The organism is Mycobacterium sp. 852002-51613_SCH5001154 (genome assembly GCF_001667425.1).
Classification (GTDB): Bacteria; Actinomycetota; Actinomycetes; order Mycobacteriales; family Mycobacteriaceae; genus Mycobacterium.
Window position 1 is genome coordinate 1 of record NZ_LZII01000074.1, and the last position, 56449, is coordinate 56449.

General features: G+C 69.7%; 57 protein-coding genes and 1 pseudogene. 44 read left to right on the forward strand and 14 right to left on the reverse strand.

Features of this window, described 5'->3' with window-relative positions; translation table 11 throughout:
* Positions 1-16: 16 nt before the first annotated feature.
* From A5750_RS19515 to aroQ, 9 genes and pseudogenes are all read left to right on the forward strand, one after another.
* Positions 17-490, forward strand: a pseudogene (locus tag A5750_RS19515) (DHHA1 domain-containing protein); the annotation flags it as partial.
* Positions 491-1000, forward strand: coding sequence for a Holliday junction resolvase RuvX (gene ruvX, locus A5750_RS19520; RefSeq protein WP_067265075.1), 510 nt, complete (start codon positions 491-493; stop codon positions 998-1000). It begins immediately after the preceding pseudogene.
* Positions 993-2234, forward strand: a complete 1242-nt coding sequence (mltG, locus tag A5750_RS19525; RefSeq protein WP_067265078.1) for an endolytic transglycosylase MltG — start codon at positions 993-995, stop codon at positions 2232-2234. The genes ruvX and mltG overlap by 8 nt, the downstream gene beginning before the upstream one ends.
* Positions 2221-3030 carry a shikimate dehydrogenase gene (locus A5750_RS19530; protein WP_156664371.1) on the forward strand — a complete coding sequence of 270 codons (810 nt, stop codon included), beginning with the start codon at positions 2221-2223 and terminating at the stop codon, positions 3028-3030. The genes mltG and A5750_RS19530 overlap by 14 nt, the downstream gene beginning before the upstream one ends.
* 11 nt (positions 3031-3041) lie before the next feature.
* On the forward strand, positions 3042-3464 hold the full coding sequence (locus A5750_RS19535; RefSeq protein ID WP_067265083.1) for an A24 family peptidase: 423 nt from the start codon (positions 3042-3044) through the stop codon (positions 3462-3464).
* Between the two features lie 57 nt (positions 3465-3521).
* A complete protein-coding gene (aroC, locus tag A5750_RS19540; protein ID WP_067265085.1) occupies positions 3522-4727 on the forward strand; it encodes a chorismate synthase in 1206 nt (401 codons plus the stop codon).
* Complete coding sequence (locus tag A5750_RS19545; protein WP_066945265.1) at positions 4727-5263, forward strand: shikimate kinase; 537 nt, start codon at positions 4727-4729, stop codon at positions 5261-5263. Before aroC ends, A5750_RS19545 begins: the two co-directional genes overlap by 1 nt.
* Positions 5260-6342: a 3-dehydroquinate synthase gene (gene aroB / locus A5750_RS19550; RefSeq protein WP_066945230.1), complete on the forward strand. Its 1083-nt coding sequence runs from the start codon at positions 5260-5262 to the stop codon at positions 6340-6342. The genes A5750_RS19545 and aroB overlap by 4 nt, the downstream gene beginning before the upstream one ends.
* A complete protein-coding gene (aroQ, locus tag A5750_RS19555) occupies positions 6342-6782 on the forward strand; it encodes a type II 3-dehydroquinate dehydratase (RefSeq protein WP_066945227.1) in 441 nt (146 codons plus the stop codon). The genes aroB and aroQ overlap by 1 nt, the downstream gene beginning before the upstream one ends.
* Here aroQ and A5750_RS19560 read toward each other — a convergent pair.
* Complete coding sequence (locus A5750_RS19560) at positions 6779-7474, reverse strand: B-4DMT family transporter (protein WP_067265092.1); 696 nt, start codon at positions 7472-7474, stop codon at positions 6779-6781. The genes aroQ and A5750_RS19560 overlap by 4 nt on opposite strands.
* 33 nt (positions 7475-7507) lie before the next feature.
* Between A5750_RS19560 and A5750_RS19565 the strand changes: the two genes are divergently transcribed.
* From A5750_RS19565 to A5750_RS19595, 8 genes are all read left to right on the forward strand, one after another.
* The gene (locus tag A5750_RS19565; RefSeq protein ID WP_067265097.1) at positions 7508-8626 is read left to right on the forward strand and encodes an aminopeptidase P family protein; all 1119 of its coding nucleotides are present in this window, start codon (positions 7508-7510) and stop codon (positions 8624-8626) included.
* Positions 8627-8675: 49 nt separating this feature from the next.
* A complete protein-coding gene (locus A5750_RS19570) occupies positions 8676-8897 on the forward strand; it encodes a hypothetical protein (RefSeq protein ID WP_066945218.1) in 222 nt (73 codons plus the stop codon).
* A gap of 120 nt (positions 8898-9017) precedes the next feature.
* A complete protein-coding gene (gene efp / locus A5750_RS19575; RefSeq protein WP_066945215.1) occupies positions 9018-9581 on the forward strand; it encodes an elongation factor P in 564 nt (187 codons plus the stop codon).
* Positions 9578-10075, forward strand: a complete 498-nt coding sequence (nusB, locus tag A5750_RS19580; RefSeq protein ID WP_067265101.1) for a transcription antitermination factor NusB — start codon at positions 9578-9580, stop codon at positions 10073-10075. Before efp ends, nusB begins: the two co-directional genes overlap by 4 nt.
* On the forward strand, positions 10072-10470 hold the full coding sequence (locus A5750_RS19585; RefSeq protein ID WP_066945209.1) for an antitermination protein NusB: 399 nt from the start codon (positions 10072-10074) through the stop codon (positions 10468-10470). Before nusB ends, A5750_RS19585 begins: the two co-directional genes overlap by 4 nt.
* A gap of 78 nt (positions 10471-10548) precedes the next feature.
* Positions 10549-13401, forward strand: coding sequence for an aminotransferase class I/II-fold pyridoxal phosphate-dependent enzyme (locus A5750_RS19590; RefSeq protein ID WP_066945204.1), 2853 nt, complete (start codon positions 10549-10551; stop codon positions 13399-13401).
* 69 nt (positions 13402-13470) lie between these two features.
* Positions 13471-13641, forward strand: a complete 171-nt coding sequence (locus A5750_RS25950) for a hypothetical protein (RefSeq protein WP_156664368.1) — start codon at positions 13471-13473, stop codon at positions 13639-13641.
* 84 nt (positions 13642-13725) lie between these two features.
* On the forward strand, positions 13726-15147 hold the full coding sequence (locus tag A5750_RS19595; protein WP_067265106.1) for a HAMP domain-containing sensor histidine kinase: 1422 nt from the start codon (positions 13726-13728) through the stop codon (positions 15145-15147).
* Here the strand turns inward: A5750_RS19595 and A5750_RS19600 are convergent.
* Positions 15129-15797 (reverse strand): response regulator transcription factor, encoded by a 669-nt coding sequence (locus A5750_RS19600; protein ID WP_066945196.1) that lies wholly within the window; start codon positions 15795-15797, stop codon positions 15129-15131. The two genes, A5750_RS19595 and A5750_RS19600, sit on opposite strands and share 19 nt — an antisense overlap.
* Before the next feature lie 4 nt (positions 15798-15801).
* Positions 15802-16578: a hypothetical protein gene (locus A5750_RS19605; protein WP_066945193.1), complete on the reverse strand. Its 777-nt coding sequence runs from the start codon at positions 16576-16578 to the stop codon at positions 15802-15804.
* Positions 16579-16866: 288 nt separating this feature from the next.
* Here A5750_RS19605 and A5750_RS19610 point away from each other — a divergent pair, with 288 nt between their 5' ends.
* The 7 genes from A5750_RS19610 to A5750_RS19640 all read left to right on the forward strand — a co-directional run bounded on the left by A5750_RS19610 (position 16867) and on the right by A5750_RS19640 (position 24887).
* Complete coding sequence (locus A5750_RS19610; RefSeq protein ID WP_082959161.1) at positions 16867-18126, forward strand: MFS transporter; 1260 nt, start codon at positions 16867-16869, stop codon at positions 18124-18126.
* A gap of 123 nt (positions 18127-18249) precedes the next feature.
* Positions 18250-18984 carry a GntR family transcriptional regulator gene (locus tag A5750_RS19615; protein WP_067265109.1) on the forward strand — a complete coding sequence of 245 codons (735 nt, stop codon included), beginning with the start codon at positions 18250-18252 and terminating at the stop codon, positions 18982-18984.
* Positions 18981-19211: a ferredoxin family protein gene (locus A5750_RS19620; protein WP_067265113.1), complete on the forward strand. Its 231-nt coding sequence runs from the start codon at positions 18981-18983 to the stop codon at positions 19209-19211. Before A5750_RS19615 ends, A5750_RS19620 begins: the two co-directional genes overlap by 4 nt.
* Positions 19212-19226: 15 nt before the next feature.
* The gene (locus A5750_RS19625) at positions 19227-20615 is read left to right on the forward strand and encodes an ABC transporter substrate-binding protein (RefSeq protein WP_067265117.1); all 1389 of its coding nucleotides are present in this window, start codon (positions 19227-19229) and stop codon (positions 20613-20615) included.
* Complete coding sequence (locus A5750_RS19630) at positions 20612-21469, forward strand: ABC transporter permease (RefSeq protein WP_067265120.1); 858 nt, start codon at positions 20612-20614, stop codon at positions 21467-21469. The genes A5750_RS19625 and A5750_RS19630 overlap by 4 nt, the downstream gene beginning before the upstream one ends.
* Positions 21466-22203, forward strand: a complete 738-nt coding sequence (locus A5750_RS19635) for an ABC transporter ATP-binding protein (protein ID WP_067265124.1) — start codon at positions 21466-21468, stop codon at positions 22201-22203. The genes A5750_RS19630 and A5750_RS19635 overlap by 4 nt, the downstream gene beginning before the upstream one ends.
* Positions 22200-24887 carry a fumarate reductase/succinate dehydrogenase flavoprotein subunit gene (locus tag A5750_RS19640; RefSeq protein WP_067265127.1) on the forward strand — a complete coding sequence of 896 codons (2688 nt, stop codon included), beginning with the start codon at positions 22200-22202 and terminating at the stop codon, positions 24885-24887. Before A5750_RS19635 ends, A5750_RS19640 begins: the two co-directional genes overlap by 4 nt.
* Positions 24888-24954: 67 nt before the next feature.
* Here A5750_RS19640 and A5750_RS19645 read toward each other — a convergent pair whose 3' ends face one another.
* The 4 genes from A5750_RS19645 to A5750_RS19660 all read right to left on the reverse strand — a co-directional run bounded on the left by A5750_RS19645 (position 24955) and on the right by A5750_RS19660 (position 27547).
* Complete coding sequence (locus tag A5750_RS19645; protein WP_066945190.1) at positions 24955-25494, reverse strand: GNAT family N-acetyltransferase; 540 nt, start codon at positions 25492-25494, stop codon at positions 24955-24957.
* A gap of 4 nt (positions 25495-25498) precedes the next feature.
* On the reverse strand, positions 25499-26704 hold the full coding sequence (locus A5750_RS19650; protein WP_067265131.1) for a serine hydrolase: 1206 nt from the start codon (positions 26702-26704) through the stop codon (positions 25499-25501).
* 5 nt (positions 26705-26709) lie between these two features.
* A complete protein-coding gene (locus A5750_RS19655) occupies positions 26710-27078 on the reverse strand; it encodes an STAS domain-containing protein (RefSeq protein ID WP_197505473.1) in 369 nt (122 codons plus the stop codon).
* Positions 27079-27262: 184 nt separating this feature from the next.
* Positions 27263-27547 carry a hypothetical protein gene (locus tag A5750_RS19660; RefSeq protein ID WP_156659100.1) on the reverse strand — a complete coding sequence of 95 codons (285 nt, stop codon included), beginning with the start codon at positions 27545-27547 and terminating at the stop codon, positions 27263-27265.
* 338 nt (positions 27548-27885) lie between these two features.
* Between A5750_RS19660 and A5750_RS19670 the strand changes: the two genes are divergently transcribed.
* From A5750_RS19670 to pyrF, 8 genes are all read left to right on the forward strand, one after another.
* Complete coding sequence (locus tag A5750_RS19670) at positions 27886-28314, forward strand: cellulose-binding domain-containing protein (protein WP_066945175.1); 429 nt, start codon at positions 27886-27888, stop codon at positions 28312-28314.
* 230 nt (positions 28315-28544) lie between these two features.
* Positions 28545-29117 (forward strand): bifunctional pyr operon transcriptional regulator/uracil phosphoribosyltransferase PyrR, encoded by a 573-nt coding sequence (gene pyrR, locus A5750_RS19675; protein WP_067265137.1) that lies wholly within the window; start codon positions 28545-28547, stop codon positions 29115-29117.
* The gene (locus A5750_RS19680; RefSeq protein ID WP_066945169.1) at positions 29114-30073 is read left to right on the forward strand and encodes an aspartate carbamoyltransferase catalytic subunit; all 960 of its coding nucleotides are present in this window, start codon (positions 29114-29116) and stop codon (positions 30071-30073) included. Before pyrR ends, A5750_RS19680 begins: the two co-directional genes overlap by 4 nt.
* The gene (locus A5750_RS19685; RefSeq protein ID WP_066945166.1) at positions 30070-31362 is read left to right on the forward strand and encodes a dihydroorotase; all 1293 of its coding nucleotides are present in this window, start codon (positions 30070-30072) and stop codon (positions 31360-31362) included. The genes A5750_RS19680 and A5750_RS19685 overlap by 4 nt, the downstream gene beginning before the upstream one ends.
* Positions 31359-31859 carry a transporter gene (locus tag A5750_RS19690; RefSeq protein WP_066945163.1) on the forward strand — a complete coding sequence of 167 codons (501 nt, stop codon included), beginning with the start codon at positions 31359-31361 and terminating at the stop codon, positions 31857-31859. Before A5750_RS19685 ends, A5750_RS19690 begins: the two co-directional genes overlap by 4 nt.
* On the forward strand, positions 31856-32992 hold the full coding sequence (gene carA, locus A5750_RS19695) for a glutamine-hydrolyzing carbamoyl-phosphate synthase small subunit (RefSeq protein WP_066945160.1): 1137 nt from the start codon (positions 31856-31858) through the stop codon (positions 32990-32992). The genes A5750_RS19690 and carA overlap by 4 nt, the downstream gene beginning before the upstream one ends.
* On the forward strand, positions 32992-36357 hold the full coding sequence (gene carB, locus A5750_RS19700; RefSeq protein ID WP_067265139.1) for a carbamoyl-phosphate synthase large subunit: 3366 nt from the start codon (positions 32992-32994) through the stop codon (positions 36355-36357). Before carA ends, carB begins: the two co-directional genes overlap by 1 nt.
* Positions 36354-37181: an orotidine-5'-phosphate decarboxylase gene (pyrF, locus tag A5750_RS19705; RefSeq protein ID WP_066945154.1), complete on the forward strand. Its 828-nt coding sequence runs from the start codon at positions 36354-36356 to the stop codon at positions 37179-37181. The genes carB and pyrF overlap by 4 nt, the downstream gene beginning before the upstream one ends.
* A 77-nt stretch (positions 37182-37258) precedes the next feature.
* On the opposite strand, the gene A5750_RS19710 is transcribed toward pyrF, so the two are convergent.
* A complete protein-coding gene (locus A5750_RS19710; protein ID WP_066945151.1) occupies positions 37259-37681 on the reverse strand; it encodes a molybdopterin-binding protein in 423 nt (140 codons plus the stop codon).
* A gap of 466 nt (positions 37682-38147) precedes the next feature.
* Here A5750_RS19710 and mihF point away from each other — a divergent pair, with 466 nt between their 5' ends.
* From mihF to metK, 5 genes are all read left to right on the forward strand, one after another.
* Positions 38148-38462 carry an integration host factor, actinobacterial type gene (gene mihF / locus A5750_RS19715; protein ID WP_007171927.1) on the forward strand — a complete coding sequence of 105 codons (315 nt, stop codon included), beginning with the start codon at positions 38148-38150 and terminating at the stop codon, positions 38460-38462.
* Positions 38463-38511: 49 nt separating this feature from the next.
* Positions 38512-39180, forward strand: coding sequence for a guanylate kinase (gene gmk / locus A5750_RS19720; RefSeq protein WP_082959160.1), 669 nt, complete (start codon positions 38512-38514; stop codon positions 39178-39180).
* Between the two features lie 73 nt (positions 39181-39253).
* Positions 39254-39580, forward strand: a complete 327-nt coding sequence (gene rpoZ / locus A5750_RS19725; RefSeq protein WP_055403752.1) for a DNA-directed RNA polymerase subunit omega — start codon at positions 39254-39256, stop codon at positions 39578-39580.
* Positions 39581-39602: 22 nt separating this feature from the next.
* Positions 39603-40841 (forward strand): bifunctional phosphopantothenoylcysteine decarboxylase/phosphopantothenate--cysteine ligase CoaBC, encoded by a 1239-nt coding sequence (gene coaBC / locus A5750_RS19730; RefSeq protein ID WP_067265140.1) that lies wholly within the window; start codon positions 39603-39605, stop codon positions 40839-40841.
* A 96-nt stretch (positions 40842-40937) separates the two neighbouring features.
* The gene (gene metK, locus A5750_RS19735) at positions 40938-42149 is read left to right on the forward strand and encodes a methionine adenosyltransferase (protein WP_066945137.1); all 1212 of its coding nucleotides are present in this window, start codon (positions 40938-40940) and stop codon (positions 42147-42149) included.
* A 79-nt stretch (positions 42150-42228) separates the two neighbouring features.
* On the opposite strand, the gene A5750_RS19740 is transcribed toward metK, so the two are convergent.
* Genes A5750_RS19740 through A5750_RS19750 form a run of 3 tightly spaced genes read right to left on the reverse strand, consistent with a single transcriptional unit; the run spans position 42229 to position 45686 of the window.
* Positions 42229-43713 (reverse strand): NAD(P)/FAD-dependent oxidoreductase, encoded by a 1485-nt coding sequence (locus tag A5750_RS19740; RefSeq protein ID WP_067265142.1) that lies wholly within the window; start codon positions 43711-43713, stop codon positions 42229-42231.
* A gap of 10 nt (positions 43714-43723) precedes the next feature.
* On the reverse strand, positions 43724-44689 hold the full coding sequence (locus tag A5750_RS19745) for an alpha/beta hydrolase (RefSeq protein ID WP_066945131.1): 966 nt from the start codon (positions 44687-44689) through the stop codon (positions 43724-43726).
* 22 nt (positions 44690-44711) lie between these two features.
* Entirely contained in the window at positions 44712-45686 is a 975-nt protein-coding gene (locus tag A5750_RS19750; RefSeq protein WP_066945129.1) for an alpha/beta hydrolase, read from the reverse strand.
* On the opposite strand from A5750_RS19750, the gene A5750_RS19755 reads away from it, so the two are divergent.
* The 3 genes from A5750_RS19755 to A5750_RS19765 all read left to right on the forward strand — a co-directional run bounded on the left by A5750_RS19755 (position 45685) and on the right by A5750_RS19765 (position 49086).
* Positions 45685-46419 (forward strand): lysoplasmalogenase, encoded by a 735-nt coding sequence (locus tag A5750_RS19755; protein ID WP_066945125.1) that lies wholly within the window; start codon positions 45685-45687, stop codon positions 46417-46419. The genes A5750_RS19750 and A5750_RS19755 overlap by 2 nt on opposite strands.
* Positions 46420-46525: 106 nt before the next feature.
* The gene (locus A5750_RS19760; protein ID WP_067265151.1) at positions 46526-48469 is read left to right on the forward strand and encodes a primosomal protein N'; all 1944 of its coding nucleotides are present in this window, start codon (positions 46526-46528) and stop codon (positions 48467-48469) included.
* 128 nt (positions 48470-48597) lie between these two features.
* Positions 48598-49086, forward strand: coding sequence for a MarR family winged helix-turn-helix transcriptional regulator (locus tag A5750_RS19765; RefSeq protein ID WP_066945122.1), 489 nt, complete (start codon positions 48598-48600; stop codon positions 49084-49086).
* Here the strand turns inward: A5750_RS19765 and A5750_RS19770 are convergent.
* Positions 49083-49895, reverse strand: coding sequence for a class I SAM-dependent methyltransferase (locus tag A5750_RS19770; RefSeq protein WP_066945119.1), 813 nt, complete (start codon positions 49893-49895; stop codon positions 49083-49085). The genes A5750_RS19765 and A5750_RS19770 overlap by 4 nt on opposite strands.
* Positions 49896-50064: 169 nt before the next feature.
* On the opposite strand from A5750_RS19770, the gene fmt reads away from it, so the two are divergent.
* The 4 genes from fmt to ribD are packed head-to-tail and all read left to right on the forward strand — an operon-like array spanning position 50065 to position 54120.
* The gene (fmt, locus tag A5750_RS19775; protein WP_066945256.1) at positions 50065-50997 is read left to right on the forward strand and encodes a methionyl-tRNA formyltransferase; all 933 of its coding nucleotides are present in this window, start codon (positions 50065-50067) and stop codon (positions 50995-50997) included.
* Positions 50994-52379 (forward strand): RsmB/NOP family class I SAM-dependent RNA methyltransferase, encoded by a 1386-nt coding sequence (locus A5750_RS19780; RefSeq protein WP_066945116.1) that lies wholly within the window; start codon positions 50994-50996, stop codon positions 52377-52379. The genes fmt and A5750_RS19780 overlap by 4 nt, the downstream gene beginning before the upstream one ends.
* A 32-nt stretch (positions 52380-52411) precedes the next feature.
* Entirely contained in the window at positions 52412-53101 is a 690-nt protein-coding gene (gene rpe / locus A5750_RS19785; protein ID WP_067265155.1) for a ribulose-phosphate 3-epimerase, read from the forward strand.
* Entirely contained in the window at positions 53098-54120 is a 1023-nt protein-coding gene (gene ribD / locus A5750_RS19790) for a bifunctional diaminohydroxyphosphoribosylaminopyrimidine deaminase/5-amino-6-(5-phosphoribosylamino)uracil reductase RibD (protein WP_067265144.1), read from the forward strand. The genes rpe and ribD overlap by 4 nt, the downstream gene beginning before the upstream one ends.
* 6 nt (positions 54121-54126) lie before the next feature.
* Here the strand turns inward: ribD and A5750_RS19795 are convergent, their stop codons facing one another.
* Both A5750_RS19795 and A5750_RS19800 read right to left on the reverse strand, forming a co-directional pair.
* Positions 54127-55683, reverse strand: coding sequence for an MFS transporter (locus tag A5750_RS19795; protein ID WP_066945109.1), 1557 nt, complete (start codon positions 55681-55683; stop codon positions 54127-54129).
* Positions 55680-56387 (reverse strand): LppX_LprAFG lipoprotein, encoded by a 708-nt coding sequence (locus A5750_RS19800; RefSeq protein ID WP_067265148.1) that lies wholly within the window; start codon positions 56385-56387, stop codon positions 55680-55682. Before A5750_RS19800 ends, A5750_RS19795 begins: the two co-directional genes overlap by 4 nt.
* Between the last annotated feature and the right edge of the window lie 62 nt (positions 56388-56449).

Here is a 56449-nt window from a genome sequence, read left to right on the forward strand (position 1 = left end):
TGCGGCGGACTAGGGGCCGTCCGACGAGGTGCCCATCCGGGTGGCCGGCCTGGTGGAGCGGCTCAAGGCCGCCGAGAAGGAACTCGAACGCGCGCGGGCCGCGGCGGCGCGCGCCGCCGCGACCAACGCCGCGGCCGGCGCGGAGCGTATCGGTAACGTCCGTGTGGTGGCGCAACGGATGTCGGCGGGGATGACGGCGGGCGACCTGCGTTCCCTGGTGGGCGACATTCGCGGCAAGCTGGGCAGCGACCCCGCCGTGGTGGCGCTGATCGCGGAAGGGGAGGGCGGCACCGTGCCCTACGCGATCGCCGCGAACCCGGCCGCCCAAGACCTCGGGATCCGCGCCAATGACCTGATCAAGCAGCTGGCCGCGACCGTCGACGGCCGCGGCGGGGGCAAACCGGATCTCGCGCAGGGTTCCGGAAAGGACCCGACCCGCATCGACGCCGCGCTCGAGGCCGTCCGCTCTGAGATAGCGCGGGTCGGCTGAGTGGTTCCCACAGAGCATCGCCTGCCCGACCGGCCCGGCGACCCTGACCAGGATCCCGGACGGGGCCCACGGCTCGGCGTCGACGTCGGCAGCGTGCGCATCGGTGTCGCCTGCAGCGACCCCGACGGCATCCTGGCCACGCCCGTGGAAACCGTGCGCCGCGACCGTTCCGGCAAACACGTACGGCGGCTGGCCGAGCTGGCCGCGGAGCTCGGGGCGGTCGAGGTGGTCGTCGGGTTGCCGCGCACACTGGCCGACCGCACCGGCCCGTCGGCGGTCGACGCGATGGAGCTGGCCGACGCATTGGCCCAGCGCATCGCCCCGACGCCCGTGCGGCTGGCCGACGAGCGCCTGACCACCGTCAGCGCGCAGCGATCGCTGCGCGCGGCCGGCGTGCGCGCCAGGGAGCAGCGGGCGGTGATCGACCAGGCGGCCGCGGTGGCCATCCTGCAGAGCTGGCTCGACCAACGCCGAGCCACCCTGACGGCGGGGGAGTCCACCGATGGTTGACAGCGCACGGCGTGAACGGGCCGAGCCCGAAGCGGTCGGTTCGTCGCGCAAAGGGAGCCGCGTTTCCCGGAACCGGGCGGAGCGGGGGCGTCGCCGGCGGCGGTTCGCCGGCAAGATCATGCTCGCGGTCGTCGCCGTCGTCGTGCTGGTGGGAGTCTTCGTCGGCGCCAAGCTGTGGCACACGGTATTCGGGTCCGGCGACGACTACACCGGAAGCGGCAAGCGCGACATCGTGATTCAGATCAAGGACGGTGACTCGACCACCATGGTCGGGGAGACGCTGCAGCACGAGCAGGTGACCAAGACCGTCCGGGCATTCGTCAACGCCGCCCACGGCAACACCAAGATCTCTTCGATCCAGCCCGGCTTCTACCGGATGCGCACCGAGATCCCGGCGGCCAACGCCGTCGAGCGGCTGGCCGACCCGAACAGCCGGGTGGGCCGGCTGGTCATCCCGGAAGGCCGCCAGCTCGACGACACCACCGACATGAAGACCAACAAGGTGACCCCGGGGATCCTGACGCTGATCTCCCGTGCCACCTGCGTGACCCTGGACGGCAACCAGCACTGCGTCGCGGTGGAGGAGCTGCGGGCGGCGGCGACCAACAGCGCGCCCGCGGCCCTGGCGGTGCCGCCGTGGGCGCTCGAGCCGTTCACCGAGCTCGGCAAGGACCATCGCCGGATCGAGGGGCTGATCGCGCCGGGCACCTTCAACGTCGACCCCTCGACGTCGGCCGAGACGATCCTGTCGGGCCTGATCAGCGCCGGCGCCGTGGAGTACATGAAGTCGGGGTTGGTCGACACCGCCCAGGCCATGGGCCTGTCGCCCTACGACATCCTGGTGGTGGCGTCGCTGGTCGAGCAGGAATCCAAGTCGCAGGACTTCGCGAAGGTCGCACAGGTCATCTACAACCGCCTGCACGCTCACCACACGCTGGAATTCGACTCGACGGTCAACTACCCGCTGGACCGCCGGGAAGTGGCCACCACCGACGCCGACCGTGCCCAGAAGACGCCGTGGAACACCTACGTGTCGCAGGGGTTGCCGGCGACCGCGATCTGTTCGCCCGGGGTGGACGCCCTGCACGCCGCCGAGCATCCCGAGCCCGGTGACTGGTTGTACTTCGTCACCATCGATGCCCAGGGGACGACGCTGTTCACCAAGGATTATCAGCAGCATCTGGCCAACATCGAGCTGGCTAAGCGCAACGGTGTCCTCGATAGCGCGCGCTGACGGCGCACCGCGAAAAGCAGCGGTGCTCGGCAAGCCGATCGCCCACTCGAAGTCCCCGCAACTGCACCTGGCTGCCTACCGGGCGCTGGGGCTGCACGACTGGACCTACGAGCGGATCGAGTGCGACGCCGAGCAGCTGCCGGCGGTGGTCGGCGGGTTCGGACCCGAGTGGGTCGGGGTGTCGGTGACCATGCCGGGCAAGTTCGCCGCGTTGCGGTTCGCCGACGAGTGCACCGAACGCGCCGAGCGGGTGGGGTCGGCCAACACCCTGGTCCGCACGGAAGCGGGCTGGCGGGCGGACAACACCGACATCGACGGCGTGGCGGGGGCGCTGGGGTCAGCGGCCGGGCCGGCGCTGGTGTGCGGGTCGGGTGGCACCGCGCCGGCGGCCGTGTTGGGGCTGGCCCAGCTGGGCGTCACCGCCATCACCGTCGTCGCGCGCAATCCGGACAAGGCCGCCCGGCTGGTGGAGCTCGGCACGGGAATCGGGGTGTCGACGCGGTTCGTGGGTCTGGACAGCGACGAGTTGCCCGCCGCGGTGGCCGGCGCGGAGGTGCTGGTCAGCACGATTCCCGCCGAGGTCGGGGCGCGGTATGCGAACACCTTCGCGGCCATCCCGGTGCTGCTCGACGCCGTCTACGACCCGTGGCCCACGCCGCTGGCCGCCGCGGTCGCCGACGCCGGCGGGCGCGTGATCAGCGGCCTGCAGATGCTGCTGCATCAGGCCTTCACCCAGGTCGAGCTATTCACAGGCCTGCCGGCGCCGCGAGAGGCGATGGCCGCCGCCTTGGGCTAGCGTCCCGCGGCATGCGGGTGACTGCGGCGGTCGCGGTGCTGGTCTGGCTGGCGGTGTTGAGCGGTTACGACATCCGCGAGCGCCGGTTGCCGAACCTGCTGACGCTGCCCGGGGCCGGGATGATCCTGCTGGCGGCCGCCGTGTCCGGGCGCGGCTGGCCCGCCCTCGCAGGGGCGACGGCGTTGACCGCGGTCTATCTGCTGGTGCATTCCGTGGCCCCGGCGGGGATGGGGGCGGGAGACGTCAAGCTCGCGATCGGCCTGGGGGCGCTGGCCGGCTGTTTCGGCGTCGGGGTGTGGTTCCTGGCGGCGCTGGCGGCGCCGCTGCTGACCGTGTCGTGGGGCCTGCTCGGCGGCGCGGACGCCGCGTCGGTGCCGCACGGCCCCTCGATGTGCGCGGCCACCGCCGCCGCAATCGGCCTGGTGCTGATGTGAGCCCGACGGCCACGCGCGGATTTAAGCCCACCCGGGCGCACATGGGAAGATGATCGGGTGTTGCGTTGGATCACCGCCGGGGAGTCCCATGGCCGCGCCTTGGTGGCCATGCTCGAGGGCATGGTCGCCGGCGTCGAGGTCAACTCGACCGATATCGGCGACCAGTTGGCCCGCCGCCGGCTCGGTTACGGCCGCGGCGCGCGGATGAAGTTCGAGCGCGACGCGGTGACCGTGCTCTCCGGGGTGCGCCACGGCATCACGCTGGGCGGCCCCATCGCCATCGAGATCGGCAACACCGAGTGGCCCAAGTGGGAGACCGTGATGGCCGCCGACCCGGTCGACCCGGCGGAGCTGGCCAATGTCGCGCGCAACGAACCGCTCACCCGGCCGCGGCCCGGCCATGCCGATTACGCGGGCATGCTCAAGTACGGCTTCGACGACGCCCGGCCGGTGCTGGAGCGGGCCAGCGCCCGGGAGACGGCAGCCCGCGTCGCGGTGGGCACCGTCGCGCGGTCCTTCCTGCGCCAGGCCCTGGGTGTCGAGGTGCTTTCGCACGTGATCGCGATCGGTCCGTCGGCTCCCTACGACGGCCCGCCGCCCCGCCCGGAAGACCTGCCCGCGATCGACGACAGCCCGGTGCGCGCCTTCGACAAAGAGGCTGAGAAGTCCATGATCGCCGAGATCGAGGCGGCCAAGAAGGACGGCGACACCCTCGGCGGCGTGGTCGAGGTGGTGGCCACGCGTCTGCCGGTCGGGCTGGGTTCGTTCACCAGCGGCGACAACCGGCTCGACAGCCAGCTCGCCGCCGCGGTGATGGGCATCCAGGCCATCAAGGGCGTGGAGATCGGCGACGGGTTCGAAACCGCCCGCCGCCGCGGTAGCCGCGCCCACGACGAGATGTATCCCGGACCCGACGGTGTGGTCCGCTCGACCAACCGTGCGGGCGGGCTCGAGGGCGGCATGACCAACGGGCAGCCGCTGCGGGTGCGCGCCGCGATGAAACCCATCTCCACCGTGCCGCGGGCGCTGGCCACCGTCGACCTGGCGACCGGCGACGAGGCCGTCGCCATCCACCAGCGCTCGGACGTGTGCGCGGTGCCGGCCGCCGGCGTCGTGGTCGAGGCCATGGTGGCGCTGGTGCTGGCCCGGGCGGCGCTGGAGAAGTTCGGCGGCGATTCGCTCACCGAAACCCGCCGCAACATCGAGGCGTATCAGCGCGCGGTCGCCGACCGGGAAGCGCCGGCCGCCCGGGGTACCGCGTGATGGCACCCAGGGCGGTACTGGTCGGGTTGCCGGGTTCGGGCAAGTCCACCATCGGGCGGCGCCTGGCCAAGGCGCTCGGCGTCGGGTTCCTCGACACCGACGCGGCGATCGAGCAGCAGACCGGGCGCAGCATCGCCGACATCTTCGCCGCGGAGGGGGAGCAGGAGTTCCGCCGCATCGAGGAGGGCGCGGTGCGCGCCGCGCTGGCCGACCATGACGGCGTGGTGTCGCTCGGCGGTGGGGCCGTTACCAGCCCGGGGGTCTGCGCGGCGCTCGCCGGCCACACCGTCATCTACCTGGAGATCAGCGCCAACGAGGGCGTGCGGCGCACCGGCGGCAGCGCCGTGCGCCCGCTACTCGCCGGCCCGGACCGGGCCGAGAGATACAAAGCGCTGATGGCCGAGCGGGTCCCGCTGTACCGGCGCGTGTCGACGATCCGCGTCGACACCAACCGCCGCAATCCCGGGGCGGTCGTGCGCTACATCGTGTCCCGGCTGCAGACCCCCGAGAACGCCCACGCGAAGGCGGCGACATGACCCACACCGTGCAGGTGGCCGTCGATCCGCCCTACCCGGTGATCATCGGCACCGACCTGGGCGACGAGCTGGTCGAACTGCTCTGCGACCGGCACCGGGTGGCCATCGTGCACCAACCGCCGCTCGCGCAAACCGCCGAAGCGATCCGAAGCCGCTTGGCGGACAAGGGCGTTGACGCGCACCGCATCGAAATCCCGGACGCCGAGGCCGGAAAGGATCTTCCCGTTGTGGGCTTCCTCTGGGAAGTCTTGGGCCGCATCGGGATTGACCGCAAAGACGCGTTGGTCAGCCTCGGCGGCGGCGCCGCCACCGACGTCGCCGGGTTCGCGGCGGCCACCTGGCTGCGCGGCGTCGACATCGTCCACATTCCCACCACGTTGCTCGGCATGGTCGACGCGGCCGTCGGCGGCAAGACGGGCATCAACACCGACGCGGGTAAGAACCTAGTGGGCGCGTTCCATCAGCCGCTGGCGGTGCTGGTCGACCTGGCGACCCTGGAGACGTTGCCGCACAACGAACTCGTCGCCGGAATGGCCGAGGTGGTCAAGGCCGGCTTCATCGCCGACCCGGTGATCCTCGATCTCATCGAGGCCGACCCGCAGGCCGCCGTGGACCCCGCGGGTGACGTGCTTCCGGAGCTGATCCGGCGCTCGATCGCCGTCAAGGCGGAGGTGGTCGCCGCCGACGAGAAGGAGTCGGAGCTGCGCGAAATTTTGAACTATGGCCACACATTGGCGCATGCGATCGAGCGCAGGGAGCGCTACGAGTGGCGGCACGGTGCCGCGGTGTCGGTGGGCCTGGTGTTCGCCGCGGAACTGGCCCGGCTGGCCGGGCGGCTCGACGACGCGACCGCGCAGCGTCATCGCACCGTCCTGTCGGCGCTCGGCCTGCCTGTCGGCTACGACGCCGACGCGTTGCCGCAACTGCTGGAATACATGGCCCAGGACAAGAAGTCGCGCGCCGGCGTGCTGAGGTTCGTGGTGCTCGACGGCCTGGCCAAGCCGGGGCGGCTGGCCGGCCCCGACCCGTCGTTACTGGCGGCGGCGTACGCGGGGCTGTCCGACGAAGAGGACGCCTGATGACCCCCACCGTCAACGTGATCAATGGCCCGAACCTGGGCCGCCTGGGCCGCCGCGAGCCGGAGGTCTACGGGGACACCACGCACGACCAACTGGCCGAGCTCATTGAGCGGGAGGCCGCCGCGCTCGGCCTGAAAGCCGTTGTGCGCCAAAGCGACAACGAAGCCCAGCTGCTGGATTGGATCCATTCTGCCGCCGACGCGGGCGAACCGGTGATTCTCAACGCCGGCGGGCTGACCCACACCTCGGTTGCGCTTCGCGACGCGTGCGCCGAGTTGCGCGCGCCCCTGATCGAGGTGCACATCTCCAACGTGCATGCCCGCGAAGACTTTCGGCGGCACTCGTACCTCAGCCCGGTCGCGACGGGGGTGATCGTCGGGCTGGGAATCCAGGGCTACCTGCTCGCCCTGCGCTACCTGGCGGAAACCGCCAAGGGTTAGCCCTTGCCGGGCTCGCTGCCCGGCGTGGTGGGCTCGTCGCCGGCCTTGCGGATCACCTCGGTTTTGGGCTCGGACTCGGTCTTGGCGATCGTTTCGGTGGGCGCATCCCGCTCGGCCGTGGCGACCGCCGCGGTCCGCTCCTCGTGCTGCGCTCCCGCCGTGGGGATCTCCCCGGTCGGCGCGTCGTCACCGCGTACCGCGGAGAACACGTCGGTGTCGCTGTCCCGCCCTTCCTTGTCGCCAAGGCCGTGGCGCTTCTCCGGCTCCTTCTCGTACTGCCGGTCCACCCGCCAGCGGCCGATGGTCACGCCGATGATCCCGGGCAGGAACACGCAGAGCGCGGTGAACGCCGCGAACGTGGTCAGCTCGTTGATCAGGCCGCCGGTGTAGAGACCCTTGTACACCAGCGCGATGAGCCAGGAGACGGCGCCGGACAGGACGCCGGCCACCAGGCCGGCCAGCAGCCAGGTCATCGCCAGATCGCGGCGCCGGTCCGGGTCCGGGTTCGCGTGGGCGTCGGCCCGGCCGTCGAATACCCCCCAAACGGCCACGCCGATGATGAACAGAAGCAGCAGCACCACGCTGAATAGCCCGGCCTGCGTCTGCCATGCATTTATCAACGCGCCTTGGAACAAGCGGACGATTACCATCGCCGCGGCGTACACCAATCCGCGCAGCATCCAGGACCTCATGGGCAATCAGCGTAGCGAGTACCGTCAAGGGTCGTGACACATTCTCAGCGCCGAGACAACCTGAAGGCGCAAATTCGAGCCGCTGGACTGGACGCGATGCTGGTCAGCGACCTGAACAACGTGCGCTACCTATCCGGTTTCACCGGATCGAACGGCGCGTTGTTGGTTTTCGCCGACGATCGGGGCGCGGTGCTGGCCACCGACGGCCGGTATCGCACCCAGGCCGCGGAGCAGGCGCCCGGGCTCGAGATCGCCATCGAACGCGCCCTCGGGCGCCACCTGGTCGGCCGGGCCGCTGAGGACGGCGTCGAGAAGCTGGGCTTCGAAAGCAACGTGGTGACCGTCGACGCCTTCGACGTCCTGACCGGCGAGCTCGGCGAGCGCAAGGCGGGCACCGAGCTGGTGCGGGCCGCCGGGACGGTCGAGGCGCTGCGCGAGGTCAAGGACGACGGCGAGGTGGCGCTGCTGCGGCTGGCCTGCGAGGCGGCCGACGCCGCCCTCGCCGCCCTGGTGGAGGGCGGCGGCCTGCGGCCCGGCCGGACTGAACGTGAGGTGAGCCGCGAGCTCGAGGCGCTGATGCTCGACCACGGCGCCGACGCGATCTCGTTCGAGACCATCGTGGCCGCCGGGCCGAATTCGGCGATCCCGCATCACCGCCCCACCGACGCCGCGCTGGCCGCCGGCGACTTCGTCAAGATCGACTTCGGCGCGCTGGTGGCCGGCTATCACTCCGACATGACCCGCACCTTCGTGCTCGGCAAGGCCGCCGACTGGCAGCTGGAGATCTATCAGCTGGTCGCCGACGCCCAGCGGGCCGGGCGGGAGGCGTTGCGGGCGGGCGCCAACCTGCGCGACGTCGACGGCGCGGCGCGCCAACTGATCGTCGACGCCGGTTACGGCGAGCAGTTCGGCCACGGGCTGGGGCACGGCGTGGGGTTGCAGATCCACGAGGCGCCGGGGATCGGCGCCACGTCCACCGGCACGTTGCTGGCCGGTTCGGTGGTGACCGTCGAGCCGGGCGTCTACCTGCCGGGCCGCGGCGGCGTGCGCATCGAGGACACCCTGGTCGTGCCCGGCGAGGCGGCGGCGACCCGCGGGCAGGCGCCGGAGTTGCTCACCCGGTTTCCGAAGGATTTCGCGGTTCTGGCCTAGGCGAACCGCGCGGTTCGGCGGCCGGCGGCCGGGGGTAAAGTCGGGTGGCGTGAATGGGGTGGAGCCAATCGAGCGTGGGCTGGCGCGCTTGCGGGACTTTCGGTGGGAACTGAACGCCCAGCCCTTGCGGGAGCTGCGGCTGGAGATCGACATCGTGTATTTCCCCGTCCCGGTGCCGTTTTCCGGCGGGAGAAAGCTCAATGTCCCCTTCTTGACGATGATCAGGCCGCTGCGGCCCTCGCCGAGCGAGCCGGCCGAGGCCGGCCCTTAAGCCGGGAGCTTCCCGCCGCCACCCGACGCGCGGGCGTGGGCCGCGTCGCGCTTTAGACTGACGGACAAATTGCAGACAGGTCGCGAACGACTGTCCATCCTCTAGGAGATACACCGAACCGTGGCAAGCACCGCCGATTTCAAGAACGGACTGGTGCTGGTGATCGACGGCCAGCTCTGGCAGATCGTTGAGTTCCAGCACGTCAAACCGGGCAAGGGCCCGGCCTTCGTGCGCACCAAGCTGAAGAATGTGCTTTCCGGCAAGGTCGTCGACAAGACGTACAACGCCGGCGTGAAGGTGGAGACGGCCACCGTCGACCGGCGCGACGCCACCTACCTGTATCGCGACGGCTCGGACTTCGTGTTCATGGACAGTCAGGACTACGAGCAGCACCCGCTGCCGGAGTCGCTGGTCGGCGACGCCGCCCGGTTCCTGCTCGAGGGCCTGCCGGTGCAGGTGGCGTTCCACAACGGGGCCCCCCTGTACCTCGAGCTGCCGGTGTCGGTCGAGATGGAGGTCACGCACACCGAGCCGGGCCTGCAGGGCGACCGGTCCAGCGCCGGCACGAAACCCGCCACCGTGGAGACCGGGGCGGAGATTCAGGTGCCGCTGTTCATCAACACCGGCGACAAGCTGAAGGTGGACACGCGCGACGGCAGCTATTTGGGGCGCGTCAACGCGTGAGCAGGCCCGTCCGGGGGCGCCATCAGGCCCGCAAGCGTGCCGTCGACCTGTTGTTCGAGGCCGAGGCCCGCGGGCTGGGCCCGGCCGAGGTCGTCGACGGGCGCGCCACCCTGGCCGCGGCGAACTCCGAGGTGGCGCCGTTGCAGCCGTACACGGTCGCGGCCGCCCGGGGCGTCGGTGAGCACGCCGCCCATATCGACGACTTGATCAGCTCGCACCTGCAGGGCTGGACGCTGGACCGGCTGCCCGCCGTCGATCGCGCCATCCTGCGGGTCGCGGTGTGGGAGCTGCTCTACGCCGACGACGTGCCGGAGCCGGTCGCCGTGGACGAGGCCGTGCAGCTGGCCAAGGAGCTGTCCACCGACGACTCGCCGGGCTTCGTCAACGGCGTGCTGGGCCAGGTCATGCTGGTGACCCCGCAGATCCGGGCGGCCGCCGAGGCGGTGCGCATCCGTGCGGCCGGCGCGCCGGAAACCGAGGAACACCAGGCGTGACCCGGCTGGAGCTGCGCGCCGTCGTCGCGGGGTTGCTGGCCGCGACGGTGGTGCTGGGTGCTGTGGTCTGCGCCGCCTTCGGCTGGACCATCGTCGCGTCGGCGCTGTCGATCTACGCGCTCGCGGTGGGCGCCTGGTTGTATCACTGCGTCGAGCGGCTGATCGTCGCCCGCCGCATCAGCACGGTTCGCACCGCCGCGCGGCCGCTGCAGCCGCTGCTGCCCGTGATGGCCGCGCTCATGGGCCTGACCCAGTCCGTGGTGCGATCGCTGTCCGACGTCACCGAGTTGCCCGCCCGCCGCTGGGAGCTTCCGGTCCTGCGCTGGGTGGACAGCACGCGGGCCAACCGGCGCATCGTGGACGCCGACGAGGATGACGACGAGCTGAACAGCTGAGGAGAGCTCACGCGAAACGATCACGCGGGCAGCGCGGCGGGGTGAGAATACAAGTCGCTCAGAAGAACAGGTGAGGTCATGACTCGATACACCACCCAGCCGCGACGACTCCGCGTCTCCGCGCTGGCGGCGGTGGCCAACCCGTCCTACGCCCGCGTCGACACGTGGAATCTGCTCGACGACGCGTGCCGCCACCTCGCCGAGGTCGACCTGGCCGGGCTCGACAAGACCCACGACGTGGCCCGGGTCAAGCGCCTGATGGACCGCATCGCCGCCTACGAGCGGTACTGGCTGTATCCGGGTGCGGCGAACCTGGCGACCTTCCGCGCGCACCTCGAGAGCCTGTCCACGGTGCGGCTCACCGAAGAGGTTTCCATGGCCGTCCGGCTACTGAGCGAATACGGCGACCGCGCAGGGCTTTTCGACACATCGGCGCCGCTGGCCGACCAGGAGCTGGTGGCCCAGGCCAAACAGCAGCAGTTCTACACCGTCTTGCTCGCCGACGACGCGCCCGCGACGGCCCCGGACTGCCTGGCCGAATGCCTGCGGGACCTGCGCAACCCGTCCGACGACGTGCAGTTCGAGATCCTGGTGGTGCCCAGCGTCGAAGACGCGATCGCCGCGGTCGCCCTGAACGGCGAGATCCAGGCCGCCATCATCCGCGACGACCTGCCACTGCGCTCTCGAGACCGGCTGCCGCTGATGAACACCCTGCTGGGGGCCAACGAAGACGTGGATATTCCCGACCGCGCCAACGACTGGGTGGAGTGTGGCGAATGGATCCGCGAATTGCGGCCCCACATCGACCTGTATCTGCTGACCGACGAGTCCATCGCGGCGGGCGATGACACCGAGCCCGACGTCTACGACCGGACGTTCTACCGGCTCAACGATGTCACCGACCTGCACAGCACCGTCCTCGCAGGGCTTCGAAATCGTTACGCCACGCCATTTTTCGATGCGCTGCGGGCGTATGCGGCGGCACCGGTCGGCCAATTCCACGCGCTGCCCGTCGCGCGCGGTGCCAGCATCTTCAACTCGAAGTCGTTGCAAGACATGGGCGAGTTCTACGGCCGCAACATCTTCATGGCCGAGACCTCGACCACATCCGGCGGCCTGGACTCGTTGCTCGACCCGCACGGCAACATCAAGAAGGCGATGGATAAGGCCGCGCACACGTGGAATTCCGACCACACGTATTTCGTCACCAACGGGACGTCCACCGCCAACAAGATCGTCGTCCAGTCTCTGACCCGGCCGGGCGACATCGTGCTGATCGACCGCAACTGCCACAAGTCGCACCACTACGGGCTGGTGCTGGCCGGCGCCTACCCGCTGTACCTGGATGCTTATCCGTTGCCGCAGTTCGCGATCTACGGGGCGGTGTCGCTGCGCACGATCAAGCAGACGCTGCTGGATCTCGAGGCGGCCGGCCAGCTGGACCGGGTGCGCATGCTGCTGCTGACCAACTGCACCTTCGACGGCGTGGTCTACAACCCGCTGCAGGTCATGCTGGAGGTGCTGGCCATCAAGCCGGACATCTGCTTCCTGTGGGACGAGGCGTGGTACGCGTTCGCCACGGCCGTGCCCTGGGCCCGGCAGCGAACGGCGATGGTGTCGGCCGAGCGCCTCGAGAAGATGCTGGCGTCGCCGGAATACGCTGCCGAGTACCGGGATTGGGCGGCATCGATGGAAGGTGCCGATCGGTCGGAGTGGGTCGACCGCCCGCTCTTGCCCGACCCCGCCCGTGCGCGGGTCCGCGTGTACGCGACACATTCGACGCACAAGTCGCTGTCGGCGCTGCGGCAGGCGTCGATGATCCACGTCCGGGACCAGGATTTCAACGCGCTGGCCCGCGACGCCTTCGGTGAGGCGTTCCTCACGCACACCTCCACCTCACCGAACCAGCAACTCCTGGCCTCGCTGGACCTGGCGCGCCGGCAGGTCGACATCGAGGGCTTCCAGCTGGTCCGGCAGACCTACGACATGGCGCTGGTATTCCGCCACCGGGTGCGCCGAGACCGGTTGATCAGCAAGTGGTTCCGCATCCTCGACGAGTCCGACCTGGTGCCCGAGGAGTTTCGGGCGTCGTCGGTGAGTTCCTACCGCGAGGTCCGGCAGGGGGCGCTGGCCGAGTGGAATGAGGCGTGGCGGTCCGATCAGTTCGTGCTGGACGCGACGCGGGTGACCTTGTTCGTCGGCAAGACGGGGATGAACGGATACGACTTCCGCGAAAAGATCCTGATGGACCGATTCGGCATCCAGATCAACAAGACGTCCATCAACAGCGTGCTGCTGATCTTCACCATCGGTGTGACCTGGTCGAGCGTGCACTATCTCCTCGACGTATTACGCAGGGTGGCAATCGATTTCGACCGCGCCGAGAACGCCGCCAGTGTCGCCGACCGGGCATTGCAGGAGCGTCACGTCGAGGAGATCACGCAGGACCTGCCGCACCTGCCCGACTTCAGCGAGTTCGACGTCGCCTTCCGGCCGGTGGACGCGTGCATCTTCGGCGACATGCGGTCGGCCTTCTACGCCGGATACGAGGAGTCCGATCGCGAGCACGTCCTGATCGGCATGGCGGGCCGGCGGTTGGCGGAGGGCAAGACGCTGGTGTCCACCACGTTCGTGGTGCCCTACCCGCCCGGCTTCCCGGTGCTGGTCCCCGGTCAGGTGGTGTCCAAGGAGATCATCTACTTCCTGGCCCAGCTGGACGTGAAGGAGATCCACGGCTACAACCCCGACCTGGGGCTGTCGGTGTTCACCGAGACGGCGCTGGCGCGGATGGAGGCCCAGCGGAACGCGGCGCTGGCGGCGGTGGGTACGGCGTATCCCTCGTTCGAGTTGCCGTCGGACGCTACGGGGATGAACGGCACCGGCAATGGTGACCGTGTCGCGCGAGCCGTCAGCGAAGGTGCCGGCGGCTAGGGGCGCGACGGGGCCGGGTGTGGGGGTGCGGGCTGCGCCCAGCCGAGCTCGCCTGCCCGGATCCCTCGGGTGATCTCGTCGCTGCGGGCCGGGCTGCCGGCCGGCGCCGTTTCCGGACAGCTGCAGCTAAGGGTCCTGAACACGCCCGGGTCGGCGCCCGCGGGCACCGCTGCCACCAGCCCCAATCCAACGGCAATGGCGGCGTGGACCAGCATTCGGGTGGTCGCGCGGTTCTTGTGACGCGCCGGGCGTGCAGTACCAGACATGACGGTGTCAGCGTAGGAGCCGATCGCTGAGAAGCCGCTGAGAAGAGGGCTGACCTCGATGTTTCCCGGTTGGGCGCGGCCCTGCAGAATCGGAGGGGTGTTGTCGCCTCGCCTCCCGCACTGGGGCATCGCCGCTCGCTCGGCCGCCGTGTCGGCTGTCGTCGTGCTCTGCGCCCTCGCCCTCGCCGGCGCGGGGCTGGACGCGATTCTGTACCGGTCGCTACTGGTGGGCGTCGATTATGCCGCCGCCGAACGAGTTCGCGACCTGGCGAAGGCGCTGCAGGCCGAGCCGCCGGCCGGCCTCGACAACGCCCTGTTGACCACCGACTCGAGGGTGGTCGCCGTGCAAGTGATCGCCCCCGACGGGCGGGTGGTCAAGCGGTCGCGCTCGGCACCCGCCACGCCGCTCGTTCCCGTGAGCGGGTTCGACTTCGCGCTGCGTCGCGGTCTGCCCGACGACGCGGTGGCGGGTGACGACATGCGCGTCAGCGGTCAGCGGGTCGCAACCCCGTCCGGCGAATACACGGTGCTCGTGGGCGGGGGGAGCGAGGCGGTCGAGGAGACCGCGCGGACCGTCGCCCTGCTCCTGGCGGCCGGTGCGCCCATCGTCATCGCGGGGGCGGCGGTCGCGACGTTCTTGCTGGTTCGCCGGTCGCTGCGATCGGTGGACGCGATCCGCGCGCGCGTGGCCGAGATCTCGACCTCCGACCTGGCCGAGCGGGTGCCGGTACCCAATGGCCGCGACGAGATCGCGGCTCTGGCGGTGACCATGAACCGGATGCTGTCCCGTATCGAAGCCGGCCACCGTGCGCAACAGCGCTTTATCGGCGACGCGTCGCATGAACTGCGCAGCCCGCTGGCCACCATCATCTCCGGGCTGGAAGTGGCCGAGGCCCATCCAGACCTGCTCGACGCCGAGTTGGCGGTCAACACGCTGCTTCCCGAGGCGCAACGCATGCACGCGCTGATCGAAGACCTGCTGCTGCTGGCCCGCGCCGACGAGCAGAGCCTGGTGCGGCGCAAGGAAGTACTGGCCCTCGATGAGGTCGCCGATGTCGAGGTCACCCGCGTGCGACGGGAGGGTCGCTGCGCAATCGACACCGACATCCGTCCGGTTCGTTGCACCGGCGACCCGATGGCCATCTCGCGAATTATCCGCAACCTGGTGGAAAACGCTGTCCGCCACGCTACTTCGCGTGTCGCCGTACAAGTCGGCAGCGGCAACGGGACGGCCATCGTTACCATCAGCGATGACGGCCCGGGGATCTCCCCGGCCGACCGAACCCGGGTGTTCGAGCGCTTCGTGCGTCTGGATTCCGACCGTGCCCGCAGCGGCGGGGGAGCCGGCCTGGGCCTCGCGATCGTCGCCGAGGTGGTCGCCGCTCACGGCGGCTCGGTCACGATCGAGGACCGGCCGGGCGGCGGAACCCGGATGGTGGTGTCCCTGCCGTTACGCGACCCTCAGCACAGCAGCCGGTAACCGACGCCCCGCATGGTTTCGATGGTGTTGGTGCCGAAGGGAATATCGATCTTGCGACGCAGATATCCCACGTAGACCTCGACCACGTTGTCGGGCCCGCGGTAGTGCGCATCCCACACGTTGCGCAGTATCTCGGCCTTGGTCACGACCATGTCCTTGTTGCGCATGAGGAATTCGAGCACCCCGAATTCCCTGGGGGTCAACGTGATCGGGGTCGAGTCGCGGTGGACGGTGTGCCGCGCGGGGTCCAGGCGCAGCGATCCGGCGGTCAGCACCGTGGGCCGCTCCGGCACGCCGCGGCGCATCAGGGCGCGCAGCCGCGCCACCAGCACCCGAAACGAGAACGGTTTGGTCAGGTAGTCGTCGGCTCCCAGGTCGAAAGCGTCCGTTTCGTCGTACTCACCGTCCTTGGCGGTCAGCATCAGGACCGGCGTCCACACGTTTTGCGTCCGCATCCGGCGCAGCACCTCGTATCCGCTGTGGCCGGGCAGCATGATGTCGAGGATCACCACGTCGAAGCCGGTGTCGACCGCCTCCCGCAGGCCGTCGACGCCCGTGCCGACGGCCACGACGACGAATCCCTCCGCCCTGAGCCCCCGAGCGAGAGTGGCCGACAGCCGCGCTTCGTCCTCGACGAGAAGGACTCTCATGCCATCACGCCTCTTCGTGGGCCGCGCCGGGGTGGTGTCCCGGACGCTGCGGCAAGACCACGATCAACGCCACGATGATCACCGCGAGCACGGCCGAGGCCAGCGGGCGGCTCAGGTTGAGGCCGCCGTCGGCGACCGGCTTGTCGATGAAGTCGCCGATCGTCGCGCCCAATGGGCGGGTCAGGATGAACGCAACCCAGAACAACGCGACCCGCGATAGGGCGGTCCAGTAGTAGAGCGCGATGACGACGGCAAGGCCGGCGGCGAATACCAACGCCCCACGCTCGTAACCGAATCCGCGGGTGTCGGCGAGCCAGTCGCCCAGCGCGGTGCCCAGGGTCTGCGAGAACGTGATGGTCGCCCAATAGAAGGCCTCGACTTTCGGCGTCGAGACGGTGGTGACCGACACGGTGCCCTCCGACCAACGCCACAGGCCCAAGGTGGCCAGGAGGCAACCCAGGAGCAGGAGCGACCCGCCGGTGTAACCGATGCCGAGCGATCGGTCGGCGAAGTCGGCCAGCGTCGTGCCGAACGTCGTCGACGCCACGATCGTCGCCCAGTACAGGCTCGCGTGGAAACGCTTGGCGACGATCTGAGCGGCAACCAGCACCACCAGCGCGACGCCGAAAAGGGCGACCCCGGCCGCGTAGCCCCAGTTCAGCGTCATCGTGACGGTGTCGCCGCCCGTCTCGCCCAACGTGGTCGCCAAGATCTTGATGATCCAGAAACCCAGGGTGACTGCTGGAACTTTGGTCAGGGCTTGCCGCGAAACGTCACTCATCCACAGTCGTCTTCCGGTGTCGTCGTTGATGCCTTCCTAGGGTAGTCGCGCTGAGAAAACGCTGAGTGCGCGGATAAGAAAGCGCTGTGTCCACACTGTGAATCGCGGTCTCGGATGGCCGTCCCGCCCGGGCCCCAAACAGCCCGGTGCACAATACAGTTCGCAGTTCGGGCGATGGACGTCCGGCGCGTGGACGCTGAGATTTTTGTGTCAATTGCCTTAGCGGTCAATAAGTTACAGCGCTCTTGGCGCCAGGCGCCGGGTGAACGTCGTGCCACGATGGTTTGCATGCTTTCCGGGGCCGGTAGCGTGAGCCAACTGGGCGCGGGCGCGCGCTGGTCGGTCATGATCGTCTCCTTGGGGGTGACGGCGACGTCGTTCCTGTTCATCAATGGCGTTGCGTTCCTGATCCCGTCGCTGCAGGGCCGCCGCGGCATCCCGTTGACGGAAGCCGGCCTGGTGTCATCCATGCCGAGCTGGGGGATGGTGGTGACACTTGTGCTCTGGGGCTGGGTGCTGGACCGCGTCGGCGAGCGGCTGGTGCTGACGGCGGGCTCGGCACTCACGGCGGCAGCGGCCTACGCCGCAGCGTCGGCCCATTCGATGGTGGCCATCGGTGTCTTCCTCTTTCTCGGTGGGATGGCCGCGGCCAGCTGTAACACCGCCGGCGGGCGGCTGGTGTCCGCGTGGTTCCCGGCGCACCAACGCGGCCTGGCGATGGGCATCCGCCAGGCCGCGCAGCCGTTGGGTATCGCGTTGGGCGCGTTGGTGATTCCGGAGCTGGCCGAGCATGGTCCCCGTTCGGGGCTGATGTTCCTCGCGCTCATGTGCACGGTGGCGGCTGCGGCCAGCGCGCTGGGGATCGTCGATCCGCCGCGGAAATCGCGCCAGGCGGCCACCGACACGGAACTGGCGAGTCCATATCGCGGGTCGTTCGTGCTGTGGCGGATTCACGCGGTAGGCGCCCTGCTGATGATGCCGCAAACGGTGACCGTGACGTTCGTGCTCGTGTGGCTGATGAATCGCCATGGCTGGTCGGTCGCTGCCGCCGGCGGTCTGGTCACCGTGTGCCAGCTGCTGGGCGCGCTGGGCCGAATCGCGGTCGGGCGGTGGTCGGACCGCGTCGGCTCGCGGATGCGGCCGGTCCGCGCCATCGCCATCGCCGCCGCGCTGGGACTGTTCCTGCTCGCCCTCACCGACGGCACGGGGTCGGGCTACGACGTGTTGCTCATGGCCGCCGTCACGGTGATCGCGATGCTCGACAATGGGCTCGAGGCCACCGCCATCACCGAGTTCGCCGGCCCGTTCTGGAGCGGGCGCGCCCTGGGCGTGCAGAACACCACTCAGCGACTGATGGCCGCCGCCGGGCCGCCACTGTTCGGCGCGCTGATCGTCGCCGCCGAATACCCGCCCGCCTGGGCGCTTTGCGCGCTGTTCCCATTGGCGGCCGTCCCACTGGTGCCGACCCGGCCGGCCGGCCCCGACCCGGGAGGCGGTTCCGCTCACGGGGATTGGAAAGCGGACGTCGTCGCCGGGGTGGCGCAATGACTCCGCAGGCCGCTGTTTCGGCTGGTCGCCGTCGAACAACGGCCGGCGCAATGCACCGAGGCGCCGTCGCGCACCCGCATCGCTAGCCGAAAAAACGCCCGTGAGCTGGGTTAGCGTGGCCGCGTGGCGCAACCGATCAGCAGCGGACCCCGGGCCGACCGCGCCCGCCGGGTGGCCGACGTGTTGCGCCAGCAGATCCACGCCGACGCCTACCCCGACGGGTTGCCGGCCGAGCAGGAGCTAGCGGCCGAATTCCTGGTGTCGCGCAACACCATCCGCGAGGCGCTCGCCGTGCTCAAGCACGAGGGTCTGATCGACCGCGGCCCCAGGGTCGGCACTCACGTCGCCCAGCGCAAATACGAGCACGGCCTCGACACGCTGCTCGGCCTGAAGGAAACGTTCAAGAACCTCGGCGAGGTGCGCAACGAGGTGCGTGCCGCGATGCCCGTCACCGCGCCGCCGTCGGTGGCCCGCCGGTTGCGGCTGCAACCCGGCGACCAGGCGGTGTTCATCGAGCGATTGCGATACCTCGGCGACCTGCCGCTCAGCCTCGACCTGACCTATTTAACCCCGGACGTCGGAGCCCGGGTGCTGGGTCACCCGCTGGAGACCAACGACCTGTTCGCGCTCATCGAGGAGGTCAGCGGGCAGCGACTGGGTTCGGCGGCCCTGGCGCTGGAGGCCATCCCCGCCGACGCGCACTCCGCGGCCACCCTGCAGGTGCCCGACGGTGCGGCGCTGCTCATGTTGGAGCGGGTCACGAGTCTCGCCGACGGCACCCCCGTCGACTTGGAGTACATCCGGATGCGTGGCGATCGAATCACCATGCGCGGCAACCTGATGAGGAGCGATACATGACGTTGATCCACAACACCCGGGCCGACGTGCCGGTGACGATCGACGAGTCGTTGTGTATCGATGGCTGCACCCTGTGCGTCGAGGTCTGCCCGCTGGACGCGCTGGCGATCAACCCCGACACCGGCAAGGCGTACATGCATGTCGACGAGTGCTGGTACTGCGGCCCCTGCGCGGCTCGCTGTCCGACCGGCGCCGTCACGGTCAACATGCCCTACCTCCTCCGCTGAACCCGAAGAAACCCCATGAAAAAGCAAGCCATCCGGCTGCTTTCGGTGGCGCTCACGATCGCCGTGTTCACCACCGGGTGCTCGCTGGAATCCTTTTCGCAATCCACCGGTGTGGTCAACGTCGTGGTGGGATACCAATCCAAGACCATCAACACCGTCACCGCCGGCACGCTGCTGCGTGCGCAGGGCTACCTCGAGCACCGGCTGGCCGACATCACCACCCGAACGGGAACCAAATACTCCGTCCGCTGGCAGGATTACGACACCGGCGCCCCGATCACCGCCCAGATGCTCGCCGAGAAGATCGACATCGGCTCGATGGGCGACTACCCGATGCTCATCAACGGCTCCAAGACGCAGGCCAACCCCCTGGCTCGCACCGAAATGGTGTCGATCACCGGCTACAACCCCAAGGGTGCACTGAACATGGTTGTGGTGCAGCCTGATTCGCCCGCGACGGGGCTGGCCGACCTGGCCGGCAGCAAGGTCTCGGCCAGCGTGGGATCCGCGGGCCACGGGACGTTGGTCCGGGCGCTGGGCAGGGCCGGCATCACCGGTGTCGAGGTGCTCAACCAGCAGCCGCAGGTCGGCGCCTCCGCGCTGGAATCCGGTCAGGTGAAGGGGCTTTCGCAGTTCGTCGCGTGGCCCGGGCTGCTGGTGTACCAGGGCAAGGCCAAACTGCTGTACGACGGCGCCGAGCTGAACCTGCCCACCTTGCACGGTGTGGTGGTGCGGCGCGCCTACGCGTCGGCGCACCCGGAGGTGCTGGCGGCGTTCCTGCAGGCGCAACTGGACGCCACCGATTTCCTCAACGACAAGCCGCTGGAGGCCGCCCGCGTCGTCGCCCAGGCCAGCGGGCTGCCGCAGGAGGTGGTGTACCTGTACAACGGCCCCGGCGGAACGTCGTTCGACACCACGCTCAAACCCGCATTCGTCGAGGCCTTGAAAAGCGATGTGCCCTATCTGAAGTCGATCGGCGACTTCGCCGACCTCGATGTCACCAAGTTCGCCGTGGACGATCCGCTGCGCGCGGTGTTCGCCGCCCGCGGACTGGATTACGCCGCGGCCCGCGCGCGAACCAGCAACCCGTCCGTCCTGGCGGGCGATCCGGCGGTGGCCAGCGAGCTGTGGCTGGACGGGGCCGACACGACTCAAACGGTCGCCAACCCCACCGGCTTGCTGCGGGCGGTCGCCGGTGCCACCGCCCACGGGGGCAAGGTCCGCGCGGCCTACGTTCCGGACGCCGAACTGGGCACCCGGTGGTTCGCCGACAAGGCGGTCTGGGTCAAGGACGGTCCGAACTATCTGCCGTTCGGCACCCAGGCCGGGGCGCAGCGTTACCTCGCCGGGCACCCGGGTGGGGCCGTCATGAATTACCAACAGGCATTGGGAGGTTCGGTATGACCGCCGAAGTGGTGACAGACCAAGTCTTTGGCGTGATCTCGACACCCACGCTCGCGCGGCCGCGACGATCGGCCTCGCCATGGCCGTCGCGGTTGCTGCGGCTGGTGTCGGTCGCGGCCGCAATCGGGTTGTGGCAGTTGCTCACCGCCGGCAAGGTGCGGTTGTTGCTGCGATTCGACACGTTGCCGACCGTCACGCAGATCGTGCATGCGCTGCACCGTCGGCTCGGGGCCGGCGAGTACTGGCTTGACCTGGCGCAGTCGCTGATCCGCATCCTCACCGGCTTCGGCCTGGCCGCCGCGGTCGGCGTCGCCACCGGTGTGCTGCTTGGCCGTTCGCAATTGTTCGCCGACGTGTTCGGTCCGCTGGCCGAGCTGGCCCGCCCCATCCCGGCGATCGCGATGGTGCCGGTGGCGATTTTGCTGTTCCCTACCGACGAGGCGGGCATCGTGTTCATCACGTTCCTCGCGGCGTACTTCCCGATCATGGTCAGCACCCGGCACGCGGTGCGGGCGCTGCCCACGCTATGGGAGGACTCGGTGCGCACGCTGGGCGGCGGCCGGTGGGAGGTGCTCGCCCAGGTGGTGTTGCCGGGCATCCTGCCCGGCGTGTTCGGGGGGCTGTCGGTCGGCATGGGGGTGGCCTGGATCTGCGTCGTCTCCGCCGAGATGATCTCGGGCCGGCTCGGCGTCGGCTACCGCACCTGGCAGGACTACACCGTGCTGGCCTACCCCCAGGTGTTCGTCGGCATCATCACCATCGGCGTGCTCGGGTTCGCCACCTCGGCGGCCGTCGAACTCGTGGGCCGGCGGGTGACCCGCTGGTTGCCCCGCGCACAGGAAGGGCAGCGATGAAAGCCATCGGTTTGGAGCTCGACGCGGTTCGGTTGTCCTACACCGGAACCCCGGTGATCGACGGGCTCAGCCTGACGGTGCGCCCGGGGGAGATCCTGGTGCTGACCGGGCCGTCCGGCTGCGGGAAGTCGACGCTGTTGCGCGCCCTGGCCGGCCTGCTGCGGCCCGACGAGGGCCGGGTGCTGGCCGACGGCGTCGAGGTCACCTCGACCTCGGGCGACCGCGGCATGGTCTTCCAGGACAACGCGCTGCTGCCGTGGCGCACGGTGCGGTCCAACATCGAGCTGGCGCTGCGGCTGCGCGGTGAACCCCGCGCCACCCGCCGCGCACAGGCCGAACGCTGGATCGACGAGCTCGGGCTCGCGGGTTTCGGTCATTTCCTGCCCAAGAGCCTGTCCGGCGGGATGCGCCAACGTGTCCAGCTGGCCCGCGGGCTGGCGGGCGCGCCGCGCGCGGTGATGATGGACGAGCCCTTCGGCGCCCTGGACACCCAGACCCGGGCCGCCATGCAGCGGCTGCTGATCGACACCTGGCGCACCCATCCGACGACGATCGTCTTCGTCACCCACGACGTCGACGAGGCGCTGACGCTGGGCGACCGGATCGTCGTGCTGGGCCGCGCCGGCGAGCCGCTGCGCGCGTCGATCGACGTGCCCGATCCCCGGACCGACCGGCCCAGGGCCGAACTGCGCGCGGAAGTCATTGCGGGCCTTGGGGATTTGGTGGCGGCATGATGGATATCCCCGACCCGGCCACACCCGTGCGCCTCGACTGTGACGTGCTGGTCATCGGGGGCGGCACCGCCGGCACCATGGCGGCGCTGTCGGCCGCCGAGCACGGCGCGCAGGTGCTGCTGCTGGAGAAGGCCCACGTGCGACACTCCGGCGCGCTGGCGATGGGCATGGACGGCGTCAACAACGCCGTCATACCCGGGAAGGCCGAACCCGAGGACTACGTCGCCGAAATCACCCGCGCCAACGACGGAATCGTCAACCAGCGCACCATCTATCAGACCGCCAGCCGTGGTTTCGCGATGGTGCAGCGGCTGGAACGCTACGGGGTGAAGTTCGAGAAGGACGAACACGGCGAGTACGCGGTGCGCCGCGTGCACAGGTCGGGCTCCTACGTGTTGCCCATGCCGGAGGGCAAGGACGTCAAGAAGGCGCTGTATCGGGTGCTGCGGCAAAGATCGATGCGGGAGCGGATTCGCATCGAGAACCGGCTGATGCCGGTGCGGGTGCTGTCGTCCGGCGGCCGCGCCGTGGGCGCCGCCGCCTTGCACACCCGCACCGGCGAATTCGTTGCCGTCGGCGCCAAGGCGGTGATCCTGGCCACCGGGGCGTGCGGGCGGCTGGGCCTGCCGGCGTCCGGTTATCTCTACGGCACGTACGAAAACCCGACGAACGCCGGCGACGGCTACGCGATGGCCTACCACGCGGGCGCGGAACTGTCGGGAATCGAGTGCTTCCAAGTCAATCCGCTGATCAAGGACTACAACGGCCCGGCGTGCGCCTACGTGGCCAATCCCTTCGGCGGCTACCAGGTCAACGCGCACGGCGAGCGGTTCGTGGACTCCGATTACTGGTCGGGTCAGATGATGTCCGAGGTTAAGAGCGAGATCGACTCCGCCCGCGGACCCATCTACCTCAAGGTCTCCCACCTGCCCGACGAGACGCTGACCGCGCTGGAGAACATCCTGCACACCACCGAACGGCCGACCCGGGGCACGTTCCACGCCAACCGCGGGCACGACTACCGCACCCACGACATCGAGATGCACATCTCCGAAATCGGGTTGTGCAGCGGGCATTCGGCGTCGGGAGTGTGGGTCGACGAGCACGCCCGCACCACGGTGCCCGGGCTGTACGCGGCCGGGGACCTGGCCTGTGTCCCGCACAACTACATGATCGGGGCGTTCGTCTTCGGCGACCTCGCCGGCACCGATGCCGCCTCCACGAGCGCGGATATCGCTGCGCCGCAACAACTCCCGCAAGACCAGCTGCGCGCCGCGCACGAGCTGATATACCGGCCGTTGCGCCATCCGGACGGGCCGCCGCAACCGCAGGTCGAATACAAGCTGCGGCGGTTCGTCAATGACTATGTGGCGCCGCCGAAGACGGCTGCGAAGCTGTCCATCGCCGTGCGCACCTTCGACCGCATGCGCGCGGAGATCGCCGACATGGGGGCGAGGAACCCGCACGAGTTGATGCGCGCCGTCGAGGTGTCCTTCATCCGGGACTGCGCCGAGATGGCCGCGCGCTCCTCGCTCACGCGGACCGAATCGCGGTGGGGGCTCTACCACGATCGTGCCGACCTGCCGGGCCGGGACGACAGCGCATGGGGCTACCACCTCAACCTACGCAAAGACGTCGACGGCGCGATGGTGTTCCTCAAGCGGCCGGTGGCCCCCTATTTCGTGCCGGTGCCGGAGCTGGACGGCCTGCCGCCCGCCGACCAGACCGTGCAGGAGGTGGAGCAGCCGCCGCTGGTCGGTGGCCAGGCCCCGGACACCGCCCGATCCCGAATCGAACTCGCCCCAGCGGGTTTCGAGCCGCCGTCGCCGCGCATCGCGGAGGTCCTCGCCCTCGAGGAGCCGACGATCGCAGGGCTGCGGCCGTACCTGGCCGATCCGGACCCGGGGGTGCGCCGCACGGCCGTGGCCACTCTCACCGAGCACATTCCCGACGGGTACGCGCCCACCCTGATCGCCGCGCTGGACGACGCCGACGCCGCCGTGCGCCGCACCGGCGCCGACGGGATCCGCGAGCTGGTCGAGGTGTTGCCCGACCCCGGCGAGGTCCGGTCGCACTTGGACTCCGGCGACACGGTGGTGCGAGCGGCCGCCCTCTACGTGCTGGCCGCGCGCCGCGTCGGCGACGCCGAGGACTACCGCCGCGCGCTGACCGATCCCGACCACCGGGTGCGGATCGAGGCGGTGCGGGCGCTGGTGTCCGTCGACGACGTGGCCGGGGTCATCGCCGCCACCCGCGACGAGAGCCGGGAGGTCCGGATCGCGGCGGCCGCCGGCCTGGCCACGCTGCGCGGCGGCGGCGGGGCGATCAGCGCGCTGATCGCCGACCCCGACCCGTTGGTGCGCGCGGCCGCGCTGACCGCGCTGGGCCAAATTGGCTGCGGCGCCTACGATGTCGCCGCCGTGGCGGCGGCCTTACGCGCACCGGCATGGCAGGTGCGTGAGGGCGCGGCGCGCGCGCTGTCGGGCGCGTCGGCCGACGTCGCGGTCCCGGCGCTGGCCGAGGCGCTCGCCGACGCCCACCTGGACGTGCGCAAGGCGGCCGTGCTGAGCCTGACCCGCTGGGCGGATCAACCCGCTGCCCGTGACGCGTTGGGCATCGCGCTCAAGGACAGCGACGCCGACGTGCGGGCCTACGCGCGCCGGGCGCTGGACGAAGCCGGGTAACCGGCTTTTCAGTGTGCGTTCAAAGCGGCGACACGCCGGTGACTCCCGCCCTGGACGCACACCGTGCTCAGCGCAGAATCCGGGCGTAGAGCAGGCTGTCTTGCGGCTCGGGCCCCAAGTTGGGGTAGACCGCGTGGCGGGCCAGCCGGCCCTCCAACACGAAACCGGCCCGTTGCAGCAACCGCGCCGAACGCTCGTTTTCCACATTGCAAGTGGCCCACACCCGATACACCGACCGGTCGCTGTCGAGCGCGGTCAACAGCATGTCGAGCACCTCGGCCATCAGACCCTTGCCCCACCACCGTCGACCCAGGCAATAACCGATCTCGACCGAGTGCGGCACCGGACGCCGGCAGCTCGCCAGCCCGACCACCTCACCGCTGTGCCGCAGCTCGATCGCCCAGGTCCGCTCGTCGGCCGTGGCGTTGAGCTTTTCGGTGATCACCCGCCGTGTCGCCGCCACGTCGGGATGCGGTGCCCACATCAGGTACCTGGTGACCTCGGGGTCGCGGGCCACCCGCTGGAAGAGTGCCCCGGCGTCGTCGAGCACGGGCCGGCGCAGCACCAGCCGCGGCCCGGTGATGCGGTCGGGTGGGTAATCGGCCACGGCGCTAGAGGCCGAGCGCTTGATAGGTGCGGCGGACGAATTTCGGCTGCGCCGATTGGAGCTTCGCCAGCGAGGTGTTACCGGCTATGGCCGCCGCCACGTCCGCGGACATGTCGGGCAGGTTCTGCACGAGATAGATCAAGACCAGGTCGGCGCTCGGATCGGCCTGCCACCACGTCCCATAGGCACCCGGCCAGCTGAACGTCCCGAGGCCGCCCGGCCCGAACAACGGCGCGCTCTTGGCGGGATCGGTCACCACCGACAGGTTCAGGCCGAAGCCGCGGCCCACCCAATACGGCGCCCCGAGGAAGTTGTGCCGCTTCTGTTCGTCGGTGAGCCGGTCGGTGCGCATCAGACGGGCGGATTCGGGTGACAACACCCGCTCGCCGTCGATCGCTCCGTCGCCGAGCAGCATCCGCACGAACCGCAGGTAGTCGTCGGCGGTCGACCACAGGCCGCCACCCGCGTTGGGGAACGACGGCGGCGTGATGTGCGGCGGCCCCATCACGTCGTGGTGCAGTTGGCCCTGCCCGTCGAGCCGGTACATGGTCGCGGCGCGCCGGCGCGCCTCGGGGGACACGAAGAACCCGGTGTCGGGCATGCCCACCGGGCCCAGCACGCGTTCGTCGAGAACCTGGTGGAACGGCTTGTCTTCGATGCGTGCCGCGATGACGCCCAGCAGGTCGATGGAGTGGCTGTAGGTGAGTCGGTCGCCCGGCTGATGCACCAGCGGCAGCTTGGCCAGCTCGGCCAGCCAGGCGTCCGGGCCCTGGTTGAACGGCAGCCGCACGTAGGCCTTGGCGATCGGCCCGGACACCGAGAATCCGTAGGCCATGCCGCTGGTGTGGGTGAGCAGATCTTCGATGAGGATGGCGCGCCGCGCCGGATGCGTCCGGTCCAGGGGGCCGTGCGGGTCGTCGAGCACCCGCACGTCGGCCAGCTCGGGCGCCCAGCGCACGATCGGGTCTTTCAGCGTCAGCTTGCCCTCGTCGACCAGGCTCATCACCGCCGCGACGGTGACCGGCTTGGTCATCGACGCGATCCGGAACAGCGTGTCGCGCCGCATCGGCAGGCCCGCGTCCACATCGCGATGGCCGATTTCGTTGACCTGCAGCACTTCTCCGCGCTGCCATACCAGCGTCAGCGCACCGGCGAGCAGGCCCGCGTCGCACACTTCGCGGATGGAGGCCGCATTGGCGTCGAGATTCACCCGAATCAGGTTAGCGTCGGGCCCGGGGGAGCCGCGGCCAAGGCTTCATCCACGGTGGGGTAGAGGTCGATGAACTCGTCGAGGCCCACGATGCGCAGCGGCCGGCTGGTGGCGGAGCCGTCGGCGGCCACCCGCAGCGACGTCGGGCTGTTCTCGGTCAGGCGACGCACCTCGACCAGCACGGTGATGCCGGCAGAGGACAAGAAGTCGACCTCGGTGAGGTCGATGACGAGCACCGCGGGCGTGTCGGCCAGGGCAATGTCGATGTGCGTGGCGAGCGAGGGCGCGGTGATGATGTCCACCACACCACTGACCTGCAACACCACCGCGTCACCGGCATCGCGGCGGTTGACCCAGAACTCCTCGCTCCTCACCACCCGAACGTACTGTCTTCTCGGCCGCGGGCGAAGACCCGGTCCGAAATCCCGCCGCCGCGGCGAGCGGCAGGTTTGGTCAGAGATCGTCAGCGGGCCGATGAGACATCACCGTTGAGGCGACTAGGCAAGGCGACTCTGAAGGCTCGGTGGAAACGCAGCCGCCGCAACTGAGAGGGCGCCCCTACGCTGAAGGCTTCTGAGGCTTTTCCTGTAGCACCAGGGTCACAACAACGTTGATCGCCATCAACGCGAGGGTTGCCACTTGCAACCAGAAAATTGTTTTGTGGCTGTGCATGTTCTGAGCGGCCAACACCAGGAATGCCGCAACTGCTACCAACTGCAACACGGTGGCGCACGTCGCAGCTCTGGGCTTCGAGCGCGGTGGCGACTGAACGAGACGGCGGATGGTAACGGCCAACGCCGCGGCGATGAATGCGGCGCCGGAGATCAGTAATACGATTTGCATCCTCAGCCCTTGCCTACGGCGCACAGGGGGCGAGCCCCCCGTTCGATGCGGCACCACCGATAGCCGCGTTGATCATGCTGATCGCGTGGGTTGATTTTAGTTCGGTCACCGGATGGGGCGCTATTCACTCATTCACCCAGGGTGCTCGCCGGTTCAGCACGCGGTAGGTCATACTGCTGGCGGCGCAGTGCGGCGGCCACGAATCCTGCCCGTCCCCAGGCCAGCGCGCCGTTGCCTCCCGGCCAAAATTTCATGACGGTTTCGGTTGGGCAAAGGTCCGGCAGCATGCCCGCGCTGCGCCGGCCCATCTCGGCCGCGTGGTTCTACTGTTGGCTGCTATGGCCGAACTGAGCAAATACGTGAAGCGCTGGCGCGCAGCGGTTCACGTATCCGTGTCGGCACTGCTGGTTGGTGCGATGGGACTCGCCGTGAGCCCCGCGGCTCATGCGGCTGCGGCGTCGGCGACGTTGTCGGTGGAACATGCGTGGCAGACCGGTTTCATCGCCAACTTCACCGTCACCAACTTGAGCATGGCGCCGCTGACCGATTGGCGGCTTGACTTCGACATGCCGGCGGGACAATCCGTCGTGCACACGTGGAACAGCACCATCACCCAATCGGGCACCCACTTCGTTCTCACCCCCGCGAACTGGAATCGCAGTATCGCACCGGGTGGTTCAGCCACGGGTGGCCTGAGAGGCGTGGTGAGCGGTTCCTTCACGCCGCCGTCGAATTGTCTGCTCAACGGGCAATACCCCTGCACCTAGCGGCGGCTGCGCACTGAGACTAGCGGGTAGCGCGGTCGAAGTCCCTTCGCTGCGGTGGGCGAAACCCGAGCGCGGCGGGACACCTGGGACGGGTGGGGCGCAGCGGGCCTTGGGGGACGGCGCCACCCGTGCCGCGCGCCGTCACGCCTTCGAAGAAGTGCTACGCTGCCGGGCAGTCGACATCCTTTAACGATCCGTCCGGCGAGGCGGAGAAGGAGGTCAAGTCTCGTATGGGTGCTTTGGGTGAGAGCGGCGTGGGCCGCGAATCCCGGGAATTGATGTCGGCGGCCGACGTGGGTCGCACCATTTCCCGTATCGCACACCAGATCATCGAAAAGACCGCTCTGGATAATCCCGACGCGCCGCGGGTGGTGCTGTTGGGCATCCCGACCCGCGGCGTGATCCTGGCCAACCGCCTGGCCACCAACATCGCCGAGTACAGCGGTGTTCAGGTCGGCCACGGCGGGCTCGACATCACCCTCTACCGCGACGACCTGATGCAGAAGCCCCCGCGGCCGCTCGAGGCCACCTCGATCCCCGCCGGCGGCATCGACGACGCGCTGGTGATCCTCATCGACGACGTGCTGTACTCCGGGCGCTCGGTGCGCTCCGCGCTGGACGCGCTGCGCGACGTCGGCCGTCCGCGGGTGGTGCAGCTGGCGGTACTGGTCGACCGCGGCCACCGCGAACTGCCGCTGCGGGCCGACTACGTCGGCAAGAACGTCCCCACCTCCCGCGGCGAGAGCGTGCACGTGCTGCTGTCCGAGCAGGACGGTCGCGACGGGGTGGTGATCTCGCGATGACGCGTCACCTGCTGGCCGCCGGCGACCTGAGCCGCGACGAGGCCACCGCCATCCTCGACGACGCGGACCGGTTCGCCGAGGCGCTGGTGGGCCGCGAGATCAAGAAGTTGCCGACGCTGCGCGGCCGCACCGTGATCACGATGTTCTACGAGAACTCCACCCGCACCCGGGTGTCGTTCGAGGTGGCCGGCAAGTGGATGAGCGCCGACGTCATCAACGTCAGCGCGGCCGGATCGTCGGTGGGCAAGGGGGAGTCGCTGCGCGACACCGCGCTGACACTGCGGGCGGCCGGCGCCGACGCGCTGATCATCCGTCATCCGGCGTCCGGGGCGGCGCACCTGCTCGCCGACTGGACGTGCGCCGGCAACGACTCCGGGCCGTCGGTGATCAACGCCGGGGACGGCACCCACGAGCACCCGACGCAGGCGCTGCTGGATGCGCTCACCATCCGCCAGCGCCTGGGCGGCATCGAGGGCCGGCGCATCGTGATCGTCGGCGACATCCTGCACAGCCGGGTCGCCCGCTCCAACGTCATGCTGCTGAACACCCTGGGCGCCGAGGTGGTGCTGGTGGCGCCGCCGACGCTGTTGCCGGTCGGGGTCGACGGGTGGCCGGTCACCGTGACAGGCGACTTCGACGCCGAGTTGCCCGCCGCCGACGCCGTGTTGATGCTGCGGGTGCAGGCCGAGCGGATGAACGGCGGCTTCTTTCCGTCGGTGCGCGAATACTCCGCCCGCTACGGGCTTTCCGATCGCCGCCAGGCCATGCTGCCCGGCCACGCCGCAGTGCTGCACCCTGGGCCGATGCTGCGCGGCATGGAGATCGCGTCGTCGGTGGCCGACTCGTCGCAATCGGCCGTGCTGCAACAGGTTTCCAACGGTGTGCACGTGCGCATGGCGGTGCTGTTCCATGTGCTGGTGGGAGCGGAATCCGCAGGAGAAGAGGGCGTGGCATGAGCGTGCTGATCCGCGGGGTCCGATTGTACGGCGAGGGCGATCGGGTTGACGTGCTGGTCGATGACGGCCAGATCGCCGAAATCGGTGCGGGCCTTGAGATTCCCGACACCGCGGACGTCGTCGACGCCACCGGTCACGTGCTGCTGCCGGGACTGGTCGACCTGCACACCCATCTGCGCGAACCCGGCCGCGAGTACGCCGAGGACATCGAAACCGGTTCGGCCGCAGCGGCGTTGGGCGGCTACACCGCGGTGTTCGCGATGGCCAACACCAACCCGGTCGCCGACAGCCCGGTGGTCACCGACCACGTGTGGCACCGCGGCCAACAGGTCGGCCTGGTCGACGTGCACCCCGTCGGCGCCGTCACCGTCGGACTGGCCGGCGCCGAGCTCACCGAGATGGGCATGATGGCGGCCGGGGCCGGCCAGGTCCGGATGTTCTCCGACGACGGCATCTGCGTGCACGACCCGCTGGTGATGCGCCGCGCCCTCGAGTACGCCACCGGCCTGGGGGTGCTCATCGCCCAGCACGCCGAGGAACCCAGGCTGACCGTCGGCGCCGTCGCCCACGAGGGACCGACCGCCGCCCGGTTGGGGCTTTCGGGATGGCCGCGGGCCGCCGAGGAATCGATCGTCGCCCGCGACGCGCTGCTGGCGCGCGACGCCGGCGCCCGCGTCCACATCTGCCACGCGTCCACCGCGGGCACCGTCGAGATCGTGAGATGGGCCAAGGAACAAGGGATCTCGATCACCGCCGAGGTCACCCCGCATCACCTGATGCTCGACGACGGCAGGCTGGCCAGCTACGACGGCCGCAATCGCGTCAACCCGCCGCTGCGCGAGGCCGCCGACGCGGTGGCGTTGCGCCAGGCCCTGGCCGACGGTGTCATCGACTGTGTGGCCACCGATCATGCCCCGCACGCCGAGCACGAGAAGTGCGTGGAGTTCGCCGCTGCCCGACCCGGCATGCTGGGTCTGCAGACCGCGCTGTCGGTCGTGGTGCAGACGATGGTGACGCCCGGGCTGTTGACCTGGCGCGACGTCGCGCGGGTGATGAGTGAAAACCCCGCGCGCATCGTCGGGCTGCCCGATCACGGCCGCCCGCTGGAAGTGGGGGAGCCGGCCAACCTGACGGTGGTGGATCCCGACGCCACCTGGACGGTCGCCGGATCGGATCTGGCCAGCCGGTCGGCCAACACGCCATTCGAGTCGATGGCCCTGCCCGCCACCGTGACGGCGACCCTGTTGCGCGGCAAGGTCACCGCTCGAGACGGGAAGTGCCCGGTATGAATTCAGGCACGCTGGTGGGGTCGCTGATCTTCGCGGCCGTGCTGGTGGTGGTGATCGCGGTGGTGATCCAGCTGATGATGCGCGGCTGGCGGCGCCGCTCGCTGCGGCAGGCGGAGCTGATCGGCGACCTGCCCGACGTGCCCGACCAGGTGGGCGCGGTGATCGCCACCACCCGCGGCCACTATTGCGGTTCCATGATGGCGCCGGATTGGAACGAGCGGATCGCGGCCGGCGATCTGGGTTACCGAAGCAAAGGGGTGCTGACCCGCTACTCCGGCGGAATCATGGTGGAACGGCTGCGGGCCAAACCGATTTGGATTCCGGAGGACTCGATCAGCGCTATCCGGATGGAGCGCAGCATGGGAGGCAGGGCGCCGGCCCGGATCGGGATATTGGCGATTCGGTGGCGGCTGCCATCGGGAGTCGAGATCGACACCGGCTTTCGCGCCAACCACCGCGACGACTACGCCGAGTGGCTGAAAGAGGAAGCAGCGTGACGAACAAGGCCCTACTGGTACTCGAGGACGGGCGGGTCTTCACCGGCACGCCGTTCGGCAAGGTCGGCGAAACGCTGGGCGAGGCCGTGTTTTCCACCGGCATGTCCGGCTACCAGGAGACGCTGACCGATCCCAGCTACCACCGGCAGATCGTGGTGGCCACCGCGCCACAGATCGGCAACACCGGCTGGAACACCGAGGACGGTGAGAGCCGGGGCGACAAGATCTGGGTCGCCGGCTACGCGGTGCGCGACCCGTCGCCGCGCGCGTCCAACTGGCGCGCCACCGGCACCCTGGAGGACGAGCTGGTGCGCCAGCACATCGTCGGGATCGCCGGCATCGACACCCGGGCGGTGGTGCGCCACCTGCGCACCCGCGGATCGATGAAGGCGGGGGTGTTCTCCGGTGCGGCGCTCGCCGATCCGGCCGAGCTGGTGGAGCGGGTGCGGGGGCAGCAGTCCATGCTGGGTGCCGACCTCGCCGGCGAGGTCAGCACCCCGGAGCGCTACATCGTGGAACCCGAAGGACCGCAACGCTTCACGGTGGTCGCGCTGGACCTGGGCATCAAGACCAACACCCCACGGAACTTCGCGCGCCGCGGCGTCCGCAGCCATGTGCTGCCGTCGTCGACGAGCTTCGAGCAGATCGCCGACATCAAGCCCGACGGCGTGTTCTTGTCCAACGGTCCCGGCGACCCCGCGACCGCCGACCACGTCGTCGCGCTCACCCGCGAGGTGCTGGGCGCCGGGATACCGTTGTTCGGCATCTGCTTCGGCAACCAGATCCTGGGCCGGGCGCTGGGCCTGTCCACGTACAAGATGGTCTTCGGTCACCGCGGCATCAACATCCCGGTCATGGACCACGCCACCGGGCGGGTGGCGGTGACCGCACAAAATCACGGCTTCGCGCTGGAAGGCGAGGCGGGCCAATCCTTCGACACGCCGTTCGGGCAGGCCGTCGTCAGCCACACCTGCGCCAACGACGGTGTGGTCGAGGGCGTCAAACTCGCTGACGGGCGGGCGTTCTCGGTGCAGTATCACCCCGAGGCCGCCGCCGGGCCCCACGACGCGGAATACCTGTTCGACCAATTCATCGAGCTGATGGCCGCCCAACAAAGCGAAAGGGGGCGCTAGTGCCGCGTCGCACCGACTTGCGTCACGTGCTGGTGATCGGTTCGGGGCCGATCGTCATCGGCCAGGCGGCCGAATTCGATTACTCCGGTACCCAGGCCTGCCGGGTGCTGCGAGCGGAGGGGCTGCAGGTCAGCCTGATCAACTCCAATCCGGCCACCATCATGACCGACCCGGAGTACGCCGACCACACCTACGTCGAGCCCATCACCCCGGCGTTCGTGGAGCGGGTGATCGCCCAGCAGGCCGAGCGCGGCAACAAGATCGACGCGCTGCTGGCCACGCTGGGCGGGCAGACCGCGCTCAACACCGCGGTCGCGCTGTACGAGAACGGGGCGCTGGAGCGGCACGGTGTCGAGCTCATCGGGGCCGACATCGACGCCATCCAGCGCGGCGAAGACCGGCAGATGTTCAAGGACATCGTCGCCAAGGTCGGCGGTGAATCCGCCCGCAGCCGAGTGTGTTTCACCATGGAAGAGGTCCGCGAGACCGTGGATGAACTCGGCCTGCCGGTCGTGGTGCGGCCCAGCTTCACCATGGGCGGCCTCGGCTCGGGCATGGCGCGATCCGTCGAGGAGGTCGACCGGATGGCCGGCGCCGGCCTGGCCGAAAGCCCCAGCGCCAACGTGCTGATCGAGGAGTCGATCTACGGCTGGAAGGAATTCGAGCTCGAGCTGATGCGCGACGGCAACGACAACGTGGTCGTGGTGTGCTCGATCGAGAACTTCGACCCGATGGGCGTGCACACCGGTGACTCGGTCACCGTCGCGCCGGCCATGACGCTGACCGACCGGGAATACCAGCGGATGCGGGACCTGGGCATCGCGATCCTGCGCGAAGTCGGGGTGGACACCGGCGGCTGCAACATCCAGTTCGCGATCAACCCGACCGACGGCCGGCTGATCGTCATCGAGATGAATCCCCGGGTGTCGCGGTCCAGCGCGCTGGCGTCCAAGGCCACCGGCTTCCCGATCGCCAAGATCGCGGCCAAGCTGGCCATCGGGTACAGCCTCGACGAGATCGTCAACGACATCACCAAGGAAACGCCGGCCTGCTTCGAGCCCACACTCGACTACGTCGTCGTCAAGGCGCCGCGGTTCGCGTTCGAGAAGTTTCCCGGGGCGGACCCCACCCTGACCACCACGATGAAGTCCGTGGGCGAGGCAATGTCGTTGGGCCGCAACTTTATCGAGGCGCTCGGCAAGGTGATGCGATCGCTGGAGACCACCCGCGCGGGTTTCTGGACCAAGCCGGACCCGGACGGGGACGTCCACGAGGTGCTCGACCGGCTGCGCACCGCGACCGAGGGCCGGCTCTACGACATCGAATTGGCGCTGCGGCTGGGCGCCTCGGTCGAGCAGGTGGCCGAGGCCAGCGGCGTAGACCCATGGTTCGTCGCCCAGATCGGCGAGCTGGGCAAGCTGCGCACCGAGCTGCTCGACGCCCCGGTGCTCGACACCGACCTACTGCGCCGGGCCAAGCACAACGGGCTGTCGGACCGCCAGATCGCCGCGCTGCGGCCCGAGTTGGCGGGGGAGAACGGCGTGCGCTCGCTGCGTTCGCGGCTGGGCATCCACCCGGTGTACAAGACGGTGGACACCTGCGCGGCGGAGTTCGAGGCCAAGACGCCCTACCACTACAGCAGCTACGAACTCGACCCGGCGGCCGAGACGGAGGTGGCCCCGCAGACCGAGCGGCCCAAGGTGCTGATCCTCGGGTCCGGACCCAACCGCATCGGGCAGGGCATCGAATTCGACTACAGCTGCGTGCACGCGGCAACCACGTTGAGCCAGGCCGGTTTTGAGACCGTGATGGTCAACTGCAACCCCGAGACGGTGTCCACCGACTACGACACCGCCGACCGGCTGTACTTCGAGCCGCTGACGTTCGAGGACGTCTGCGAGGTGGTCCGCGCCGAGCAGCAGTCGGCCGGCGCCGGCCCAGGGGTGGTCGGCGTCATCGTGCAACTGGGCGGCCAGACCCCGCTCGGGCTGGCGCAGCGCCTCGCCGACGCCGGGGTCCCGATCGTGGGCACCCCGCCGGAGGCGATCGATTTGGCCGAGGACCGCGGCGCCTTCGGCGACGTGCTGCTGGGCGTCGGCTTGCCGGCGCCGAAATATGGCATGGCAACGACTTTCGCGCAGGCTCGCCGGATCGCCGACGAGATTGGTTATCCGGTGCTGGTGCGACCGTCATACGTGCTGGGCGGACGCGGGATGGAGATCGTCTACGACGAGGAGACGCTGGAGGGCTACATCACCCGCGCCACCGAGCTCTCACCCGAACACCCGGTGCTCGTCGACCGCTTCCTCGAGGACGCGGTGGAGATCGACGTCGACGCGCTGTGCGACGGCAGCGAGGTCTACATCGGCGGGATCATGGAGCACATCGAGGAGGCCGGCATCCACTCCGGTGACTCGGCGTGCGCGTTGCCGCCGGTCACGTTGGGCCGCAGCGACATCGAGAAGGTGCGCCACGCGACGGAGGCCATCGCGCATGGCATCGGGGTGATCGGGCTGCTCAACGTGCAGTACGCCCTGAAGGACGACGTGCTCTACGTCCTGGAGGCCAACCCGCGCGCCAGCCGCACGGTGCCGTTCGTATCCAAGGCCACCGCGATCCCGCTCGCCAAGGCGTGCGCCCGGATCATGTTGGGCGCCACCATTCCCCAGCTCCGCGCCGAAGGCCTGCTGGCGGCCTCCGGGGATGGCGCCCACGCGGCGCAGAACGCCCCGATCGCGGTGAAGGAGGCGGTGTTGCCGTTCCACCGCTTCCGCCGCGCCGACGGGGCCGCCATCGACTCACTGCTGGGCCCCGAGATGAAGTCGACCGGCGAGGTGATGGGCATCGACCGCGACTTCGGCAGCGCCTTCGCCAAGAGCCAGACCGCCGCGTACGGGTCGCTGCCGGCCGAGGGCACCATCTTCGTCTCGGTCGCCAACCGGGACAAGCGGTCGCTGGTGTTCCCCGTCAAGCGCCTCGCCGACCTGGGCTTCCGCGTCCTGGCCACCGAGGGCACCGCGGAGATGTTGCGCCGCAACGGGATTCCCTGCGACGAGGTGCGCAAGCACTTCGAGCCGGCGCAGCCGGGCCGCCCGGCGGTGTCCGCCGTCGACGCGATCAAGGCCGGTGAGGTCGACATGGTGATCAACACGCCCTACGGCAATTCCGGCCCCCGCATCGACGGCTACGAGATCCGTTCGGCCGCGGTGTCGGTCAACATCCCCTGCGTCACGACGGTGCAGGGCGCGTCGGCCGCCATCCAGGGCATCGAGGCCGGCATCCGCGGCGACATCGGCGTGCGGTCCCTGCAAGAACTGCACAGCCTCATCGGGCAGGGCGCCGCACCAAGCGAGGGCATCCGGTGACGCGGTTCGGCCTCCGGCTGGCCGAGGCCAAGGCGCAACGCGGCCCGCTGTGTGTGGGCATCGACCCGCACCCCGAGCTGCTACGCGCGTGGGATTTGCCGACCACCGCCGACGGACTGGCCGCGTTCTGCGACATCTGCGTCGAGGCGTTCGCCGGGTTCGCCGTCGTCAAGCCCCAGGTGGCGTTCTTCGAGCCCTACGGCGCCGCCGGGTTCGCAGTGCTGGAACGCACCATCGCCGCCCTGCGGTCGGTGGGCGTGCTGGTTCTGGCCGACGCGAAGCGCGGCGACATCGGCACCACGATGGCGGCGTATGCCGCCGCCTGGGCGGGAGACTCGCCGCTGGCCGCCGACGCCGTGACCGCCTCGCCATACCTGGGGTTCGGCTCGCTGCGGCCGCTGCTTGAGACCGCCGCCGCGCACGATCGTGGCGTGTTCGTGCTGGCGGCCACCTCCAACCCCGAGGGGGCGACCGTCCAGCGCGCCACGTTCGACGGCCGCACGGTCGCCCAGCTGGTCGTCGACCAGGCGGCGGTGGTGAACAAGTCCGCCACGCCGGCCGGGCCCGGATACGTCGGCGTGGTGGTGGGCGCGACGGTCCTCGAGGCACCCGACCTCAGCGCGCTGGGCGGACCGGTCCTGGTGCCGGGGCTGGGGGTGCAGGGCGGCCGGCCCGAGGCGCTCGCCGGGCTGGGTGGGGCGCATCCCGGCCAGCTGCTGCCCGCGGTGGCCCGCGAGGTGCTGCGCGCCGGGCCGGGAGTCCCCGAGCTGAGGGCGGCCGGCGAGCGGATGCTGGACGCGGTGGCCTATCTGGCAGCCCTCTAGACGCCCCGCTGGGCGCCGTCTGGGCCCCTGCGCACCGGAAACGCCACCGGGGTCGCGCCCGAGGCCCCAGGCGCGCGTCAGTCCGACGCTATCGACGTGCTGGGCCGGGCGGTCTCCACGATCACCGTGGTGGCCTTGACGACCGCCACGGCGACGCTGCCGGGCCGCAGCTGCAATTCCTCGGCGGCCTCGGTGCTCATCAGCGAGACGACGGTGAACGGCCCGCACTGCATCTCCACCTGGGCCATCACCTTGTCGCTGGTGACCTTGGTGACCAGGCCGACAAAGCGGTTGCGGGCCGAGCTGCCGATGCTGAGCGGGTCCGGCGGCGGGGCGGGCGCGTTGGTCCGGGAAAACCGGGCCAGGTCCTCGCTGGCGATGACCTTGCGGCCGGCCGCGTCGTGACTGACCGACAACGATCCTTGGTTGATCCATCGCCGGACGGTGTCGTCGCTGACTCCGAGCAGCTCAGCGGCCTGACGGATCCGCAGGTTCGACACCGCTAGATGGTAACCCGGCCGGTATTAGCTGGGGCTGGTACCAGCAATCGTCGCCTGGTCGAAGCGCGCCGGAGGGCATCAGCGCGACACGCGCGACACGCGACGAAAAATGCGTGATCCCCGGCACGAGGGGTTTCCGGCCGTCGAGACCGCCCTTCGCCGCCGCCCCGGCGACGGCCACCGCGCCGCTCCGGTGCGCTAAAACCGCAGCTCAGAGCCCTGATTTTGGCGCCCGACACGGCGCTGCGACCGGCGGGACGGCACCAGTCGCGGACGTCGTCGGTGGCGTCCGGCGAACCGGATTTTCGGGCCGCGCGCGGGGCTCATGCTGGGAGTTTGCCCCCCGAACCAGGGGGTCGGGTTAGATTTCGTCAGGAGGCCTGAGTACGGTCGTCTGCGCTGGCTGAAGTGCCGGCGCAGACAAAAAGCGATCGATTGAGATTGATTGATCAGATACGGAGGAATCGTGGCCCTTCCCCAGTTGACCGACGAGCAGCGCGCGGCCGCGTTGGAGAAGGCGGCTGCCGCACGTCGAGCGAGAGCAGAGCTCAAGGACCGGCTGAAGCGCGGCGGCACCAACCTCACGCAGGTGCTCAAGGACGCCGAGACCGACGAAGTCCTGGGCAAGATGAAGGTTTCCGCGCTGCTTGAGGCGTTGCCCAAGGTGGGCAAGGTCAAAGCACAGGAAATCATGACCGAGCTGGAGATCGCCCCCACCCGCCGCCTGCGCGGCCTGGGCGATCGGCAGCGCAAGGCCCTGCTGGAAAAGTTCGGCTCCTAACCCGGCCTCGGCCAACCCGCCCTGTGGGCGCACCGGCCCGGGAGCGCCAGTGAGCGCCGGCGGGGGACCGGACGTCGAGCACGGGACGCGTCCCACGCCATCGGGCAAGGGACGCGTGGTCGTGCTGTCCGGTCCCTCCGCGGTCGGCAAGTCGACAGTGGTCCGGTGCCTGCGCGAGCGGATACCGGGCCTGCATTTCAGCGTCTCGGCCACGACGCGGTCGCCGCGGCCGGGCGAGGTCGACGGCGTCGATTATCACTTCGTCAGCCCCGCCCGCTTCCAGCAGCTGATCGACGACGGCGCGCTGCTGGAGTGGGCCGACATCCACGGCGGACTGCACCGATCCGGCACCCTGGCCGAGCCGGTGCGCACCGCCACCGCAGCCGGGATCCCGGTGCTCATCGAGGTCGACCTGGCCGGCGCGAGGGCGGTCAAGAAGGCGATGCCCGAGGCCATCACCGTTTTCCTGGCCCCACCCAGCTGGGAAGATCTGGAGTCCAGGCTGGTCGGCCGCGGCACCGAAACACCGGAGGCCATGCGGCGCCGCCTCGAGACCGCCCGCGTCGAAATGGCGGCCAAGGACGACTTCGACGAGGTCGTGGTCAACAGTCAATTGGAGTCTGCGTGCGCAGAATTGGTATCCTTGCTGGTGGAAACTGCGCCGGCTCGGCATGAAGCGCCCGGCCAGACCAGTCAGACCAGATCCAATCGAGACTGAGCATCGAATTGCCAGCGGTAGTTAAGCCGTTTCGGGGCTCTGACCGCTTCGAACGTTGAGGAGATTGACCTAAGTGACCATTCCGCAGTCCGACGCCGCGTTGGCCGCCGTCCCCGATCGGTTTGACCCCTCTGCCGGAGGGCAGGGCGCCTACGACACCCCGCTGGGCATCACCAACCCGCCCATCGACGAGCTGCTGGACCGCGTGTCGAGCAAGTACGCCCTGGTGATTTACGCCGCCAAGCGGGCCCGCCAGATCAACGATTACTACAACCAGCTCGGCGAGGGCATCCTCGAATACGTTGGGCCGCTGGTCGAGCCGGGGCTTCAGGAGAAGCCGCTGTCGATCGCCCTGCGTGAAATCCACGCCGACCTGCTCGAGCACACCGAGGGCGAGTAACTAGGACGGGGCCGGGCAGGCTGTGGACCGTAAACGGATCGTCGTCGGCGTCTCCGGTGGCATCGCCGCCTACAAGGCGTGCACGGTCGTTCGTCAGCTCTCCGAGGCCGGCCACCTGGTCCGCGTCATCCCCACCGAATCCGCGCTGCGGTTCGTCGGGGCCGCCACGTTCGAGGCGCTCTCCGGCCAGCCGGTGCACACCGGGGTTTTCGAGAACGTCCCGGAGGTGCCGCACGTCCAGCTCGGGCAGAAGGCCGACCTGGTTCTGGTGGCGCCGGCCACCGCGGACCTGCTGGCGCGCGCGGTGCACGGCCGCGCCGACGACCTGCTGACCGCGACCCTGCTCACGGCGAGATGCCCGGTGTTGTTCGCGCCGGCGATGCACACCGAGATGTGGTTGCACCCGGCGACCGTCGACAACGTGGCGACGCTGCGGCGCCGTGGCGCGGTGGTGCTGGAACCCGCGTTCGGCCGGCTCACCGGCGCCGACAGCGGCTCGGGCCGGCTGCCCGAGGCGGAGGAGATCACCACGCTGGCCCAGCTGCTGCTGGAGCGCCACGACGCGCTTCCCTACGACCTCGCCGGATGCAAGGTGCTGGTGACCGCCGGCGGCACCCGCGAACCGATCGACCCGGTGCGCTTCATCGGCAACCGCAGCTCGGGCAAGCAGGGCTACGCGGTGGCCCGCGTCGCTGCCCAGCGGGGCGCCGAGGTCACCCTGATCGCCGGTCACACCGCCGGACTGATCGACCCCGCCGGCGTCGAAGTGGTCCACATCAGCTCCGCGGAGCAGCTCGGGGACGCGGTGGCCAAGCACGCCCCCGCGGCCGACGTGCTGGTGATGGCGGCGGCCGTCGCCGACTTCCGGCCCGCGCAGGTTTCCGCCGCCAAGATCAAAAAGGGTGACGAAGGGCCACCGGCGATCGAGCTGGTGCGCAACGACGACGTGCTGGCCGGCGCGGTGCGGGCACGCGCCAGCGGCGAGCTGCCCAACATGCGGGCCATCGTCGGGTTCGCCGCGGAGACGGGCGATGCCAACGGCGATGTGCTGTTTCACGCTCGCGCCAAGCTGCGCCGCAAGGGCTGCGACCTGTTGGTGGTCAACGCGGTGGGCGACGGCAGGGCGTTCGAGGTGGACAGCAACGACGGGTGGCTGCTCGCGTCCGACGGCACCGAGTCCGCACTGCAGCATGGCTCCAAGACGCTGATGGCCAGTCGTATCGTGGATGCGATCGCCACGTTCCTGCACGGCGGCGGGTAATAAGGTTCGGTTCTCCTGTGGCGCCAGGCCAGGTGCTGGCCGGACGACGCCCGCCGATATAATTCGGCTAACTAATTATTCGGAAGGATTGAGATTGTGAGCGAAAATGGTCGCCTGTTTACCAGTGAGTCGGTGACTGAGGGACATCCCGACAAGATCTGCGACGCGATCAGCGACTCGGTCCTCGACGCCCTGCTGGCGCAGGACCCCCGCTCACGTGTCGCGGTCGAGACGCTGGTGACCACCGGCCAGGTGCACGTCGTCGGCGAGGTGACGACGACGGCGAAGGAGGCATTCGCCGACATCACCAACACGGTCCGCGAGCGCATCCTCGAGATCGGCTACGACTCGTCGGACAAGGGTTTCGACGGGGCGTCGTGCGGGGTGAACATCGGCATCGGCGCGCAATCGCCCGACATCGCCCAGGGTGTCGACACCGCCTACGAGGCCCGGGTCGAGGGTGAGCAGGACCCGCTGGACGCGCAGGGCGCCGGTGACCAGGGCCTGATGTTCGGCTACGCGATCGCCGACACCCCCGAACTGATGCCGCTGCCCATCGCGCTGGCCCACCGCCTGTCCCGGCGGCTGACCGAGGTGCGCAAGAACGGCGTCCTGCCCTACCTTCGCCCGGACGGCAAGACTCAGGTCACCATCGAATACGAGGACAACGTTCCGGTCCGCCTCGACACCGTGGTGATCTCCACCCAGCACGCGGCCGACATCGACCTGGAGCACACCCTGACCCCCGATCTCCGGGAAAAGGTGGTCAACACCGTCCTCGACGATTTGGCGCACGACACGTTGGACACCTCGTCGACGCGGTTGCTGTTCAACCCGACCGGCAAGTTCGTCCTGGGCGGCCCGATGGGCGACGCGGGGCTGACCGGCCGCAAGATCATCGTCGACACGTACGGCGGGTGGGCCCGCCACGGTGGCGGCGCCTTCTCCGGCAAGGATCCCTCCAAGGTGGACCGCTCGGCGGCCTACGCGATGCGCTGGGTGGCCAAGAACATCGTCGCCGCCGGCCTGGCGGAGCGGGTCGAGGTGCAGGTGGCCTACGCCATCGGCAAAGCCGCCCCCGTCGGCTTGTTCGTCGAGACCTTCGGCACCGCCACGGTCGACCCGGTCAAGATCGAGAAGATCGTCCCGGAGGTATTCGACCTGCGGCCCGGCGCCATCATCCGCGATTTGGACCTGCTACGCCCGATCTACGCGCAGACCGCCGCCTACGGCCACTTCGGCCGCACCGACATCGAGCTGCCGTGGGAGCAGCTGAACAAGGTCGACGACCTCAAGCGCGCCGTCTAGGGGACTCGACGAGAAGACCCGAAATCGCATGAATCATCAAGGCAAACGGTGATTTTGCGTCCGTTCGCGGGCACCGGCGTCAGCCGGTGAATCGGTAGTCGTCGAGGTCGAACCGCCGGCTGCGCCAATAGGCCTCCACCGTGGTGGTGGGGCGCAGCGGCACGTCGCCGTTCTTGTCGAAGTAGTAGCTGTTGGCGAGCCGGCAGCTGTCCTGCCAGAAGATCTGCCGGTGCCGTCGGCGCATCATCTCGTCGAAGTATCGGTCGTTGGCTTCCTCGGTGACCTCGACGCGCGTCGCGCCCTGGCGCTCGGCCCGTTTCAGGCACCGCACGATGTGGTGGGTCTGCGTCTCGATGAGCGCGAAATATGACGAGCCGACGTAGCCGTAGGGGCCGAACACCGTGAACAGGTTGGGGAAATCGGGGACGCTGACGCCCTCGTAGGCCTGCAGCCGGTGTTCGTCCCAGAACCGGCTCAGGGATTTGCCGCCGCTTCCGGTGACCGCGAACGTCGGGACGTCGTCGGGGTCCATCACTTTGAACCCGGTGGCCAGGATCAGCACGTCGACTTCGTGGTCCGCGCCGTCGGTGGTGGCCACGGCCGACGGCGTGATCTTGTCGATCGGCTCGGTGACCAGCCGCACGTTGTCCCGGTTGAACGTGGCCAGGTACTCGTTGTGGAAGCCGGGGCGCTTGCAGCCGACCGCGTAGCGCGGGGTGAGTTGATCGCGCACCGTCGGGTCGTGAACCTGTTTGCGCAGATAGGCCAGCCCCGCCGACTCCATCCTCTTGGCCAGCGGGATGACCGTGAAATAGTGCGCGGAGATCGGGAAGGTGACTTCGACGAAGGCCTGGCTCAGTAGCCGCTGCACGACCTTTCCCCCGGGGATCCGCATCGCCCAGCGGGCCGGTGCGGGCAGCGCGACGTCCAGCTTGGGGAAGCACCAGATCGGGGTGCGCTGAAAAACGGTGAGCTGCTTGACAATCGGCGCGATTTCGGGAATGACCTGGACGGCCGAGGCGCCGGTGCCGATGATCGCGACGCGCTTGCCGCTCAGGTCCTGGTCGTGATCCCAGCGCGCGGTGTGCATCGTGATGCCGCCGAAGCTGTCCACGCCGTCGATGTCGGGCAGGTTGGGGACGGTGAGCACCCCGCAGGCGCTGATCAGGAATCGGGCGGTCACCGTGCCGCCGGGGTCGGTCTGCACCCGCCACAGGCAATGCTCGTCGTCGAACTCGGCGGCTTGCACTTTGGTGTTCAACCGGATTCGGGATCGGAGCCCGTATTTGTCGACGCAGTGTTCCGCATACGCCTTGAGCTCGCGCCCCCGCGCGTAGGTCCGCGACCAATCCGGGCTCTGCTCGAAGGAGAACTGGTAGGAGAACGACGGAATGTCCACGGCGATACCGGGATAGGTGTTCCAGTGCCACGTCCCGCCGACCCCGTCGCCAGCCTCGACGACGAGATAGTTCGACAGTCCGGCGTTGTCGAGCTTGATGGCGGCGCCGATTCCGGAGAAGCCGGCGCCCACGATCAGCGTGTGGTAGTCGGGAGTGCTGCTCATCGGTGTCCGCCTAGGGGTGGAGTGCCTTCTTGAGTGCGGCCAGCCCCCGGTCGGTGGCATCGCCGGCCGCGGGTATCACCAGAGCGAAGCTGGCGTAGCCGTGCACCAGGTTCGGTTCGTTGCTCAATTCCGCGGGCACGCCGGCGCTGTCCAGCAGCTCGGCGTAGCGCGCCCCGTCGTCGCGCAGCGGATCGTGTTCGGCGGTCCCGATGTAGGCGGGCGGCAACCCGGACAGGTCCGTCGCGTTCGCCGGGGCGAGGGTGACGGGCAGCGCCGTCGGGTCACTGATGTCGAGGTCAGGCAGATACCAGGACAGGAACGCGTCGATGACGTCGCGGTCCAGGATGGGTGCGTTGGCGTTTTCGGTGTACGACGGCAGCGACAGGTCCGCGGTGACGACCGGGTACCACAGCAGCTGGAAGCTGAGCTCGGGTCCGGCGTTCTCGTTGGCCAGATGCGCCATCACGGCGGCCAGGTTGCCGCCGGCCGAGTCGCCGGCGACCGCGATGCGGGTGGGGTCGCCGCCCAGCTCGGCGGCGTGCTCGGCGACCCACTGCAACGCCGCCCAGGAGTCGTTGACCCCGGCCGGGAACGGATGCTCGGGCGCCAGCCGGTAGTCGACGGACACCACGATGGCCTCGGCGCCGACGGCGTGCGCGCGGGCCAGGGGGTCGTGGGTGTCCAGGCCGCCGAGGCAGAAGCCGCCGCCGTGGTAGAAGACGACGACGGGCAACGCCTCCTCCGGCTCCAGGGGCGGCCAGTAGATGCGCACGGGGATGTCGGTGAGCCCCCCGTGACCGATCATGCGGTCCTCGATGCGCAGGTCCGGCAGCATTTCGGGCGGCACCTGGAGCAACCGCAGGCGCGAGCGTGCAACCTCCACGCCGTCGGCCGCGCTGAAGGTCATCGGGAAGGCGTCGAGCAACGCCTTGAACGTCGGATCGATGCCGGGTCGGGCGAAGGTGGGCTCCGTCATGGATTCACCGTACGCCCCACATTTACCCGCGCAGCCCGGTTCGCAGGGCGCTCAACCCGCGTTCCATCGCGGCGGTGGCCGCGGGCACCACACCGCCGTAACCGAGATAGCCGTGCACCAGGTTCTCGGCGTTGTGCACCTCGACCAAAACGCCCGCTTCGGCCAGCCGCTCGCCGTACCGAATGCCGTCGTCGCGCAGCGGGTCGTGACCCGCGACGGCGATGTAGGCGGGCGGCAGGTTGGACACGTCCGCGGCGCGTCCCGGCGCCATACCCGGTGGCGGGGCGGATAAGTCGACTTCGCCCGCGTACCAACGCGAGAACTCGGCGACGGCCTTGACATCCAGGATCGGCGCGGCGGCGTTTTCGGTGAAGGACGGCAGCGAGGCGTCCCACATGGTGGAGGGATACCACAGCAGCTGGAACGCGATGAGCGGTGCGCCGCTATCACGCGCCCGCTGTGCCGTTACGGCCGTGATGGTTCCGCCGGCTGAATCCCCGGCCAGGGCCAACCGATTCGGATCACCGCCCAATTCGCCGGCGTGCTCGGCGGTCCAAAGCGTTGCGGCCCAAGCGTCTTCGATGGCGGCGGGGTAGGGATGCTCGGGCGCCAACCGGTAGTCGACGGACACCACGATCGCGTCGGCGCCCACCGCGTGCTGGCGGGCCGTGCCGTCGTAGCTGTCGAGGTCACCCACGACGAACCCGCCGCCGTGGAAGTACAGCACGACGGGCGGCGCGATACTACCGGTGCTCACGCCCGAATCGATTGGCGGCCAATAGATCCGGATGCCGATCGACCCTGCCGGACCGGGAATGGCGCGGTCTTCGACGCGCAGCTCGGGATGCAGTGGCCGGCGTGGCAGGTCGCGGAACCGCTGCCGCGCCGCATCAACACCGTCGTCGGCGGATAGCCGGAAGGGAACCGCATCCAGTACCTTCTGCAGGATGGGGTCGATCGCGGGCTTTTCGTCGGCTGTGTTATCCAAGCTTGGCATGGACGTACCGTACGCACCGCGTCTGGTCTTCGGCGGCTGGGTGGTGGCCGGCTGGGCGGCGCTCGGCTATGGCGTCTACCTGACGGTGTTGGCGCTGGGTTCGCCGCCGGGAACCGAGCTGACCGGGCACTGGGTGCTCCAGCCGCTGTTCAAGGCGTCGATGGCGTTGTTGCTGACCGCCGCCGCGGTCGGCCACGCCGTCGTCCGCGAGCGGCGGTGGCTGATGCCGGCGCTGCTGCTGTCGGCCATCGGCGACTGGGCGCTGGCGATCCCGTGGTGGGAGCCGTCCTTCGTAGTGGGCCTGGGCGCATTCCTGTTGGCGCACTTGTGCTTCCTGGGCGCGCTCCTGCCCCTGGCGGCGAGGCGTCCGTCGAAGCCGCGCATCGCCGCCGTGGTGGCCATGTGCCTGGCCACCATCGCGCTGCTGGCGTGGTTCTGGCCGCATCTGGACAAACTGAGGCTTCCGGTGACGGCCTACATCCTCGTGCTGACCGCAATGGTGTGCGCCGCGCTGGTGGCGCAGCTGCCGACGATCTGGACGGCGGTGGGGGCGGTGTGCTTCGCGGCGTCCGATTCGCTGATCGCCATCGGCCGCTTCATCCTGGGCAACGAGGCACTGGCGGTGCCGATCTGGTGGTCCTACGCCGCCGCGCTGATCCTGATGACGGCCGGGTTCTTCTTCGGTCGTGAGGCACCGGCCGACGCCGCTACCCCGGAACCGGCCGAAAGCTGACCCGGACGGTAAAGGCGTTGAGCAGCAACCTGTTTCGACGCGGGGTGCCGTGAGCGGCGCCGCGCGCACACCCGTGCAGGTGGAACCCATCGCCCGGGTGCTGCCGATGCTCTCGGTGCCGCACCTGGACCGTGAGTTCGACTACCTGGTTTCGGCCGAGCAGTCCGACGACGCCCAGCCCGGGGCGCGGGTGCGGGTGCGGTTTCACGGCCGCCTGGTGGACGCGTTCGTGCTGGAGCGCCGCAATGACACCGACCACCAGGGCAAGCTCGGCTACCTGGACCGCGTCGTGTCAGCCGAACCCGTGCTGACACCGGATATCCGCCGGTTGGTCGACGCGGTGGCGGCGCGTTACGCCGGGACCCGGCCGGACGTGCTGCGCCTGGCGGTGCCGGCCCGGCACGCCCGGGTGGAACGGGAACCGACGGCGCCCCACCGGCTGCCCGTGCCCGCGCCCGTCGACCCGTCGGCGTGGGAGGGGTACGCCCGGGGCGCCCAGTTCCTGGCCGCCCTGGCCGAGTCCCGGGCCGCGCGGGCCGTCTGGCAGGCGCTGCCGGGGGAGTCGTGGGCGGACCGATTCGCCGAGGCGGCCGCGCAAACCATCCGCGCCGGACGGGCGGTGCTGGGCATCGTGCCCGATCAGCGGGATCTGGACGCGCTGTGGCGGGCCGCGACCGCGCGGATCGACGAGAGCGGCGTGGTGGCGCTTTCGGCCGGGCTCGGGCCGGCCGCCCGCTACCGGCGGTGGCTCGCGGCACTGCGCGGTCAGGCACGGTTGGTGATCGGCACTCGCAGCGCGGTTTTCGCGCCCCTTAGCGACCTGGGCCTCGTCATGGTGTGGGCCGACGCCGACGATTCACTGGCCGAGCCGCGGGCACCCTACCCGCACGCCCGGGAGGTGGCGATGCTGCGGGCGCATCAGGCGCGCTGTGCGGCGCTGATCGGTGGTTACGCGCGCACTGCAGAAGCCCAGGCGCTGGTGCGCACCGGGTGGGCCCATGACATCGTCGCGACCCGGGCGGTGGTGCGCGCCCGCACGCCGCGGGTGGTCGCCCTCGACGACACGGGCTACGCCGACGAACGCGACCCGGCCGCGCGCACCGCGCGCATCCCGTCGATCGCGCTGCGCGCCGCCCGCTCGTCGCTCGAGGCCGGGGCGCCGGTGCTGGTGCAGGTGCCGCGGCGCGGGTATGTCCCGTCGCTGGCCTGCGCGCGCTGCCGCACGATCGCCCGGTGCCGGCACTGCACGGGCCCCTTGTCGTTGCAGGAGGGCGGCCAGGCGCTGATCTGCCGGTGGTGCGGGCGCATCGACCCGACGCGGCGGTGCGCGCGCTGCGGTTCGGACGCGGTGCGCGCCGTGGTCGTCGGGGCCCGCCGCACCGCCGAGGAGCTTGGGCGCGCGTTTCCCGGTACCGCGGTGGTCACCTCGTCCGGGGAAGGTGTCGTGCCGTCGGTCGCCGCCGGCCCGGCCCTGGTGGTGGCCACCCCGGGGGCGGAACCCGGCGCGGCGGGCGGCTACGGCGCGGCACTGCTGCTGGACACCTGGGCGCTGCTGGGGCGACAAGACCTGCGTGCCGCCGAGGACGCGCTGTGGCGCTGGATGACCGCCGCCGCCTTGGTGCGTCCCCGCGGCGAAGGCGGGGTGGTGCTGGTGGTGGCCGAATCATCAATTCCCACAGTCCAATCGCTGATCCGCTGGGATCCGGTGGGTCACGCGGACGCCGACCTGGCGGCTCGGGCCGAGGTGGGCTTGCCGCCGAGCGTGCATATGGCGGCGCTCGACGGCGCGGCCGATGCGGTGGCGGCACTGCTCGACGAGGCCGGGCTGCCGGACGGGGCCGACGTGCTGGGGCCGGTGGATTTGCCGGCGGGTGTGCGCCGCCCGGCGGGGACACCGGCCGGCGTCCCCGTGACGCGCATGCTGGTGCGCGCCCGGCGAGAGCAGGGCCTGGCGCTGGCCGCGGCGCTGCGTCGCGGTGTGAGCGTGCTGTCCGCCCGCCAGACCCACGAGCCGGTCCGGGTCCAGATCGACCCCCTGCACATCGGGTGACCTCGCCAAATCCTGCCCGAGGGGATAGTATGCGTCGGAAATAATCCCTGGGTACGACATTGGAAGGTTGTTACACTTCCTGATCTTTAGCCGCCGATATGCCGGAGACGGTCCGGAGAAGGGGCGACATGGCAGCGGACAACGCGACGACTGCGGACGAGTCGCTGGACGTCATCACTGACGCTTTGCTGACGGCTTCCCGCTTGCTGGTTGCCATTTCGGCGCGCTCGATCGGTCAGGTGGACGAGACGATCACGATCCCGCAATTCCGGACGTTGGTGATCCTGTCCAATCGGGGCCCGGTCAACTTGGCCACCCTGGCCGGTCTGCTCGGCGTGCAACCATCCGCAACGGGGCGGATGGTCGACCGACTCGTCGCGGCAGGGCTGATCGATCGCCTACCGCACCCGACGTCCCGTCGCGAGCTGTTGGCCGCGCTGACCAAGCGGGGGCGGGAGGTCGTTCGTCAGGTCACCGCGTACCGGCGCAACGAAATCGCCACCATCGTGGAGAAGATGCCGCCGCCGGAACGCCACGGGCTGGTGCGGGCCCTGACCGCGTTCACCGCCGCCGGCGGCGAACCGGATGTGCACCTGGATGCCGAGCTCGACCTCTAGCGCTTCTCGGCGGTGACCAGCAGATACTCCCAATGCATGGTGCCGTTGGAGAGGTAGTGCTGCGCGAGCTCGACCAGCTGGGCGTCGAGCTCGGCGGCCAGCACCCGGTTGTGGCCGATGTTCGCGTAGGCCTCGATCGTCGGACCGTAGTGGTTCTTGAAGTACGTGTGCACCGCCTCGGCGTCGTCGAACCGGTTCACTTCCAGCATTCCCCGCACCGCGGTCACCGGGCCTACGCGCTCGCCGAGCAATCCGGTGACGTAGCCCGTACGTCCCCACAGCGCGGCCGGCGGCACGGCCTGCGACAGGCTGGGCCGGTACGGCCGGATGGTGGCAAGCATGCGGCCGAAGAACCCGTCCGGGGTCCAGCTGATCAGGCCGATCGTCCCGCCCGCCCGGCAGACCCGGACCAATTCGTCGGCGGCCCGCTGCTGGTCCGGCGCGAACTGCACGCCGATCGCGGAGATGACGGCGTCAAACTCGCTGTCGCCGAACGGCAGCGCGTGCGCGTTGGCCTCCCGGTAGTCGATCGTCAGGCCCCGGGCCGCGGCGCGGGTCCGCGACCGCTGCAACAGCTGGGGCGTCAGGTCACTGGAGACCACGGCGGCGCCCGTCGCGGCGGCCGGAAGCGAGATGTTGCCCGAGCCGGCCGCGACGTCGAGCACTCGCATGCCCGGCCCGATGCCGGTGGCCTTGACCAGCACCGGACCCAGCGGGGCCATCACTTCCTCCGCCATCAGGGCGTAGTCGCCGAGAGCCCATACCGCGCGATGGGGGGCGGCATCGCTGATCGTGGTGTCGAGAGTCATCAGACCTCCTTGAAGGTAAGGAAAGGGCTGCCCACTCGACCTCGTCGTCCCTAGCAAGGCAGTTCGGCCACCGAGCGAGATGGTGACCTGTAGCAATAGTATGCGTTAGAAACAATGTACACGGGCAACTTCGGGTGGGGCGGCCGTCTGGGCTTTCTAGACTGTGCCGGTGCGCCTTGTCTTCGCCGGCACCCCCGAACCCGCGCTGCCCGCGCTGCGCCGCCTCATCGACTCGCCGCGTCACGAGGTGATCGCCGTGCTGACCCGGCCCGACGCGGCCGTCGGCCGGCACGGCAAGCCGCAGCCCTCGCCGGTGGCCCGCGAAGCGCTCGACCGTGGCATCCCGCTGCTGCGACCGGCGCGGCCGAACGCGCCGGAGTTCGTCGCCGAGCTGTCGGAGTTGGCGCCGGACTGCTGCGCGGTGGTGGCCTACGGTGCGTTGCTGCGCGACGGACTGCTCGCGGTGCCCCCGCACGGGTGGATCAACCTGCATTTCTCGCTGCTGCCGGCCTGGCGTGGGGCGGCCCCGGTGCAGGCGGCGATCGCGGCCGGGGACGCCATCACCGGGGCGACCACGTTCCAAATCGAGCCCAGCCTGGACTCCGGCCCCGTCTACGGCGTCGTCACCGAGACGATCCGGCCCACCGACACCGCGGGCGAATTGCTTGAGCGGCTGGCTGTTTCGGGTGCGGCGCTGCTGTCGACCACGCTGGACGGCATCGCCGATCAGACGTTGACGCCACGGCCGCAACCCGCCGACGGCGTCAGCATCGCGCCGAAGATCACCGTCGAGCAGGCCCGGGTGCGCTGGGACCTTCCGGCGCTCGTCGTGGAGCGCCGGATCCGTTCGGTGACGCCCAGCCCGGGCGCCTGGACGCTGATCGGCGACCTTCGCGTCAAGCTCGGTCCGGTGCACGTCGATGCGGACGGCCCAGAATCGTTGGCGCCCGGCGCTATTCACGTCGACCGTAAAGGCGTGTGGATCGGCACCGGTTCGCAAGCCGTGCGACTGGGCCAGATACAGCCTCCCGGAAAGAAACGCATGAATGCCGTCGACTGGGCGCGCGGTGCCCGACTCGACTCCGCTGTGCGGGCGACGTGAGCCGGCCCCGACCGCCGGCTCGCGGGCACGGCAAGCGGCGCAAGCCGCTCGACCCCGCGCGCGCCGCGGCGTTCGAGGTGCTGCGGGCGGTCAGCGAGCGCGACGCATACGCGAACCTGGCGCTGCCCGCGCTGCTGCGCGAGCGCGGGATCAGCGGCCGCGATGCCGCGTTCGCCACCGAGCTGACGTACGGCACCTGCCGCACCCGGGGCCTGCTCGACGCGGTCATCGGCGCCGCCGCCGGCCGGTCGCCGGACACTATCGACCCGGTGCTGCTCGACCTGCTACGGCTCGGCACGTACCAGTTGCTGCGTACCCGGGTGGACAAGTACGCCGCGGTGTCCACCACGGTCGAGCAGGCCGGCATCGAATTCGATTCAGCCCGAGCGGGTTTCGTCAACGGCGTGCTGCGTGCAATCTCCGCGCGCGACGAGAAGTCCTGGGTCGGGGAACTGGCGCCCGACCCGTCGCGAGATCCGGTCGGGCATGCCGCCTTCATGCATGCGCACCCGCGCTGGATCGCGCAGGCCTTCGCCGACGCGTTGGGGCCTGCCGCGGCCGAGCTCGACGCGGTGCTGGCCAGCGACGACGAACGGCCTCAGGTGCACCTGGCGGCCCGTCCCGGGGTACTGACGGCCGCGGAACTGGCCGACGCCGTGGGTGGCACGGTCGGCCGGTATTCGCCCTATGCGGTGTACCTGCCGGGCGGCGACCCCGGGCGGCTGTCGCCGGTGCGCGACGGCGCCGCGCTGGTCCAGGACGAGGGCAGCCAGCTGGTGGCGCGGGCGCTGGCGCTGGCACCGGTCGAGGACGACACCGGACGGTGGCTCGATCTGTGCGCCGGACCGGGCGGCAAGACCGCGCTGCTGGCCGCCTTGGGCGCCGGTGCCGGGGCCCGCGTCACTGCGGTGGAGCCGAACCCGCGCCGCGCCGACCTGGTGGCCGAGAACACCCGGGGGCTCCCGGTCGACGTGCTGCGGGTCGACGGGCGGCAGACCGATCTCGAGCCGACCTTCGACCGGGTGCTCGTCGACGCGCCGTGCACCGGGCTGGGCGCGTTGCGGCGCCGACCCGAGGCGCGGTGGCGGCGGCAGCCGGCCGACGTGCCGACGCTCACGAAGCTGCAACGCGAGCTGCTGGGCGCCGCGATCGCGCTCACCCGGCCTGGGGGTGTGGTGCTCTATGCGACCTGCTCGCCCCACCTCGCCGAAACCGTCGGGGTGGTCGCCGACGCGCTGCGCCGGCACCCGGTGTGCGCCTTGGATACCCGGCCGCTGTTCGATCCCGTCACCGGGCTGGGGGATGGGCCGCACGTCCAGCTGTGGCCGCACCGGCAGGGCACCGACGCGATGTTCGCCGCCGCGCTGCGCCGCGAAGCGTGAACCGTCCGGCGCGGCTCAGTAGTGTGGCGCACATGCCTGGTAACACCGGTAGGCCCCTGATCGCGCCGTCCATCTTGTCCGCCGATTTCTCGCGGCTGGCCGACGAAGCGGCCGCGGTGGTGGGCGCCGACTGGCTGCACGTCGACGTGATGGACAACCATTTCGTGCCCAACCTGACCATCGGCCTGCCGGTGGTCGAGAGCCTGCTCACCGCCACGGCCATCCCGATGGACTGCCATCTGATGATCGAGGACCCCGACCGATGGGCGCCCGGCTACGCCGAGGCGGGCGCCTACAACGTCACCTTCCACGCCGAGGCCACCGACCACCCGGTCGCGGTGGCGCGCGACATCCGCGCCGCGGGCGCCAAGGCGGGCATCAGCGTCAAGCCGGGAACCCCGCTGGAGCCGTACCTGGAAATCCTGCCGCAGTTCGACACCCTGCTCATCATGTCGGTCGAGCCCGGCTTCGGCGGCCAGAGCTTCATCCCCGAGGTGCTGAGCAAGGTCCGCACCGCGCGCAAGCTGATCGACGCGGGGGAGCTGACGATCCTGGTCGAAATCGATGGCGGCATCAACGACGACACCATCGAGCAGGCCGCCGAGGCCGGAGTCGACTGCTTCGTCGCCGGGTCGGCCGTCTACGGCGCGGAGGACCCGGAGGCCGCCATCGCGGCGCTGCGGAGGCAGGCGGCCGCCGCGTCGCCGCACTTGCGCCGATGAACCAACCCGCCGACGGCCTCGACGCGGCCATGCGCCTGGCGATCGAGCAGTCCAACCACGTCAAGGGCGCCACCTATCCGAATCCGCCGGTGGGCGCCGTCATCCTGGACGTCGACGGCGAGGTCGTCGGAGTCGGCGGCACCGAACCCGCCGGTGGCGACCACGCCGAGGTGTTGGCGCTGCGGCGGGCCGGCGAGCTGGCGGCCGGCGGGACCGCGGTGGTCACGCTGGAGCCCTGCAACCACCACGGCAAGACCCCACCGTGCGTGAACGCCCTGCTGGACGCCAAGGTGGGCGCGGTGGTTTACGGCGTCGCCGACCCGAACCCGATCGCCGCCGGGGGCGCGGCCCGGCTGACGGAAGCTGGCGTAAGGGTGACCTCCGGGGTGCTGGCCGACGAAGTGGCCGGTGGACCGCTGCGGGAGTGGTTGCACAAGCAGCGGACCGGGTTGCCGCACCTGACGTGGAAGTACGCCAGCAGCGTCGACGGCCGCAGCGCGGCCGCCGATGGCACCAGTCAGTGGATCTCCAGCGAGGCCTCGCGGTTGGACCTGCATCGCCGCCGCGCGGCCGCGGACGCGATCGTGGTGGGCACCGGCACCGTGCTGGCCGACGATCCGGTGCTGACCGCGCGGCTGCCCGACGGCTCGCTGGCCGACCGGCAACCGCTGCGCGTGGTGGTGGGCATGCGCGAGATACCGCCGGAGGCAAAGGTTCTCAACGACGATTCGCGGACCATGGTGATTCGCACGCACGATCCCATGGAGGTGATCAAGGCGCTTTCGGACCGCACCGACGTCCTGCTGGAGGGCGGCCCCACCCTCGCGGGCGCGTTTCTGCGGGCCGGGGCGGTCAACCGCATGCTGGTTTACGTCGCGCCGATGCTGCTCGGCGGCCCGGTCTCGGCGGTCAACGACGTCGGGGTGCCCACCATCGCGCGGGCGTTGCGCTGGCAATTCGACGGAGTCGACCGCGTGGGCCCGGATCTGCTGCTCAGCCTGGTGCCGCGCGGCGAGTAGGAGCGCCTAGCGCTCGCCCAATGAGATCGTTTGCGGCTCGGGCACTTCCGTTTCCTCGGCGTGTTCCTTGCGGCCACCGATCAACAGGCCCAGCAGCGCACCCACGATGCAGATGACCACGGTGGCGCTGAAGATGTCGCCGTACATCATGGCGAACGCCTTGAGGTACATCGTCCCCTGCGCGGCGATCCGCTCCAGCAGCGAGGCGTTGGGAGGTATCGCGGCCGTCAACCCGGCGACGATCTGGTTGAACCGGTAAAGGCCCCACGCGCTCAGCGCGGCCACACCGATGAGCATGCCCGTCATCCGGGCCACCACGACCGCCGCGGAGGCGATGCCGTGCTGGGCCGAGGGAACGACCCGGAGGGCGGCCGAGGTCAGCGGGCCGATCACCAGGCCCAGGCCCACGCCGGCGACCAGAAGGTCGGCGTGCAACACGGGAACACTGAAGACCCCGAAGATGTCGTGCTTCTGGCTCAACACGTCTTGGCGCCAGAAGTGAATCAGCCAGTAGCCGTAGGCCGCGATCAGCAGCCCGATGAAGGTCATCACCCGGTCGCCGACCCGGGTGGCGATCCAGCCGCCCAGCACCGCGCCGATCGGCAGCGCGATCAAAAACCACAGCAGCAACCCGGCTGCCTGCGTCTGGTCCATCTGCAGCACGCCCTGGCCGAACAGCTCCACGTCGACCAGCGTCACCATCAGCGCCGCGCCCGCCGCCAGCGATGCGCCCAGCGCGGCCAGGAACGGGCGGAAGTGCACCCCCGCCGGCTCGATCAGCCGGGTGCGCGAGAACCGTTCCCAGAGCAGGAACAGCACCGCGACGACGACCGCCCCGATGACCAGCGGCAGACCGTAGCTCGGCAGGATCTGTTTGCCGTCGGGTTGCGGGTTGTACAGGCCGATGACCGCAAGGCCGAGGGCGACCGCGAGCAGCACACCGCCGACCAGGTCGACCTTCTCAGGGTTCTCGACCTTTTCGTGCGACGGCAGGCTGAACTGGATCATCGCCATCGCGATCAGGGTCAGCGGGACGTTGATCCAGAACACGTAGCGCCAGTCGTGGAACAAGTAGACGATGAAGATCCCGTACAGCGGGCCCAGCACGCTGCCGAGCTCCTGTGCGGCGCCGATGCCGCCCAGCACGCCGGCGCGGTTGCGCTGTGCCCACAGGTCGGCGCCCAGGGCGAGCGTGACCGGCAGCAGCGCGCCGCTGGCCACACCCTGGATGGTGCGGCCGGCGATCAGCAGGTGGAAATCGCCCCAGTGCCCGGCCAGCGCGGTCACCACCGACCCCACCATGAACAGGGTCAGGCTGACTTGCAGCACCAGCTTGCGGCCGAACCGGTCGGAGGCCCGCCCCAACAGCGGCATGGCGGCGATGTAACCCAGCAGGTACATCGTGATGATCCAGGTGATGCGCTGGAGCTGGTTGATCGGGATGTGAACGTCGCTCATGATGTCGCGCATGATCGTCACGACGACATAGGCGTCCAGGGCGCCCAGCAGAACCGCCAGACTGCCGGCGCTGATGGCGACGCGGCGGCCGGTCTGCGAACTCATGAACTCACCGGGGGCTTGGTGACCTGAACCTGCTCGCCCCAGTTGGACAGCGTCACCTGGATCGAGTTGCCGGAGCTCTTCTGCATGTTGGCCTGGACCAGCTGGTGGTCACCGGTCTCCTGGATCCACACGGTGCTCGGCACCGGCTGCGTCGCGTTGAACTGGGGCATGATCTTGTTCACCGCATCCGCCGAGACGTTGCCGCTGACGCGAATCGTGTTCTGACCGTTGATGGTGTTGCGGCCCTCGGCCTTGGCGTTGGTGAAGTTCGCCAGCGCGTTGGCAAGCCCGGTGTCCGGGTTCAGCAGCACCGACACGTCGTAGATGTCGGACGCCTTTCCGAAGTCGCTCCACTTGTTGGGCGTCAGCGTGGCGTACAGGTTTCCGTCGACGACCACGAAGTTGGCGTCGATGTCGGATCCCCCGAGGGTGATCGTGGCGTTGCCAGACGCGGCGGTGGCCGGCGCCGTGGTGAGGTCACCGGTCAGCGTTTTGATGGGCAGCCCCTGGATCTTGCCCTGAATGCTCAGCACGAGATGCACGCTCTTCACATTCTTGGTGGCGTCGGCCGACTGCTTGACCAGGGTCGTGCCGTCGGGCAGCGGGGCGCCGCTCTGCTTTGAGCCCGACGAGCAGCCGGCGATCAAGGCGGTGGCGAGGGTCAGGGATGCGAGGACGGCCGATAGACGGCGGCGGGTCTGCATATCTTGCATCGTAGAGGGTGCCCATGACCGGCTTGGGAGACGTGGGGCCGCGGTGTCGGCCC

What these genes read in the sequence shown, in the direction of transcription:
- A5750_RS19795 (WP_066945109.1), bottom strand. Translation starts at nt 55,683, where the DNA reads ATGAGTTCGCAGACCGGCCGCCGCGTCGCCATCAGCGCCGGCAGTCTG.
- pyrR (WP_067265137.1), top strand. Translation starts at nt 28,545, where the DNA reads ATGGGTGCTTTGGGTGAGAGCGGCGTGGGCCGCGAATCCCGGGAATTG.
- A5750_RS19590 (WP_066945204.1), top strand. Translation starts at nt 10,549, where the DNA reads ATGACTCGATACACCACCCAGCCGCGACGACTCCGCGTCTCCGCGCTG.
- A5750_RS19765 (WP_066945122.1), top strand. Translation starts at nt 48,598, where the DNA reads ATGGCAGCGGACAACGCGACGACTGCGGACGAGTCGCTGGACGTCATC.
- A5750_RS19755 (WP_066945125.1), top strand. Translation starts at nt 45,685, where the DNA reads ATGGACGTACCGTACGCACCGCGTCTGGTCTTCGGCGGCTGGGTGGTG.
- A5750_RS19770 (WP_066945119.1), bottom strand. Translation starts at nt 49,895, where the DNA reads ATGACTCTCGACACCACGATCAGCGATGCCGCCCCCCATCGCGCGGTA.
- A5750_RS19610 (WP_082959161.1), top strand. Translation starts at nt 16,867, where the DNA reads ATGCTTTCCGGGGCCGGTAGCGTGAGCCAACTGGGCGCGGGCGCGCGC.
- aroQ (WP_066945227.1), top strand. Translation starts at nt 6,342, where the DNA reads ATGACCCCCACCGTCAACGTGATCAATGGCCCGAACCTGGGCCGCCTG.
- A5750_RS19740 (WP_067265142.1), bottom strand. Translation starts at nt 43,713, where the DNA reads ATGAGCAGCACTCCCGACTACCACACGCTGATCGTGGGCGCCGGCTTC.
- A5750_RS19660 (WP_156659100.1), bottom strand. Translation starts at nt 27,547, where the DNA reads ATGCAAATCGTATTACTGATCTCCGGCGCCGCATTCATCGCCGCGGCG.
- A5750_RS19535 (WP_067265083.1), top strand. Translation starts at nt 3,042, where the DNA reads ATGCGGGTGACTGCGGCGGTCGCGGTGCTGGTCTGGCTGGCGGTGTTG.
- A5750_RS19630 (WP_067265120.1), top strand. Translation starts at nt 20,612, where the DNA reads ATGACCGCCGAAGTGGTGACAGACCAAGTCTTTGGCGTGATCTCGACA.
- aroB (WP_066945230.1), top strand. Translation starts at nt 5,260, where the DNA reads ATGACCCACACCGTGCAGGTGGCCGTCGATCCGCCCTACCCGGTGATC.
- A5750_RS19800 (WP_067265148.1), bottom strand. Translation starts at nt 56,387, where the DNA reads ATGCAGACCCGCCGCCGTCTATCGGCCGTCCTCGCATCCCTGACCCTC.
- A5750_RS19625 (WP_067265117.1), top strand. Translation starts at nt 19,227, where the DNA reads ATGAAAAAGCAAGCCATCCGGCTGCTTTCGGTGGCGCTCACGATCGCC.
- A5750_RS19605 (WP_066945193.1), bottom strand. Translation starts at nt 16,578, where the DNA reads ATGAGTGACGTTTCGCGGCAAGCCCTGACCAAAGTTCCAGCAGTCACC.
- A5750_RS19670 (WP_066945175.1), top strand. Translation starts at nt 27,886, where the DNA reads ATGGCCGAACTGAGCAAATACGTGAAGCGCTGGCGCGCAGCGGTTCAC.
- A5750_RS19640 (WP_067265127.1), top strand. Translation starts at nt 22,200, where the DNA reads ATGATGGATATCCCCGACCCGGCCACACCCGTGCGCCTCGACTGTGAC.
- A5750_RS19760 (WP_067265151.1), top strand. Translation starts at nt 46,526, where the DNA reads ATGCTCTCGGTGCCGCACCTGGACCGTGAGTTCGACTACCTGGTTTCG.
- ribD (WP_067265144.1), top strand. Translation starts at nt 53,098, where the DNA reads ATGAACCAACCCGCCGACGGCCTCGACGCGGCCATGCGCCTGGCGATC.
- A5750_RS19690 (WP_066945163.1), top strand. Translation starts at nt 31,359, where the DNA reads ATGAATTCAGGCACGCTGGTGGGGTCGCTGATCTTCGCGGCCGTGCTG.
- rpe (WP_067265155.1), top strand. Translation starts at nt 52,412, where the DNA reads ATGCCTGGTAACACCGGTAGGCCCCTGATCGCGCCGTCCATCTTGTCC.
- mltG (WP_067265078.1), top strand. Translation starts at nt 993, where the DNA reads ATGGTTGACAGCGCACGGCGTGAACGGGCCGAGCCCGAAGCGGTCGGT.
- A5750_RS19680 (WP_066945169.1), top strand. Translation starts at nt 29,114, where the DNA reads ATGACGCGTCACCTGCTGGCCGCCGGCGACCTGAGCCGCGACGAGGCC.
- A5750_RS19545 (WP_066945265.1), top strand. Translation starts at nt 4,727, where the DNA reads ATGGCACCCAGGGCGGTACTGGTCGGGTTGCCGGGTTCGGGCAAGTCC.
- A5750_RS19620 (WP_067265113.1), top strand. Translation starts at nt 18,981, where the DNA reads ATGACGTTGATCCACAACACCCGGGCCGACGTGCCGGTGACGATCGAC.
- A5750_RS19745 (WP_066945131.1), bottom strand. Translation starts at nt 44,689, where the DNA reads ATGACGGAGCCCACCTTCGCCCGACCCGGCATCGATCCGACGTTCAAG.
- A5750_RS19600 (WP_066945196.1), bottom strand. Translation starts at nt 15,797, where the DNA reads ATGAGAGTCCTTCTCGTCGAGGACGAAGCGCGGCTGTCGGCCACTCTC.
- A5750_RS19635 (WP_067265124.1), top strand. Translation starts at nt 21,466, where the DNA reads ATGAAAGCCATCGGTTTGGAGCTCGACGCGGTTCGGTTGTCCTACACC.
- A5750_RS19595 (WP_067265106.1), top strand. Translation starts at nt 13,726, where the DNA reads ATGTTTCCCGGTTGGGCGCGGCCCTGCAGAATCGGAGGGGTGTTGTCG.
- A5750_RS19560 (WP_067265092.1), bottom strand. Translation starts at nt 7,474, where the DNA reads ATGAGGTCCTGGATGCTGCGCGGATTGGTGTACGCCGCGGCGATGGTA.
- A5750_RS19685 (WP_066945166.1), top strand. Translation starts at nt 30,070, where the DNA reads ATGAGCGTGCTGATCCGCGGGGTCCGATTGTACGGCGAGGGCGATCGG.
- A5750_RS19750 (WP_066945129.1), bottom strand. Translation starts at nt 45,686, where the DNA reads ATGCCAAGCTTGGATAACACAGCCGACGAAAAGCCCGCGATCGACCCC.